The sequence below is a fragment of the Actinocorallia herbida genome (assembly GCF_003751225.1).
In the GTDB taxonomy this organism is placed as follows: domain Bacteria; phylum Actinomycetota; class Actinomycetes; order Streptosporangiales; family Streptosporangiaceae; genus Actinocorallia; species Actinocorallia herbida.
Genome location: NZ_RJKE01000001.1, coordinates 5,216,432 through 5,274,102, shown reverse-complemented (window position 1 = coordinate 5,274,102; position 57,671 = coordinate 5,216,432). Strand labels below are relative to the sequence as shown.

46 protein-coding genes (2 of these 46 running past the window's edge) are annotated in these 57,671 nt (G+C 74.1%); 16 read left to right on the top strand and 30 right to left on the bottom strand.

Annotated features, from left to right (window positions below; genetic code table 11):
* Positions 1-350, top strand: partial view of a DUF6668 family protein gene (locus EDD29_RS23940; protein ID WP_148086070.1) — the 3' portion only. It extends 229 nt beyond the left edge of the window; the window shows 350 of its 579 coding nt (coding positions 230-579); the start codon falls outside the window, past its left edge; it ends in the stop codon at positions 348-350.
* Between the two features lie 126 nt (positions 351-476).
* Here EDD29_RS23940 and EDD29_RS23935 read toward each other — a convergent pair whose 3' ends face one another.
* From EDD29_RS23935 to EDD29_RS23920, 4 genes are all read right to left on the bottom strand, one after another.
* Entirely contained in the window at positions 477-995 is a 519-nt protein-coding gene (locus tag EDD29_RS23935; protein WP_123666560.1) for a hypothetical protein, read from the bottom strand.
* Between the two features lie 122 nt (positions 996-1,117).
* On the bottom strand, positions 1,118-1,456 hold the full coding sequence (locus EDD29_RS23930) for a hypothetical protein (protein WP_123666559.1): 339 nt from the start codon (positions 1,454-1,456) through the stop codon (positions 1,118-1,120).
* A gap of 180 nt (positions 1,457-1,636) precedes the next feature.
* Positions 1,637-1,795 carry a hypothetical protein gene (locus EDD29_RS45635; protein ID WP_170201223.1) on the bottom strand — a complete coding sequence of 53 codons (159 nt, stop codon included), beginning with the start codon at positions 1,793-1,795 and terminating at the stop codon, positions 1,637-1,639.
* Positions 1,796-2,061: 266 nt separating this feature from the next.
* Complete coding sequence (locus tag EDD29_RS23920) at positions 2,062-3,153, bottom strand: alpha/beta fold hydrolase (protein WP_123666557.1); 1,092 nt, start codon at positions 3,151-3,153, stop codon at positions 2,062-2,064.
* A 160-nt stretch (positions 3,154-3,313) separates the two neighbouring features.
* On the opposite strand from EDD29_RS23920, the gene EDD29_RS23915 reads away from it, so the two are divergent.
* Positions 3,314-3,967, top strand: coding sequence for a TetR/AcrR family transcriptional regulator (locus EDD29_RS23915; RefSeq protein WP_123666556.1), 654 nt, complete (start codon positions 3,314-3,316; stop codon positions 3,965-3,967).
* 130 nt (positions 3,968-4,097) lie between these two features.
* Here EDD29_RS23915 and EDD29_RS23910 read toward each other — a convergent pair whose 3' ends face one another.
* Complete coding sequence (locus tag EDD29_RS23910; protein ID WP_148086069.1) at positions 4,098-4,658, bottom strand: hypothetical protein; 561 nt, start codon at positions 4,656-4,658, stop codon at positions 4,098-4,100.
* A 93-nt stretch (positions 4,659-4,751) separates the two neighbouring features.
* Between EDD29_RS23910 and EDD29_RS23905 the strand changes: the two genes are divergently transcribed.
* Positions 4,752-6,056, top strand: a complete 1,305-nt coding sequence (locus tag EDD29_RS23905; protein ID WP_148086068.1) for a S1 family peptidase — start codon at positions 4,752-4,754, stop codon at positions 6,054-6,056.
* 181 nt (positions 6,057-6,237) lie between these two features.
* Here EDD29_RS23905 and EDD29_RS23900 read toward each other — a convergent pair whose 3' ends face one another.
* Together EDD29_RS23900 and EDD29_RS23895 are read right to left on the bottom strand one after the other, a co-directional pair.
* Positions 6,238-7,449, bottom strand: coding sequence for an MFS transporter (locus EDD29_RS23900; RefSeq protein WP_123666553.1), 1,212 nt, complete (start codon positions 7,447-7,449; stop codon positions 6,238-6,240).
* A gap of 80 nt (positions 7,450-7,529) precedes the next feature.
* Positions 7,530-8,318 (bottom strand): alpha/beta fold hydrolase, encoded by a 789-nt coding sequence (locus EDD29_RS23895; RefSeq protein ID WP_211359867.1) that lies wholly within the window; start codon positions 8,316-8,318, stop codon positions 7,530-7,532.
* Positions 8,319-8,435: 117 nt separating this feature from the next.
* Between EDD29_RS23895 and EDD29_RS23890 the strand changes: the two genes are divergently transcribed.
* From EDD29_RS23890 to EDD29_RS23875, 4 genes are all read left to right on the top strand, one after another.
* A complete protein-coding gene (locus EDD29_RS23890) occupies positions 8,436-8,648 on the top strand; it encodes a 2TM domain-containing protein (RefSeq protein WP_123666552.1) in 213 nt (70 codons plus the stop codon).
* Positions 8,649-8,651: 3 nt separating this feature from the next.
* Positions 8,652-9,332, top strand: a complete 681-nt coding sequence (locus tag EDD29_RS23885) for a class I SAM-dependent methyltransferase (RefSeq protein WP_211359866.1) — start codon at positions 8,652-8,654, stop codon at positions 9,330-9,332.
* The gene (locus EDD29_RS23880; protein ID WP_123666551.1) at positions 9,317-10,222 is read left to right on the top strand and encodes a bile acid:sodium symporter family protein; all 906 of its coding nucleotides are present in this window, start codon (positions 9,317-9,319) and stop codon (positions 10,220-10,222) included. The genes EDD29_RS23885 and EDD29_RS23880 overlap by 16 nt, the downstream gene beginning before the upstream one ends.
* A 184-nt stretch (positions 10,223-10,406) precedes the next feature.
* Positions 10,407-13,664 carry an ATP-binding protein gene (locus EDD29_RS23875; protein ID WP_211359865.1) on the top strand — a complete coding sequence of 1,086 codons (3,258 nt, stop codon included), beginning with the start codon at positions 10,407-10,409 and terminating at the stop codon, positions 13,662-13,664.
* A gap of 121 nt (positions 13,665-13,785) precedes the next feature.
* Here the strand turns inward: EDD29_RS23875 and EDD29_RS23870 are convergent, their stop codons facing one another.
* The 3 genes from EDD29_RS23870 to EDD29_RS23860 form a co-directional block, all read right to left on the bottom strand.
* On the bottom strand, positions 13,786-15,015 hold the full coding sequence (locus tag EDD29_RS23870) for a PucR family transcriptional regulator (RefSeq protein ID WP_123666550.1): 1,230 nt from the start codon (positions 15,013-15,015) through the stop codon (positions 13,786-13,788).
* A 101-nt stretch (positions 15,016-15,116) separates the two neighbouring features.
* Positions 15,117-15,353, bottom strand: a complete 237-nt coding sequence (locus EDD29_RS23865; RefSeq protein WP_123666549.1) for a helix-turn-helix domain-containing protein — start codon at positions 15,351-15,353, stop codon at positions 15,117-15,119.
* Positions 15,353-15,838: a DUF2975 domain-containing protein gene (locus EDD29_RS23860; RefSeq protein WP_123666548.1), complete on the bottom strand. Its 486-nt coding sequence runs from the start codon at positions 15,836-15,838 to the stop codon at positions 15,353-15,355. The genes EDD29_RS23865 and EDD29_RS23860 overlap by 1 nt, the downstream gene beginning before the upstream one ends.
* A gap of 471 nt (positions 15,839-16,309) precedes the next feature.
* Here EDD29_RS23860 and EDD29_RS23855 point away from each other — a divergent pair, with 471 nt between their 5' ends.
* Positions 16,310-16,915 carry a TetR/AcrR family transcriptional regulator gene (locus EDD29_RS23855; RefSeq protein ID WP_123666547.1) on the top strand — a complete coding sequence of 202 codons (606 nt, stop codon included), beginning with the start codon at positions 16,310-16,312 and terminating at the stop codon, positions 16,913-16,915.
* 47 nt (positions 16,916-16,962) lie between these two features.
* On the opposite strand, the gene EDD29_RS23850 is transcribed toward EDD29_RS23855, so the two are convergent.
* The 18 genes from EDD29_RS23850 to EDD29_RS23765 all read right to left on the bottom strand — a co-directional run bounded on the left by EDD29_RS23850 (position 16,963) and on the right by EDD29_RS23765 (position 35,578).
* Positions 16,963-18,657, bottom strand: coding sequence for a PucR family transcriptional regulator (locus EDD29_RS23850; RefSeq protein ID WP_123666546.1), 1,695 nt, complete (start codon positions 18,655-18,657; stop codon positions 16,963-16,965).
* 27 nt (positions 18,658-18,684) lie between these two features.
* A complete protein-coding gene (locus tag EDD29_RS23845; protein ID WP_123666545.1) occupies positions 18,685-19,860 on the bottom strand; it encodes a M20 family metallopeptidase in 1,176 nt (391 codons plus the stop codon).
* Between the two features lie 48 nt (positions 19,861-19,908).
* Positions 19,909-20,679, bottom strand: coding sequence for an SDR family NAD(P)-dependent oxidoreductase (locus EDD29_RS23840; RefSeq protein ID WP_123666544.1), 771 nt, complete (start codon positions 20,677-20,679; stop codon positions 19,909-19,911).
* Positions 20,676-21,695, bottom strand: coding sequence for an alpha-ketoacid dehydrogenase subunit beta (locus EDD29_RS23835; RefSeq protein ID WP_123666543.1), 1,020 nt, complete (start codon positions 21,693-21,695; stop codon positions 20,676-20,678). The genes EDD29_RS23840 and EDD29_RS23835 overlap by 4 nt, the downstream gene beginning before the upstream one ends.
* The gene (locus EDD29_RS23830; protein WP_123666542.1) at positions 21,692-22,666 is read right to left on the bottom strand and encodes a thiamine pyrophosphate-dependent dehydrogenase E1 component subunit alpha; all 975 of its coding nucleotides are present in this window, start codon (positions 22,664-22,666) and stop codon (positions 21,692-21,694) included. The genes EDD29_RS23835 and EDD29_RS23830 overlap by 4 nt, the downstream gene beginning before the upstream one ends.
* 36 nt (positions 22,667-22,702) lie before the next feature.
* Positions 22,703-23,587, bottom strand: a complete 885-nt coding sequence (locus EDD29_RS45630; RefSeq protein WP_170201537.1) for an allophanate hydrolase-related protein — start codon at positions 23,585-23,587, stop codon at positions 22,703-22,705.
* A 54-nt stretch (positions 23,588-23,641) separates the two neighbouring features.
* Complete coding sequence (locus EDD29_RS23820) at positions 23,642-25,432, bottom strand: gamma-glutamyltransferase family protein (protein ID WP_148086067.1); 1,791 nt, start codon at positions 25,430-25,432, stop codon at positions 23,642-23,644.
* 80 nt (positions 25,433-25,512) lie between these two features.
* The gene (locus EDD29_RS23815; protein WP_123666540.1) at positions 25,513-26,397 is read right to left on the bottom strand and encodes an SMP-30/gluconolactonase/LRE family protein; all 885 of its coding nucleotides are present in this window, start codon (positions 26,395-26,397) and stop codon (positions 25,513-25,515) included.
* On the bottom strand, positions 26,397-27,893 hold the full coding sequence (locus tag EDD29_RS23810) for an amidohydrolase family protein (RefSeq protein ID WP_123666539.1): 1,497 nt from the start codon (positions 27,891-27,893) through the stop codon (positions 26,397-26,399). The genes EDD29_RS23815 and EDD29_RS23810 overlap by 1 nt, the downstream gene beginning before the upstream one ends.
* Entirely contained in the window at positions 27,890-28,702 is an 813-nt protein-coding gene (locus tag EDD29_RS23805; protein WP_148086066.1) for an ABC transporter permease, read from the bottom strand. The genes EDD29_RS23810 and EDD29_RS23805 overlap by 4 nt, the downstream gene beginning before the upstream one ends.
* A gap of 5 nt (positions 28,703-28,707) precedes the next feature.
* On the bottom strand, positions 28,708-29,529 hold the full coding sequence (locus tag EDD29_RS23800) for an ABC transporter permease (protein ID WP_123666537.1): 822 nt from the start codon (positions 29,527-29,529) through the stop codon (positions 28,708-28,710).
* Entirely contained in the window at positions 29,526-30,362 is an 837-nt protein-coding gene (locus EDD29_RS23795; protein WP_123666536.1) for an ABC transporter ATP-binding protein, read from the bottom strand. Before EDD29_RS23795 ends, EDD29_RS23800 begins: the two co-directional genes overlap by 4 nt.
* Entirely contained in the window at positions 30,359-31,126 is a 768-nt protein-coding gene (locus tag EDD29_RS23790; RefSeq protein ID WP_123666535.1) for an amidohydrolase family protein, read from the bottom strand. Before EDD29_RS23790 ends, EDD29_RS23795 begins: the two co-directional genes overlap by 4 nt.
* Positions 31,127-31,226: 100 nt before the next feature.
* Entirely contained in the window at positions 31,227-32,285 is a 1,059-nt protein-coding gene (locus tag EDD29_RS23785; RefSeq protein WP_123666534.1) for an ABC transporter substrate-binding protein, read from the bottom strand.
* Between the two features lie 463 nt (positions 32,286-32,748).
* The gene (locus EDD29_RS23780; RefSeq protein ID WP_123666533.1) at positions 32,749-32,940 is read right to left on the bottom strand and encodes a hypothetical protein; all 192 of its coding nucleotides are present in this window, start codon (positions 32,938-32,940) and stop codon (positions 32,749-32,751) included.
* A gap of 190 nt (positions 32,941-33,130) precedes the next feature.
* Positions 33,131-34,549, bottom strand: coding sequence for a DEAD/DEAH box helicase (locus tag EDD29_RS23775; protein ID WP_123666532.1), 1,419 nt, complete (start codon positions 34,547-34,549; stop codon positions 33,131-33,133).
* Positions 34,550-34,675: 126 nt separating this feature from the next.
* Positions 34,676-34,879: a cold-shock protein gene (locus tag EDD29_RS23770; RefSeq protein WP_049562746.1), complete on the bottom strand. Its 204-nt coding sequence runs from the start codon at positions 34,877-34,879 to the stop codon at positions 34,676-34,678.
* Positions 34,880-35,131: 252 nt separating this feature from the next.
* Positions 35,132-35,578, bottom strand: a complete 447-nt coding sequence (locus tag EDD29_RS23765) for a hypothetical protein (protein ID WP_148086065.1) — start codon at positions 35,576-35,578, stop codon at positions 35,132-35,134.
* Positions 35,579-35,830: 252 nt separating this feature from the next.
* Here EDD29_RS23765 and EDD29_RS23760 point away from each other — a divergent pair, with 252 nt between their 5' ends.
* The 3 genes from EDD29_RS23760 to EDD29_RS23750 all read left to right on the top strand — a co-directional run bounded on the left by EDD29_RS23760 (position 35,831) and on the right by EDD29_RS23750 (position 37,870).
* Positions 35,831-36,451 (top strand): hypothetical protein, encoded by a 621-nt coding sequence (locus tag EDD29_RS23760; protein ID WP_123666530.1) that lies wholly within the window; start codon positions 35,831-35,833, stop codon positions 36,449-36,451.
* A 91-nt stretch (positions 36,452-36,542) separates the two neighbouring features.
* Positions 36,543-37,304: a DsbA family protein gene (locus tag EDD29_RS23755; protein ID WP_123666529.1), complete on the top strand. Its 762-nt coding sequence runs from the start codon at positions 36,543-36,545 to the stop codon at positions 37,302-37,304.
* Complete coding sequence (locus EDD29_RS23750; RefSeq protein ID WP_123666528.1) at positions 37,301-37,870, top strand: vitamin K epoxide reductase family protein; 570 nt, start codon at positions 37,301-37,303, stop codon at positions 37,868-37,870. Before EDD29_RS23755 ends, EDD29_RS23750 begins: the two co-directional genes overlap by 4 nt.
* A gap of 202 nt (positions 37,871-38,072) precedes the next feature.
* On the opposite strand, the gene EDD29_RS45625 is transcribed toward EDD29_RS23750, so the two are convergent.
* Both EDD29_RS45625 and EDD29_RS23745 read right to left on the bottom strand, forming a co-directional pair.
* Positions 38,073-38,225 (bottom strand): hypothetical protein, encoded by a 153-nt coding sequence (locus tag EDD29_RS45625; protein ID WP_170201536.1) that lies wholly within the window; start codon positions 38,223-38,225, stop codon positions 38,073-38,075.
* A gap of 259 nt (positions 38,226-38,484) precedes the next feature.
* Positions 38,485-38,838, bottom strand: coding sequence for a hypothetical protein (locus EDD29_RS23745; RefSeq protein WP_123666527.1), 354 nt, complete (start codon positions 38,836-38,838; stop codon positions 38,485-38,487).
* Positions 38,839-39,182: 344 nt separating this feature from the next.
* On the opposite strand from EDD29_RS23745, the gene EDD29_RS23740 reads away from it, so the two are divergent.
* The 5 genes in view from EDD29_RS23740 to EDD29_RS23720 are tightly spaced (at most 45 nt apart) and all read left to right on the top strand, a layout consistent with a single transcriptional unit that may run on beyond the window.
* Positions 39,183-39,407: an MbtH family protein gene (locus tag EDD29_RS23740; RefSeq protein ID WP_123666526.1), complete on the top strand. Its 225-nt coding sequence runs from the start codon at positions 39,183-39,185 to the stop codon at positions 39,405-39,407.
* A gap of 45 nt (positions 39,408-39,452) precedes the next feature.
* Positions 39,453-44,243, top strand: a complete 4,791-nt coding sequence (locus tag EDD29_RS23735) for a salicylate synthase (protein ID WP_123666525.1) — start codon at positions 39,453-39,455, stop codon at positions 44,241-44,243.
* A 5-nt stretch (positions 44,244-44,248) separates the two neighbouring features.
* Positions 44,249-45,883, top strand: coding sequence for a (2,3-dihydroxybenzoyl)adenylate synthase (locus tag EDD29_RS23730; protein WP_123670647.1), 1,635 nt, complete (start codon positions 44,249-44,251; stop codon positions 45,881-45,883).
* Positions 45,880-50,520 (top strand): non-ribosomal peptide synthetase, encoded by a 4,641-nt coding sequence (locus EDD29_RS23725; protein WP_123666524.1) that lies wholly within the window; start codon positions 45,880-45,882, stop codon positions 50,518-50,520. Before EDD29_RS23730 ends, EDD29_RS23725 begins: the two co-directional genes overlap by 4 nt.
* Positions 50,517-57,671, top strand: the beginning of a protein-coding gene (locus EDD29_RS23720; protein WP_123666523.1) for a non-ribosomal peptide synthetase. 8,475 nt of this gene lie beyond the right edge of the window; the window shows 7,155 of its 15,630 coding nt (coding positions 1-7,155); the start codon lies at positions 50,517-50,519; its stop codon lies beyond the right edge, outside the window. The genes EDD29_RS23725 and EDD29_RS23720 overlap by 4 nt, the downstream gene beginning before the upstream one ends.

Here is a 57,671-nt window from a genome sequence, read left to right as displayed (position 1 = left end):
TCGCGCACCCCGACGTGCAAGGCCTCCGAACGGCCGGGGCCGCCGCCAGGCAGTACGCCGAGGACCCGCGACTGCGCGCCCGCGTCCGCCTGCTCGGTCTCGCGCTCGTCTCCTGGGCCCCCGGCCGCCTGCCCAGGCATCTGGTTCAGGTACGGCAATCCCTCCGGCGGGCGTTCCCCCGAATCTGGGATATCGAGTACATGCCGGAACTGCGTCTGGGTGAGAGCCTTGCCGACATGCGCCCGCCCAAGTCACTGCAGACACTGCAGGACGACTTGGAACGCATGGAAGACGATCACTGGGCCGACTCGCTCCGGTGGGCCAACCAGGAGGACGGCGACCCACGCTGAACGCTGCGCCCCGTACGTAGCCCTGCCCGCAACCGCTCATGCCGCTGGAGATGGTCTCACCGTTCCAGGAGCCGATCCGTCGGATTCCCGGTCGGCCCGGCCCGCGGGCCGGGCCGACGGGTCGGCTCAGGGGCCGCGGTAGATCCAGTTCTGCTCAGCGGTGCCGACGCACGGCAGGATCGCCGCGTCGGTCCCCCACTTGGTGAGGCAGTCGCGGACGGCGTTGGGGACGGTGGCCCTGGTGATGATCCGGAGGCTGAGTTCCGGGAACTCCGTCGGCCTCCACCACCTGCCGAGGAAGTCGGGCGCGTTGGTGGACTCGATGCAGTCCCTGAGCTCGGTCCGCGCCCCGATGCCGCGGAAGAGGCACCACCGGTGCCCGGTCTCCGCGTTGGTGTACGACTGGGTGCCCCAGGAGTTCCCCCAGCGCTGGGCGAGCCGCCCGTCGCACGGGGCCACCGTGACGTACCAGCCGGTGCCGTCGAGGCACTCGCCCGACGCCGTGTTGACGATCTCGTAGCCCGTGGGGTCGGCCGACGCGGCGGTCGGCGTGACCGCCACCATCGCCGCGCCGACCAGCGCCCCCGCCAGCACACGGGCGAGCCCGCGCCGCACGGATCTCCACGATCCTCCGAACACCTTCATTCGCCGTCTCCTCCACCTCGTCCTGTGTTCCGGCGATAGTAAGAAGACAGGCCCCGGGCGCAGCAGGGGCACCGGTCACGCCCCGTCCCGACCCACCCGGGACCGACACGCGCGAGCGGCGTTCAGCTGACGCGATGGAGGAGACCGCGAGTGGCGGCTCGACGTCCGTCCTCGGCGACGATCACCGCCCTCCGTAGCGCCCTGACCCGAATTCGGGTCAGGGCGAACAACACGGACAGGCCGAGAGAGCAGACCTCTACGGCGAGGAAGACCATCACCAGGCGCGCGGCCGCACCGCGTGTCCGGTAGAAGCGGCTGCGCAGGACGTCGTCACGAACCCAGAAGCGGTGACGGAACGGCACCCGAGTGCCGAACAGCACGTAGGCCGCCAAACGAAGAACCGGCGGGCGCTCAGCCGGTCCACCGGGTCGGCTCATCGAGATCTTCAGGTCGAGGGACACACGTCACCTGCGGTGTCGTGCAGACATTCTCCTTCGACGCCGGCCGGACTCGCGCACCGGGTCGGCATCGCCACCGCCAACCTGTCGATCCTCAAGAACGGCCGCGCCAGAGCCATCCGTCTCAGCATTCCCGCCTGGTCCCCGGCCACCGGCCCGGCATCCGGCCGACGCCCACCGCCTCTAGTCGCCGCCCAGATGCCCCCTGACGGCCATGACCACGATCATGACGATCACCGCGACGCGGTAGATCTGGCGCAGTGCCTCCTCCGTGATCGAGTTGCCGTGCATCCGCGCGAGAACGACGATCAGAACGGCCGATGGCGCTGCCGCGGTGGCCACGGCCGGGCCGGTCCTGGTTCGGTCCTGGTCCGGTCCGTGGAGGCACCGGACTCCGTCTGCTCGGACCATGAATCCACGCCGGGGACTCCCGCGGTGACCGCTGCGGTCGTGTCGACGTCGTCATGAAGATCGGACGATTCCGGTCTGACAGGTGTCGTCGCTACCGCGACCCGGGCGTTGGCGTGGTGGCCCGCGCTCGGACCCGTGCCGCCGTGGCGTCGGCGGCCGGGACCGTGCGTGCGGGCGGCGCCTCGTGGGGCAGGTGGTCAGTGCCGGGTGAAGAAGCCCGTGAGGGTGTCGATGAAGTCCTGGGGCTTGTCGAGGTGGGTGACGTGGCCGGCGTCGACGCGCTTGTAGATGCCGTGGGGCAGGTACGACATGGCCTTGTCGGCGTCGTTCTGGTCCATGGCGCCGTAGAGGATGTCGCCTTCGACCCAGGAGTAGTTGGCGTGCATCAGCATGGTGGGCACGGTGATGTCGGCCAGTGCGGTGGCGTGGTCGAAGCCGGCGTTCCAGCTGCCGTCGTAGAAGGCCGCGCCGAAGCGGGGGTCGTACTGGTGGTCCATGCCGCGGAGGAAGAGGCGGACGGTGTCGTCGGGGATGATGGCGAGTTCGACGGGTTCTCCGGGGTTGAGCAGGCGCTTGGCCTTGATCGTCTCGGTGAGGACGAAGACGGCTCCCGGGGCGATGTTCTGGGTGATGAATTCCTTGTTGTCGGAGATCCAGAACAGCAGGAAGTCCTGGACGTTCTGCGCGACGCCCTTGGCGCTGGAGGCGAAGTCGCGGTAGGCGATGGTCTTCATGATCCGCGGGTACTCCGAGGCGAACAGCGGCGGGTCCTCCAGGATCGCGGCGGTGACGAGGTCGGGCCGGTTGGCCGCGAGCCAGGTCGTCAGGAGGCCGCCTGAGGAGTTGCCGGTGACGTATGCGGGCCCGCCGATCACGGACTCGATGAACGCGGCGAGGTCGGTGCCGATCCGGTTCGCGTTCATCGGGTAGCCGACCGTCGTGGTGGTCGTGCCGTGGCCTTGGTAGTCGACGTCGAAGACGTGGAAGGAGGCCGCGAGGTCGGGCAGGACGCGGCTGTAGGAGAACCAGTCCACCTGCTGGGCGTGCAGGAGCAGCAGGGCGGGGCCGTTCGCCGGTCCTTCGCGGTAGCTGAAGTTCACGCCGCCGACCTGCGCCGTCTTCGCGCAGTAGCCGGCCGCGTCCACCCGGGCATGCCAGTAACCGTCCTCGGTGAGGGCGGACGCCCGGGCGGGGCCGCTTCCCAGCACGCTCGCCAGGACGCCGGCGCCCAGCGCTCCGGCGCCTGCCGCCAGTGCGTGGCGGCGCGAGATCTTGTCAGATGCGCTCATGTTGCTTCTCCTCTGTGCGAACCGGGGCGGCGTCGCGGGCAGCCGGGGGGTCGGCCGATTTGTGACGATATCGTCAGTCACGACGATCACCTCAGTCAATAGGTTCTGACGATTTCCTCAGCTGGCCTAGGCTGGATGACGGAACGACAGAAGGAGACGTATGCCCGAGCAGCCCCCGAGCCGGCTGGAGCGCCGCAAGGCCCACACCCGTGCGGCCCTCGTCCGGGCCGCGCAGGCGCTCATCGCGACGGGCCGGACCAACGCACCGGTCCTGGAGATCACCCAGGCCGCGGACGTGGGCATGGGCTCGTTCTACAACCACTTCGCGACGAAGGAGGAGCTCTTCCGGGCCGCGCTCGAAGCCGCGCTGGAAGCCCACGGCGCGCTGCTCGACGAGCTGACCGCGGACCTGGCCGACCCGGCGCAGGTCTTCGCGCAGAGCTTCCGGCTGACCGGCCGCCTGCACCGCCGGCGGCCCGAGCTCAGCAAAGTGGTGCTCCACTTCGGGTTCGAACTGACCACCTCGGACCACGGACTCGCTCCCCGCGCCCGCCGCGACATCGAGGACGCCGCCCGCGAGGGCCGCTTCACCGTGCGCGACCCCGAGCTGGCGATGGTGACCGTCGCGGGCGCCGCCCTCGGTCTCGCCCGGCTGCTGCACCACCACCCCGAGCGGGACGACGCCGAAGCCACCGACCAGGTGACCGAGGACCTGCTGCGCATGTTCGGCGTCAGCTCCGCCGAAGCCCACGACATCAGCACCCGCCCCCTGCCCGACCTCGACGCCGCGATCCGCGCCCACTCCGCCGCGTAGCGCGTCGGCTCACCCGCCCGGAGGGACGAGTGAGCCAGAAAGAACTCCCTTCCGGACGCCTCGGATTCAAGGCCCGGATCGCCCCCGACGGCATCTGCCGCGACCCCTGCCGGGTTTCACCGGGGGAGGCTCAGGGCTTGGGGTTCTCGGGGGTGGTGAGGGTGATGCGGGGCTGGCCGGGGAGGCCGAGGTCGAGGGTGAGGACGATGCCGTCGGCGGACCGGGTGCCGATGAGGGCGTGGAAGGCGACGGGCTCGGTCGGGGCGATGTCGGCGGCCGCGGCCTGGTCGAGGAATCCGCCGAAACTCCCGGGTGCGTCTTCGCCTGAGCGGACGGTGAGCGTCGGGGTGACGCGCACCGTGTCGTCGATGAGGGTGCCGATGGTGAGGTCGGCGATCCAGGCGTGGGGCTGGGCACTCCCGCCGGGCAAGGTGCCGGTGCCGTCGGTTCGGTGGGGACGCAGGCCCTCATAGGAGATGGACCAGGTGTTCCAGAAACGTCTGGTCTGGCCCGCTTCAAGAACAAGGTCGGTCTTGTCGACCGTGGGGGAGGTGAGCTCCACGGCGGGCGCCTGCGTTCGCGCACCCGGGGAGCGCGATGCGTCCCGGGCAGGCCCGGTCCGCGCGCCGCACGCCGCGAGGAGCCCGAGCGCGAGCGAAGCGAGGGCGGCGGTCAGGCGAGTGAGCGGCACCTGGCGGAGTCTAGGGGTGGGGCGGAGCGGCCGGATGGCCGGAGACGGACATGGGGTGGTCATCTCCCGATGAAATGATCAAGCATGTGGCCCATGCGCCTCCTCCGCCTTCACTTCCTCTTCGGTCTCACCGCCCTCACCGTGCTCGCCCTTCACGCCCCCGCCGCGGGCGCGCCGGCGGACGAGCCGGTCCACTTCTCGCTCGAAGCGGCGAGCCAGCCGCGGGCGCAGCGCCCCGAACTGGAGAAGGTCAAGCAGCGTGCCAAGGCGAACGGGGTCTCCCTCGGCGCGCAACTGAGGTCGGAGTTCGGCAGGCTCCCCAAGGTCTCCGACTCCGACTACCCGGACGCCGAGGTCGACGGAATCGACGCGATGCGGTTCGCGGATTTCGAGCTGATGGCGAAGGAGAAGGGCCTGCCCCTGGAGAAGATCGTCGACGAGTACGGGTGGGAGGACCAGTTCACCGTCCTGGCCCGCTACATCGCCGAGCGATACCCCCGAACCAACGCCGGGTACGCGATCCGCGAGGTCGACGGCGTCCGCCGCGGCTGGGTCGCGTTCGAAGGCGAGGTGCCCGCGGACGTGGTCGCACAGGCCAAGAAGGTGCCGGCGCCGATCGACTTCGAGGCGAACAAGGGCTACAGCGGGGAGGACGTACAGGCCGCGGTCGACGAGAAGGCCGCCGACCTCGCGGAGAAGGGCGGCTCCTACGCGGTTTCGGCGGACCCGTACACGGGCGAGGTGGAGGTCGACACGGCCCCGGACGTCGAGGACCACGACGGCTGGCTGCGGGGCGGCGGGTACCTCGACCGGGGCTTCGGCAGCCAGTGCACGGCGGGCTTCAACATCGAGAAGGACGGCGTCTACAGCCCCATGACCGCCGGGCACTGCGTCCCGGTGGGGCAGGTCGGCAGCTGGTACATGATCTACCAGCTGCACGGCGGCGACGGCTCATCGACGACGAACGTGTACTCCAAGCTCCGCCACGTCGGCGCCTACGGGGACTTCTCCCGGTTCGGTCCGGGCACCATGAGCGCCACCGACACCTTCTACGAGGACTGGAGCACCAAGCGCTACGTGACGAGCGTCATGCCGCTCTCCGAACTCTACGCGGGCCGTGCCCTCTGCAAGTTCGGCACGGTGACGGGCCGCGGCTGCACGGCGATCCGCAAGCACGGCATCACCGTCACCACCGCCGCCGGCACGGCCTCGAGGCTCATGATGATGGAGACCGAGATCACCGACGGCGGGGACAGCGGAGGCCCCTGGTTCTCCGGCGGCGCGGCCGCGGGCATCACCAAGGGCGGCATGTGGGAGGGCGAAGGACGCCGTGACCTCGTCTCCCTCGTCTCCCTGGTCCCCAGTGCCCTCAACGGCTGGACGGTCCGCGTCCACTGACCACCGACCCGAAGCCGCCGACATCCCGACGCCGTGCCCCGACGGCCCTTCCCGGCCGTCGGCCTTCTCGGTCGGCCGGACCATGCGCGGCTCTTCGCCCGATCTCCGGTCAAGGGAAGCTCTCGCAGGTCCGCCGCGGTCCTGGGCGCTCCCGTCGTCCAGGACCGCGGCGGTGCGGGGGTCACCGGAGCGGGCTCGTCGGTTTCCGGTGGGTGAGGGTCAGGGTGTAGAGGAGGAGGCCTGCGGAGGTCAGGGCGAAGCCGGCCCAGACGGTGGAGAGGGGGCCCCAGCCGGCGGCGAGGGTGATGGCGCCGCCGACGGCGCCGAGGGAGTTGGCCAGGTTGAGTGCGGCCAGGTTGAGGGCGCCCACCAGGGTGGGGGCGTTCGGGGCGAGGGCGGTCAGGCGGACCTGGATCGTGGGGATCGCGAGCATCATGGTGGCGCCGACGCCGAAGAGGCAGGGCAGCAGGACGCGCAGGTCGGCTCCGGCCGTGCCGATCAGCACGAGGAACACCAGGACGCCGCCGTAGCCTCCGGTCAGGCCGAGGTGCGCGTAGCGGTCGGCGAGGCGGCCGCCGAAGTGGTTGCCGGCCGCCATGCCGGCGCCGAAGACGGCGAGGGCGACGGGCACCAGCGCGGCGTCGCGCCGTGCCGCGTCGGTGACGAACGGGCCGATGAAGGTGTAGACGGCGAAGATGCTGGAGATGCCGAGCGCCGCGACCCCGACCATGAGCCAGACGCCGCCCCGGCGCAGCGCGCTCAGCTCGGCCGCGACGGAGCCGCCGCGCAGGTCGTCGGTGCGGGGGAGCCAGGCCAGGAGGGCGGCACCGGCGAGCAGGCCGAGACCGGTCACCGTCCAGTACATGGCGCGCCATCCGGCGTGCTGGCCGACGAAGGCGGCGAGCGGAGAGCCGACGACGGTGGCGACGGTGAGGCCGGCCATCACGGTGGCGAACGCCCTTCCGCCTCGGCCGGGTCCGTACACGTAGGAGGCGACGACGGCCCCCGCGCCGAAGAACGCGCCCTGCACGCTGCCCGCGACGAACCGGAAGACGACGAGGCCGGCGATGTTCGGCGCGAGCGCGGAAAGGCCGTTGCCGACGAGGAAGAGCACGATGAGGCCGAGTAGCAGGGCGCGCCGGTCGGCGCGCGCGGCGAGCAGCGTGATCGCCGGGGATCCGATGACGACGCCCAGGGCGTAGGCGGTGATCGCGTGGGTGGCGACCGGGATCGACACGGCGAGGTCGGCGGCGAACAGCTGGATGACGCCGTTGCTGCCGAACTCGCCCGTGCCGATCGCGAAGGTGCCGAGGGCGAGCGCGAACAGGACCGGTCTCGGGTCGCGGGTGTGCCGGCCGCGCTCGCGCCGGTCGTCGAAGGCTTGCTGGTGCATCTTCTCTTCCTCGATGGTCAGCGCGGACGAGGGGAGGCGTCACCGAGGACGGCGACGCCTCCCTCGTCCGCGACGCGGGGTCAGCGGGCGGCGCGCCGGATCAGGTCGGCCGTGACGGCGGGCTGCGAGACCATCGCGACGTGCGAGGCATTGACCTCCCGGACGTGCGACCCGGCCCGCTCGGCCATGAACCGCTGCGCCTCGGCGGGCAGCACCTGGTCCCGGCGCGCGACCAGGTAGAAGGACGGGATGGTCGACCAGGCGGGCGGGCCGGAGGGTTCGCCGAGGGTGCGCACGTCGGCCGGCCGCTGGGTGGCCCACATCAAGGCGGCGGTGGCCCTCGGGACGTCTCCGGCGAACACGTCGGGGAAGGAGTCCCGCTTGATGTACCCGTCGACGCTCCCGTCGCCATAGGGGCGGAAGTCCAGCGCCGCCTCGTCGAGGCGGCTCCCGGGGAACTTCGTCTGCAGGCCGAGCAGCGTCTCGCCCTGATCGGGGGCGAACGCGGCGACGTAGACGAGCGCCTTCACGTTCGGGTTGCCGGCCGCGGCGTTCGTGGCGACGATGCCGCCGTAGGAATGCGCCGCTATGACGATCGGGCCCGGGAGGGTCCGCAGGACGTCCGCCAGGTAGGCGGAGTCGGAGGCGACGCCGCGTAGCGGGTTCGCCGGGGCGAGGACCGGATAGGCGTCGCGGACGAGGCGGGAGGCGACCTCGTTCCAGCCGGACGCGTCGGCGAACGCCCCGTGCACGAGTACCACCGTGGGCCTGGCCTCCGGCCGTGGGCCTGCCGCCGCCGTGTCCGTCCCCAGGAGCGCCCCGGTGGCGATCGCGGTGGATCCGGCGAGTACCGCTCGGCGAGTCGTCATGATGTGCACCTTTCACCGTGGTGTTCGATCTCGGGTGCCATGGTGCGGAGGCCCGATTGACGCCCACTGAACGGCCGATCCAGTGGACGTCAAGTGCCGCGTCCTAGCGTTCGCGGCATGAGATCCACGAAGAGCGAGAACGCCGTGAAATGGGGCCTGCGCGCCCACGCCATCGCCTACGCCATCGCCATTCCCGCCCAGATCATCGTGTGGTGGACCGTCACGCCCGAGCACTTCTTCTGGCCCCTGTGGCCGGCCCTCGGCTGGGGCGTCGGGCTGGCCTGCCACGCCTTGGCGGTGTCGTCGTCCAAGACGCGCACGGGGAGCTGAGCCGTGCCGTTCCTCCGGGAGTTCGCGCACGACCCCAGGACGGTGGGCGCGGTCGCGCCGAGCGGGCCGGCGCTGGCGCGGGCCGCGACCGCGGTGGTGCCCGGGACCGGCTCCCCCGTCGTGGTGGAGCTCGGCCCGGGTACCGGCGCCTTCACCGGCCCCATCCAGCGGCGCCTCGCCGGACGGGGCCGGCACATCGCCGTCGAGGTCAATGTGCGGTTCGCACGGCGTCTCGCGGTGTCGCTCCCCGGCGTCGAGGTGGTGCACGCGGACGCGTCCGATCTCGCCGAGGTGCTCGCGCGGCGCGGACTCGGCCGCGCCGACGTGGTGGTCAGCGGCCTGCCCTGGGCGGCGTTCACCGGTGACCGGCGACATGCCGTGCTGTCCGCCGTGGTCGCGTCCCTGCCACCGCACGGGGTCTTCACCACGTTCGCCTACGTGCACGCCCGCTGGATGCCGCCCGCCCGGCGGCTGCACGCGGAGCTGCGGTCGCGGTTCGACGAGGTCGTGGTCGGCCGCACGGTGTGGGCCAACCTTCCGCCCGCGCTGGTGTACTACTGCCGCCGTCCGGTCGCCGAGCCCGGACGGCCGGTTCGCGCCCTCGCGGGGGCGGAGCGCGGCGGCGACGGGCCGTTGACCGGCCGGGGGTCCGCTTGGGACCATGCGCCATGGATTCCGAAGTGATCGCGGCGAGTCTGCCCTACGCGCTCGGCGTCGTCATGTTCGGGCTGGGGCTCAGCCTGACGGTGGACGACTTCCTGCGGGTGGGCCGCCATCCGCGGGCGGTGGCGGCGGCGCTGCTGTGCCAGCTGGTGGTGCTGCCGGTGGTCTGCTTCGGCCTGGTGCTGGCGTTCGGGCTCCCGCCCGAACCCGCGGTGGGGCTGATGCTGGTCGCGGCATCACCGGGCGGTCCCACGGCGAACCTGTTCAGCCACCTGTTCGGCGGCCACGTCGCGCTGAACGTCACGCTCACCGCGGTCACCTCGGCGCTGGTCGTGATCACCCTGCCGATCGTGGTGAACCTGTCGACGGCGTACTTCCTGGCCGACGGGGCCGAGGTCGGGCTGCAGACCGGGAAGGTGGTCCAGGTCTTCATGATCGTGGTGCTGCCGGTCGCGCTGGGGATGCTCGTGCGCGCGCGGGCGCCCCGGGTGGCGAGGCGGCTCGACGGCCCCGTCCGGGTGCTGTCGGTCGTCGTCCTGGTCGTGGCCATCGGCACGGTTCTGCTCGGGCAGCGGGAGAACCTCGCCGGCTACTTCGTCGCGGTCGGCGCGGCCGCGCTGGCCTTCAACCTCGTGAGCCTGGTGGCCGGGTACGCGGTGCCGCGCCTCGTCGGAGCCGGTCACCGGGAGGCCGTCGCGGTCGGATTCGAGATCGGGATCCACAACACCGCGTTCGCGATGACGGTGGCCCTCGGTCCGGCGCTGCTGAACAACGCGGAGATGGCGATCCCGGCCGTGGTGTACGGCGTCATCATGTTCTTCACGGCCGCGGGGTTCGGACGGCTGCTCACCCGACGAGGCCCGCGACGGTCCGCTGTGGACGGGCGCGCGCCGGTGGGGGAGCCCGGTTGAACCCGCCTCGGCTCCACGCCTGAACCTGCGCGGACCCGCTGGACCCGGGCTTCACAAACGGCTCATAATGGATGATCTATTGTCCATTCGGGAGCCGAGCCGCGTGGTCATGCCCGTCCCCCCGGCCCGGTTCACGGGTGCCCCGGCGAAGCCGGGTTCGCAGAGCGCCCGTGAACCGGGTCCAGTGGGCACGGCCCGGCCCGATGGCGCGGATCCGTCGGCCGACGCCGGTTCCGTCCGGCTGCGGATCCTCGGTCCCCTGCGGGTGTTCCGTGACGGAGCCGAGCGGGACGCCGGACCCCGCCAGCAGGCCTATCTGCTGGCCCTGCTCCTGGCGAGCGCCGGCCGGCCGGTCACCACGGGCGAGCTGATCGACCTGATCTGGGGCGACGATCCGCCCGCGAGCGCGCTCAACGTCATCCACAAGTACGTCGGAGGTCTGCGCCGGCTGCTCGAACCCGCGATCGGCGCCAGGGGGGCCAGCTCCTATCTGCACCGCAGGGGCAACGCCTACCTGCTCAGCGCGGGGCCCGGCGCACTGGACCTGGTCGCCTTCCGGGAGCTCGTGGACCGCGCCGCGGCGGACGTGGGCGAGCGGCGGCGCGAGGAGGCACTCGACCACTACGTCGAGGCGCTCGGGCTGTGGCAGGGCCCGGCAGGCGACGGCTTCGCCCACGGCACGGCGGCCATGGCGGTCTTCTCGTCCATCGACGACGAGTTCCACGCCGCGTGCGCCGCCGCGGCCGATCTGGCCGTCGCGCTGGGCCGCGCGGACCGGGTGCTGCCGGCGCTGCAGCTGGCCGCGAAGATGGGCCCGTTCCACGAGCCCGTGCAGGCGGCCCTCATCACGGCGCTCGGCGCCGCAGGACGCCAGGCCGAGGCGCTGTCGGCCTTCGACGCGCTCCGCGACCGCCTGGCCGACGAACTCGGCATCGACCCCGGACCGGCGCTGCAGGCCGCGCACCTCCAGGTGCTGACGCGGACCTCGACGCCGTCGCCGCGACCGGGCGGGGACGTCGACCGGGCTCCCGGGAGCGGCGACGCCGGTCTGGTCGGCCGGGCCGAGGAACTCGCCGTGCTGCGCCAGGTGCTGCGGGAGGCGTTCAGCGGACGCGCCGGGCGCGGGATCGTCGAAGGCGAACCGGGCGTGGGCAAGACCCGCCTGCTGGAGGAGGTCGCGGACGGGGCCGGGCGGCGCGGCGCGCTCGTCGTCTGGGCGTCGTGCCTGGAAGGCGACGCGGCACCGGCGCTGTGGCCGTGGGCGCAGGCGCTCGCGGTGGTGCTCGACGGCCTGCCCGCGCCGGCGCGGGAGAAGTGGCTGAGCGGCGACCTCGGCATCCTCTTCGAAGCGCGGGACGATCCCGCGCCCATGCTCTCCGGGAGCCGCGCCCAGTTCCGCCTGTTCGAGCAGGTCGTCACCGTCGTCGGCCAGGCCGCGAGCGGGCGGCCCACGCTGCTCATCGTCGACGATCTGCAGTGGGCCGACGCCACCTCGCTCCAGCTGTTCGGCCATCTGGCGGCCCGCCTGCCGCCCCGCGCCTCCATCATCGGCTCGCTGCGGGACCGCGCGCCCGAACCCGGCTCCGAGCTCTCCCGGGTCCTGGCCGCCGCCGGCCGGCTGCCCGGCCACCGCAGGATCCGGCTCGGCCCGCTCGGCCCGCCCGACGTGGCCGAACTCATCCGCCGCGAGACCGGCCGTGAGCCCGGTGCGGGCGTCGCCCGGACCATCCACTCCCGCACCGGCGGCAATCCGTTCTTCGTCCGCGAACTGTCCCGGCTCCTCAGCGACGCGGGCGCGCTCGCGGGCGCCGGAGCCCCGGTGGAGACCGGGGTCCCGGCCACGGTGCGCGACGTCGTCCGCGACCGGATGGCGGGGCTCGATCGCGGTGCCGGAGAGCTGCTGCGGATCGCCGCGCTCATCGGCCGCGACGTCGAGGCCCGGCTGCTCGCCCGCACGGCGGGCGTCGACCTCGCGGACTGCCTCGGCATGCTGGAGCCGCTGCGTGCGCTCGGCGTGCTGGAGCCCCGGCCGGCCGATCCGTTCGCGTTCCGCTTCTCGCACGACCTGGTCCGTGAGTCCGTCGCCGAGACGACAACGCCCCAGGAGGCACTCAGGCTGCACCTGCGCATCGCGGACGCGCTCGAGCAGAGCGACGCGGACGACGAGTCCGTCACCGAACGGCTGGCCTACCACCTGGGAGCGGCGGGCCCCCTCGCCGACCCGGTGCGCGCCGCGGAGGCGATGAAACGGGCGGGCCGCCGCGCGACGGCCAAGCTCGCGTTCGCCGCGGCGGACCGGCATCTGCAGGAAGCCGCCCGGATCGCGCGGACGGCCGGGCTCCCGGAGCTGGAGCTGTCCGCTCTCTCCCTGCTCGCGATCGCTCCGCGGCGGCAGGCGGGCTACGGCGGCACGACCTCCGACCTGCTGGAGCGGGCGGAGCGACTGGCCCGCGGCCTCGGCCGGGACGCCGAGGCCGCCGGGCTCCTCTTCGCCCGCCTGTTCGGGGCCTACACGTTCCTCGAATGGGACCGCGAGCACCTGGTCCGCCGGCTGCACGAGCAGGGAAAGGCGTCCGGCGATCCGGTCGTCCAGGTGTACGGCAGGCAGGCCTGGGGCCTGCACCAGTGGGACATCGGCAACATCGGCGAGGCGTACCGGCACTTCAACGAGAACGACCTCGCCATTCGGCACGGCCCGGCGTCCGGACCGACCGACACCCCGATCCGGCGCGACGTCTCGGGCGAGTGGCCCGGCTGGCAGGCCGTCGTGACCGCGCTGCACGGCGACGTCGAGAAGGCCGCCGCCCTGCTCGACCGATGGAACGGACCGGCCGACGGCTACGCGGTCGCGACGTGGGCCTACTACATCACCATGATCACGGCCATGGCCGGTGACGCCGCCCGGGTGCTGCAGGTGGTCGACCGGTGGACCGCGGTGGGCACCGGCCGCCTCGCCCTGCAGCAGGAGCACTACGTCCGGCTGGACTGGTACTGGGCCCGCGCGCTCACCGGCGACGATCCGGCCGGCACCGCCGAGGAGGCCGAACGGCTCCTGGCCGAGACGCTGACCGACCCGCCCCGCTTCGGCCTGGCCTTCCACCTCGGACTGATCGCCGAGATGTGGCTGGCCGCCGGCCGGCCCGACCGGGCCGAGAACGCCCTCGACCGGGCGGATCGGGCACTGGAGGCCCACGGCCAGCGCTACTCCGAAGGGCTGCTCCGGCTGCTGCGAGCCCGGCTCCTGCACGCACGCGGCGAGCCCGCCCCCGCCGTCAGGCACGCCGCCGAAGCGGCCCGCGCCTGGTCCACCGCCCACGAGACCCACCTCTTCGCACGCCGCGCCCAGGAGTTCCTCGACACGCTCGCCCCACCCGCCGAGCCCGCGCGGCACGGCGAACCGCCCTCATCGGACGCTGACGCGACACCCTCCCCGAGGCCCTGACCGGCCTCAAGGTCGCCCACCCCCGCCGCTCCGGCCCGCCCTCAGCGGGACGCGGGGCTGGAGGGCGGAGTACGGGGGAGGACGGTGGGGGTCGTCAGGGCGTGATGCGCCTGGCGGGTGCTCAGGTCTCGATGTCGCCCTGTGGAGGGTCTTCCGGGTTGGTGCGGGGCCGGGTGCGGAGCCGGTAGGTGAGGGCCGCCTGGTATTCGAAGTTGCGCTCGGGGTCCCGGATGGCGGGCCCGAAGACCTCCTCGAGCTGGCGGATGCGGTAGCGGATGCTCTGGGGGTGCAGGCGCAGGCGGGCGGCGACGTCGGAGGCGTTGAATCCGCACTGCAGGCAGCGCAGCAGGGTTTCCAGGAGCGCGTCGCGGGTGGTGGTCCGCAGGGCGTCGACGGGGGACAGCAGGGTGTCGACGAGATGCTCCATCATTTCGCCGCCGTGCAGGAGCACGATGGGCAGGGTGTGGTCGTCGGTGTGGAAGAGCCGGTCGCCGCCGAGGAGGCCCTCGGCGGAGAGGTCGAGGGCGCGGCGGGCCCAGCGCAGGGATCGGGCGGCGTCGGTGATGCCGACGGTCGGGCCGACGGCCGCGGTCCAGTCGCGCAGCTCGGTCGCGAGCCCGTGGCGGCGGCCGGGCCCGGCGGGGTCGGGGATGACGATGCAGGGGTCCGGGAGATGGAGGCCGGGGAGGGCGTCCGCGGGGAGGGCGGGCCGGAGCTTCACGATGTCGGTGCGTCGTCGCAGGGCCACGACGGCGATCGTTCTGGGGACGGGCCAGCCGGCCTCCGCGGCGACCTGGTGGATGTCCTCGGGGCGGGGCCCTTCGCCGATGAGCAGATCGAGGAGCTTGCGGCGGTGGTGCAGGGTGTCGCCGACCCGGGCGCCGGCATAGCCCTCGGTCATGGCGCCGGTGATCTGCTCGAGGTAGTACAGGACGTCCTGGGCGACCCGGGCGATCGCGGTGGGGGTGACTCCCGGATGGGAGCCGACCGCCTCGGTCAACCGGTTGATCGCCACGCCGGTGCTGATCCTGAAGGTGGCCTGCCAGTCGTCCTGCGCGACGCCCTCCTCCGCGAGGAGTTCGCCGAGGTCGCGGTAGAAGTCGTGCAACTCCTCAAGATGGGCGTCGCCGCCCGCGAGCAGCTCGATGAACCTTCCGATGCCCCATTGGACCGCCTGGGCGAGGAAGGCGGCATACCGGGGATCGTGCGGCCGGACCAGCGTCGGGATCTGGTTCTCGATTTCGCGGACCGCTTCGGCGGTGACCTCGGGAAGGCTCCCGCGCAGCGCTTCACCGAGTTCAGCGGCTTGGTCCTCGGTCAGATCCAGATCGGTCAGCCGCACGGTGCTCACTCCTCCTCAGGTAAGAGGGATCACACTAGGACAGATCGCCTACGGCGACCCGCCACACCGGTGCGGACCTCGACCCGCGTGCGCCCATCGAGCGGGGAAGGTCAATCCTGGGCCTTGCCGTTCGCCGTGGTGGCTTCGGTCTCCCAGCGCAGCAGGTCGCCTGGCTGGCAGTCGAGTGCTTCGCAGAGCGCGGCGAGTGTCGCGAAGCGTACCGCTTTGGCGCGGCCGTTCTTGAGGACCGCCAGATTGGCGGGGGTGATCCCGACGCGGTCCGCGAGTTCGCCCACGGACATCTTCCGTTTGGCCAGCATCACGTCGATGTCGACGGCGATCGGCATCAGATCACCTCGTCCAGTTCGGCCTTCAGCTGTGCCGCCTCGGCATCGAGCGCCACGGCCTGGGCGAGCAGCATCCGCAGCACGAGCACGAGGAGCGCCACCCCCAGGATGGCCACGCCGACGCCGCCCATGATCAAGGTGACGCCCGGGTCCTCTCGCTGGCCGGGTGCGTTGAGGGCCGTGACGGCGAACCACACGAGGGCGGCCGCCACGATCGCGCCGATCACGCCGTCCACGTAGCGGAAGGCGGCGGTGGAGAACACGTTTCCGCGCCGCACCATGGCCATGAGCCGCCAGACACAGAACAGCGCGACCTGGGCGGACACCATCCCCAGGATGGTGATCAAGCGGAGGGGCGTCAACGGGAGCGTCCCGTCCTCCGGATCGGTGGCCAACGCCCAGACCATCGACGCCTGCACGAACACGGTGCCGACGAACACCACCACGAGCACGGCACGCAGCGCGCCCACCGTCAGCTTCCCCATAGCCATCCATCCATCGATTCTTGATCGAAATCTATCGAGTGTCGATAGGTGGAGGATAGCAAGAGCGCCAGGGCGCGGCCAGCCCTTCGCGCCACGGCGGAACGCACTCCTGCGCCCAGGGCATCGGCGTGCTGAACGTGCTCGATGTTCCACCACCGTGACAGGCCGATGCCGGTCCCGCTCGACCCGCGCCCATGGCTCCGCCATTCGGGCGAATTCCGGCGCCGCCCTCGAATCCGGCGACGGATCATTCTGAGTCGATCGGCCGCGGTGTCGTCGAGTTCGAACATTGGACGGATTCAAATGGCAGAAAGGCGGATGGTCAATGACGCCGCAGGTATTCTGCCGGGCGCGAGAAAACCTGTATTGGTGATGCTTGCGCTGGGGAGTAGGCGATGTCAAGACCGATCGTTGGTGTTTCCGTTAATGATGATCTGTCGAAACGACCTGTCTGCCCCGTAGGGTGGGAGTGTGAGTGAAGAGGTTACGCGCGAGCAGGTCATCGAGGTCGCCACCCGATTGTTCGCGGGGCTCGGCTACGACATGACCTCCCTCGAGCTCGTCGCGGATTCGGTGGGGGTGCCCGTCTCCACGGTCGTGGCGCTGGGGGGTGACAAGCGTCAGCTCTACCTTCGGATGATGGATCGCATGTACGAGGAGCACCGGGCCAGAATCCAGGCCGTACTGGACGAGACCGAATCCCCGTACGTTGCGGCACATCAGATCGCGGACGCCTATCTGGACGTCTTTCTCGAGAACCCCGAGTTGCTGGCACTGTGGGCGCAGCGGTGGGCGTCCGATGCCACGGGAATTCCCGAGATCGAAGACCTCTATACGCGCCCCCTGATGACCATGTCCGCCAGAAAGATCAAGAGTGCGGTGCCTCCGGACCTCGGCCCCTACGCCTTTTTGGGCGTCATGATCTGGTGCGTCAACGGGTTCCTGGGCACCGGGCTCCTGGCCCCGAAATCGGGCATGTTCCGGGCCGACAACCCACAGGCCCGGACCTACTTCAGAACCATTCTGCACATCATCGTCGACCGCATGCTGACCCCTCCCGCCGACCCGGGGGAGTAGCGCCGGACTCGCTCTGCGATCACCGCGGGACTCAAGGCTCGACCGCCTCAGGATCCGGGCGGGTGTTGGTCGCGCATGGCGTCGAGGGCCATGAGGGCTACGGAGAGGGAGGTGCAGACGTCGTCGGAGTCGAGGTCCACGTCGAGGATGGTGGAGATGCGGGCGAGGCGTTCGTACATCCAGGCGCGGGAGACGTGGGCGGCCTCGGCGGCGGCGGTCTTGTTGCGGCCGGAGTCGAGGTAGGTGCGGAGGAGGTGGAGGAGGTCGGTGCCGTGTTTCTCGTCGTGCAGGAGGAGCGGGCGTAGTTCGCCTTCGGCGAAGACCTGGAGTCTGGCGTCGTCGCGCATCAGCTGGAGGAGGCCGCGGAGGCGCAGGTCCGAGAGACGGTAGAAGAGGCGGCGTTCGCCTGTGCGGGAGGCGGCGTCGGCGACCTGCATGGCGCCGAGCAGGACGCCGCGCACCTCGCTGACGGAGGACAGGACGTCGCCGACGGCCAGGACGTACCCGCTGCCTTCGGGGTCGCCGCGGTGGACGCGCTGGGCCAGGCGTTCCACGGCGGCCTGGGGGTCGTCGCCGACGCCCAGGGAGAGCAGGATGCCGATCACGGTGTCCTCGACCGGGCCGACCAGGGCGAGCAGCCGGGTGTCGCGGACCGCGTCGGTGGCCACGCCGGCCGCGGTCCGCAGGACGGCCTGCCGGGCGCGGGCGTTGCCGGGGAGGGAGTCGCGGGTGGTGAGGACGACGGGCACGAGGCGGCGTCCTTCCAGCGGCACGCCGATGGCGCGGGCCTCGGCGGCGATCTCGGCGCTGGTCCGCTTGGGCGACAGCAGCCCGGACAGCAGGGTGCGGTGGGTGTGCAGGGCGAGGGTCTCCTCGTCGCGGGCGACGAGCCGGCCGACGGCGAGCGTGGAGGCCGCCCGCTCGACGAGCATCGTCAACCGCGGCAGGGGCGCGGGCACGGACGTCAGCACGAGGCGTCCCCAGTCCTGGCCGCGGGCTCCGACGGTGCTGGTCAGCCAGCCGTTGCCCGCGTCGTAGGCGGTGCGGGTGTCGGCCTGCACGGCCCGGGAGCGGGCCTCCCACTGGTCGAGGACGGTGTCGGCGGCCCGGCCCGCCGTGTCGTAGGCGAGGACCTGGTGGGCGAGGTTCTCCAGGACGGCGGGGCGCTGGGCCATGCGGACGACCTGGTGGAGGACGTCGGTGGGCTCGGCGCCCTCCACGGTGAGTTCGTTGAAGATCTGGTGGATCTGTTCGGAGGCGCGCAGTTCGTCGATGCGGTTCTCCAGGATGCGCCAGTGCACGTCCTCGGTGACCTCGACGAACCGGGTCGTGCGCAGCAGGGCGACCAGGGGAAGCCCGTGGCGTTCGGCGGCGGCCCGCATGGCCTGCGGGACGGAGTCGCGGAAGCGCGGCCCGAGGCCGACGACGATCCCGGCGGCGCCGATCCCGGCGAGCTCGTCGACGAAGCGGACCAGGGAGGCGTCGTCGGAGGGCAGGGCGATGCCGGTGGTGAGGATGAGTTCGCCGCCGCGCAGCATGGGGGCGATGGACGGCAGCTCGCTCACGTGGACCCAGCGCACCTGGCGGGTCAGGCCCGCGGCGCCGGCGACGACCTTCGGCCGGCCTTCGCGCAGGGAGGGGAACTCCAGGACCTCGGCCACGGTGGGCAGGCTCTCCACGGCGGGGAAGGCGGGACGGGTGGGGTCGGTGAGCCGAGAGTGATCTCCGGGTCTGCCGTCCATCTGCGTCCCGCCTTTCCTAGAAGATCCTTAAAGTGCAGTTTCACCCCAATTGTTCACCAGAGTCCCGAGCATTCTGGCACCGAGGTCCAGATCGGCGAGGGGGACGTACTCGTCCGCGGTGTGCGCCTGGTCGGTGGCGCCGGGGCCGAAGACGGTGCAGGAGGTGCTGCCGGTGAGGGCGGCGACCATGGAGGCGTCGGTGTAGGCCTCGTGCCCGTCGGCGCCGCCGACCGGCACGGCCCGCCCGGTGTGCTCCAGGTGGGCGGCGCGCAGCCCGCGCACCACCGGGGCGTCGTCGGACGCCCGGACCGGCGGCCGCTCGGCGCCGAGCGGCTCGATCACGTACTCGGCGCCGGGGTACTCGGCGATCACGGCCGCGGCGACCCGGTCGACGATCGCCTGGGCGTGGGCGGGGGTCATCGGGGGCACGATCCGCACGTCGAGTCCGGCCTCGCAGGAGGGCGGCACGACGTTGGTGGCGACGCCGCCGTGGAAGGTGCCGCAGGTGAAGCGGGGCCGGCCGAGGAGCTCGTCCTCGTAGGGCAGGGCGGCGAACACGGTCTTCAGCCGGTCGACGATCTTGGCCATCAGGTGGTTGGCGTCGATGCCGAGGTGGGCGCGGCCGGCGTGGGCCATCCGGCCGCGGACACGCAGGGTGAGCCAGCGCAGGCCCATCTGGGCGATCCGCAGGCGCATGCCGGTGGGTTCGAGGGCGAGGACCTGGTCGTCGGGGCGCAGCAGCCCGCTCTCGACGAGCCGGTGGGCGCCCGCCATGTCGGGGGCCTCCTCGTCGACGGTGGCGACGAGCAGGACGTCGCCCGCGGGCGGGCGTCCCCCGGCGGCGAGCGCGTCGAGCAGGTTGATGGAGAGGGCGAGCCCGGCCTTCATGTCGCAGGCGCCGCGGCCGTAGAGGCGGCCGTCGGCGATGGCGCCGCCCAGCGGCGGGAAGGTCCAGCCCTCGCCGACGGGGACCGTGTCCATGTGGCCGAGCAGCACCAGGCGGGGGGCGGTGCCCTCGCCGGGGACCCGGGCCACGATGTTGTCCCGGCCCTCGGCGACCGGCATCCGCTCGACGTCCAGGCCCGCTTCGGTGAGGCGGTTGCCGACCCACTCGGCGCACTTGCCTTCCAGCGGTCCTGGGTTCTGGCTGTCGATGCCGATCAGGGAGCGGGTGTCGCTGATGACGCGGTCCAGGGAGATCATGTCGTTCCTCGGGGTGTGCGGGTCGGTGGTGGGGCCGGCGGGGCCGGGTCAGCCTGCCGGAGGGCCGTCGACGACCAGGTTCTGGCCGCTGAGCCCGGAGGACTCCGCCGACGCCAGCCAGGCGCAGACGCGGCCGACCTCGGCGGGGTCGATCAGGCGGCGGAAGGCGGAGGCGTCCGCGAACCGGGCCAGGATCTCCTCGGTCGTGGTGTTCTCCCGGTCGGCGACCTGGGCGGCCAGCCGGCGCAGCATGGGGCTGTCGACGTTGCCGGGGCACACGGCGTTGGCCCGGCCGCCGTGCTCGGCGATCTCGGCGGCGAAGGACTGGACGAAGCCGATGAGGGCGAACTTGGAGGCGCTGTAGGCGGCGCCGCCCGCCTCCCCGCGCAGTCCCGCGGTCGAGGACAGGAAGACCGCTCCGAAGGGCCGGGGGCCTTTCTCCAGCAGGCGGGCGAGGGCCTGCCCGGTGCGGAAGGCGCCGGCCAGGTTGACGTCCATGAGGCGCTCGTAGCCGGGCCAGTCGAGGCCGGCGACCGGGCCGGTCAGGTTGACGCCGGGGGAGTAGACGAGCCCGTCGAGGAGGGCGCCGGGGGCGTCCCACGCGGTGCGCAGGAGATCGTCGACGGACTGCTGGTCGGTGACGTCCACGTGGACGGCGCGGTGCCCGTCGCCGGGCAGGTCCGCGAGGGCGGGCGCGGCGTCGGCGGCGTCGGCCGCCCAGACGGCGTGGCCGCGGGCCGCGAGGGCGGCGCAGGCGGCCGCGCCGAGGGCTCCGGCGGCGCCGATGACGACGACGCGGGAAGAACGTGGTGCGCTCATGCGGCGGCGCCCATGGCACGGACGGCCTGCGCGATGGAGGCCCGGCGGGGCACGACGGCCTCTTCGAGGCCGAGGGCGGCGGGCACCGGCACGTCGGGGGTGCCGTGCCGGGAGACCTGGCGCAGGGCCTGCGGGCCGAGGCGTTCGATGACGCGGGTGATGATCTCGCCGCTGAGGCCGAAGCCGAGGTAGTCCTCGTCCACGACCAGCAGGCGTCCGGTGCGGGCGACCGACGCGCAGACGGTGTCGAGGTCGAGGGGGACGACGCTGCGCAGGTCGATCACCTCGACGTCGACGCCCTCGGCGGCCAGGTCCCCGGCGGCGAGCAGGCTCTCCCCGACGGTCGCGCTCAGGGTGACCAGGGTCAGGTCGGAGCCGGGCCGCACAACGGACGCCCGGCCGAGGGGCACGGTGTACGCCTCCCGCGGCACCTCGGCGCCGTGGGTGAAGGTCCCCGCCTTCTGCAGGAGCAGTCCCTTGTGCTCGATGAACACCACGGGGTCGTCGCTGCGGACGGCCGCGGCCATCAGGCCCTTGCTGTCGTACGGCGAGGACGGCGCGACGACCTGGAGTCCGGGCAGGTGGGCGAAGGTGCCCCACAGGCACTGGGAGTGCTGGGCGGCGGAGCCGATGCAGCCGCCCGCGGTCTTGATGACCATCGGCATGCCGACCCGGCCGCCGGTCATGTAGCGGATCTTCGCGGCGGCGTTGTAGACCTGCTCCAGGCAGACCCCGATGAAGTCGACGAACATCACCTCGACGACGGGGCGGTAGCCCTCCATGGCGAGGCCGACGGCGGCGCCGGTGAAGGCCATCTCGGAGATCGGGGTGTCGCGCACCCGGTCGCGTCCGAAGGCCTTCTGGAGGCCGCGGGTGCTGCCGAAGACGCCGCCCTGGAGGCCGACGTCCTCACCGAGCACGAGGACGCGCTCGTCGCGTTCCATCTCCAGGCGCAGGGACTCCGCGACGCACTGGGAGACGTTGATGTTGCGGGTCGGAGTGGCGGTGGTGGTCATGCGCGGGAGCCTTTCGCGGAGACGAAAACATGGTCGCGGGCGGTGGCGGGGTCGGGCATCGGGTCGGCGCGCACCTGGTCGAGGAGCGCCTCGATCTCCTCGGTGACCTCCTCTTCCCGCTCGTCCAGCAGGTCCTCGGCGATGAGGCCGCGGGCGAGGATCCTGGCCCGGGTCAGGGGCAGCGGGTCGCGTTCCTGGCGGCGCCGGTCCTTCTCGGCGGCGGGCCGGTACAGGTCCAGGTCGCCCTCGAAGTGGCCGCGGAAGCGGTAGCAGGTGGCCTCCAGGATCGCGGGCCCGTTCCCGGCGCGGGCGTGCGCGACGGCCTCGGCGAACGCCTCGTCGACCGCCTCGACGTCCAGGCCGTCGACCCGGCGGCCCCAGGCGCCGTAGGCGGTGGCGCGCTCGGCGAGGGTGGGGGTCGCGGTGGAGTCGGTGAAGGGGACGGAGATGGCCCACTCGTTGTTCTCGATGAGGACCACGAGGGGGAGTTTCCAGGCGCCGGCCATGTTGAGGCTCTCGTGGAAGCCGCCGGTGTTGGCGCCGCCGTCGCCGGTGACGCCCACCGCGACGGAGTCACGCCCCTCCAGTTGAGCGGCCCAGGCGTGGCCGAGGGCGACCGGGAGGTTGGCGCCGACGATGCCGGTGGTGGAGAACCGGCGCTTCTGGTCGAACAGGTGCATGTGGCCGCCGAAGCCGCCGCACAGGCCGGTGGCGCGCTCGTAGATCTCGGCGAGCAGCGGCCGGGCCTCGACGCCCTTGGCGAGGGCGTGGAGATGGCTGCGGTGGGTGCCGACCAGGGCGTCGTCGGGGCGCAGCGCGCCGATGAGGCCCGCGGCGACGGCTTCCTGGCCGATGCCGGTGTGCAGTTCGCCGTGGATCTCGCGGGTGGGCACGCCGGCCAGGCACGCCTCCTCGAAGCGGCGCATGCGCACCATGTCCAGGTAGCGCTGTACGAGTGTGGGTCCGTCCATGGGTGTGCTCCTCGGTCGTCTGCGGGTCGTCGTGGCTCAGGCGGGGTGGTGGTCGGGCGCGGGACAGGGCTGTTCCTCCAGCTCCACGACGGTCCCGGAAGGGGTGAGGCAGTAGGCGGAGCGGCCCTCGGCGAACTCGGTCGGCCGGCCGATCAGGGTGCCGCCCGCGGCGGTCAGCGCGGCGAGCGCGGCGTCGAGGTCGCCCACGAGGTGGGCGGTGTGGCTGTCGCCGGGGCGGACGGGCAGCCAGGGCGGGGTGTCGTCGGGGACGCCGGTGAAGGAGAGGAGTTCCAGGTGCTGCCCGGTGACCGGGGAGGCCATCTGGACGAGGTCGCAGCGCAGCCCGGGCAGGCCGAGCAGGCTCTCGACGAGGTCCGTCATGCCGTACGCCTCGAAGGTCGCCTCGAAGCCGAGGACCTCGTGGTGGAAGGCGACGGCGTCGGCCAGGTCGGGGACGACGGTCCCGGTGTGGTGCCAGGCCCAGGTGGCGGCCGTGCCGGTGCGGGCGGCCGCGGGGCGGGCGGCGTTGTACGCGCGCCAGCCGCCGTAGGCGGAGATGTCGAGGTGCCGGCCCTCGGCCAGGTCCCTGGGGTAGAGGATGCCGTCCAGGGTGCGGCCGTCGGCGAGGTCGACGGGACCCCGGTACAGGCCCGGGGGCTCGCCCTCCTCGACGGCGCGCAGGACGTCGGCGGGCACCCGGTAGACCTCTCCGGGGACGGAGATCCCGCGGTCCGCGGCCTCGCCGGGGGCGAGCCGGTACATGCCGGGGTGGACGTCGCCGATCGAGTGGAGCCGGTACTCGGGCACGGTGCGGGCGGTGCCGAGGTACGCGGCACCCGCGAGGTTGGCGTGCAGCGCCAGGCCGCGCATCAGGGTGCCGTTGACGAACAGGTCGATCGCGGGCGGGGCTTGGAGTGGCACGGGAGTCTCTCCTCTGGGCGGAATGCGGTGAGGGCGGGGTCTGCGGGCCGGGTCTCAGCGGGCCGCCGCGTAGGCGCTGCGCCTCGGGTCGGCGCCCGCCGCCAGGACGCGCCGCCCATCAAGGGACGGCGGCACGAGGTCGCCGACGGTCTGGACGGACCCGGCGTCGAACTCATAGGCGGGCCAGGGCCGCACGAGGTGGCCGCGGGCGGCGAGGGCGTCGCGGACGGCGGCCGGGATCCGGTCCTCGACGAGCAGCAGGCCGCCGCCGGACGGGTGCGGGTGGAATCCGCCGGGGAAGCTGGAGCCGAAGACCCGGGGCGCCTCGACGGCCTGCTGGGCGGTCATGCCGAACACGGCGTCGTTCAGGAACGCCTGGAGCATGGCCTGCACGATGACGTCGCCGCCCGGGCAGGCGAGCGCGCCGACCGCCGGCTCGCCGCCGCCGGGACGGTCGGTGAGGGTGATCATGGCGGCCGGGGTGACGCAGGGCCGCTTGCCCGGCGCGATGACGTTGGGGTGCCCGGCGACGAGCCTGCTCTGGACGCCGCGCGGGGAGCACAGGATGCCGAGGCCGGGGATGAGGGGCGCGCCGTCGGCGGTGTCGCTGGGCGAGGAGGCGAAGGCGTTGCCGTCGGCGTCCATGACGACGATCGCGGTGGTGCTGCCGATCCGGGGCCGTCCGTCGTCGGGGGCGGGCAGGTCGGGCAGGGCCCGGTGCCCGATGCGGGCGCGCAGGGCGTCCAGCCGGGCGGGGGCCAGCAGGTCGGCCGGGTCTGCGGCGGTGTGCGCGGGGTCGCCGTAGTGCCGCTCGCGTTCGGCGAAGGCGAGCTTCAGAGCCTCGGTGACCAGGTGCAGATAGGTCTCGCTGTTGTGCCCGGCGGCGGCGAGGTCGTGGCCGCCGAGCACGCCGAGCGCCTGGGCGACGATGAGGCCCTGGCTCCAGGCGGGGGTGACGTGGACGGTGCGGTCGCCGAAGCGGACGGCGGGGGCCTCGCCGACCTCGGCGGTGAAGGAGGCCAGGTCGCCGACGTCCAGGAAACCCCCGGCGGCGGTGACGAACTCGGCGATGCGGCGGGCCGGTTCGCCCCGGTAGAAGGCATCGTGGGCGGCGCGCAGACCGCCGTCCCGGCCCGCGCCCGCGCCGATCGCGGCGGTCTCGGCATCGGCCAGGGAGCGCAGCAGCGCGCCGAGTTCGGGCTGGGTGAGGCGCTCGCCGGGCCGGGGCGCGCGGCCCTCGGGCCAGTACACGGCGCGGCTGGACTCCCATTGGGAGAAGCCGCGGCCCATCACGGTGAGGCTGTGGGCGGTGCGCACGTCCAGCGGGAAGCCCTCCTCGGCGAGCTCGATCGCGGGCGCGGCGGCCTCGGCGAAGCTCAGGGTGCCGAACTCGCGCAGCGTGGTGATCCAGCCGGAGGGAGCGCCGGGGACGATGGAGGGGGCGCCGCCCAGCGGGAGCTTGCCGCCGTGCCGGGCGAGCATGGCGTCGAGGGTGGCGGCACGGCCCCACCGGCCGACCCCGGCGACGCTGTGCGCGGTGGCGGAACCGGCGGTGCGGACGAGGACGGGGGCGATGCCGCCGAAGTTCGCCATGTCGGCCTGGACGACGTTGGAGGCGAGGCCCGCGGCGACCCCGGCGTCCACGGCGTTGCCGCCGCGGCCGAGGATCTCGGCGGCGACCTGGCTGACCAGCGGGTGCCCGGCGACGACCGCCCAGCGTTCGCCGAGCAGCGTGGGGCGCATCGACTCGGCCCCGGCGAACACCCCGGGCACGACTCCGCCGCCCATGCCCGCCCCCCGTGCGGCGGGGGTCAGGGGCTGCTCGAATCCCTGCGCGATGGTCATCGTGGTCTCTCCGTCCTTCGTGTGTCCGTCGGTCCGTGCGTCCCGTGGCACGGCGTGCTCATCCCGTCCTCCCGCACCGGTCAGACCGCGCAGGGCGGCACCGGCAGGCCGGGGACGCCTACGTCGGCGGCGAACACGGCGCCCGCGGCGGGCTCGGCGGCCAGCCGGCGGTCGCTCATGCCGACCCGGCCGGTGGTGACATAGAGCAGCCCGAGGCCGGGGCCGCCGAACGCGCAGCTGGTGACCTGGCTGACCGGGAGCGGAAGGGTCATGTCGTGGGTCCCGTCCGGGCCGTAGCGGCGGACCTGGCCGCCGCGCCAGAGGGCGACCCACACCCCGCCCTCGGCGTCGACGGCGAGCCCGTCGGGCACGCCCGCCTCGTCCTCGACGGTCGCCCAGGGGCGCCGCCCGGTGGCCTCGCCGGTGGCGGGGTCGTAGTCGAGGACGTCGACGCGGCGGGTGGCGCTGTCGATGAAGTACATCCGGGCTCCGTCCGGGGACCAGCCGAGGCCGTTGGCGACGCTGGTGGCCGACAGGATCCGGCGGGGCGCCTCGGCACCGGGGTCGAGCCGGTACAGGGCGCCGCGGCCGGGCAGCATGTCGAGGTCGAGGGTGCCGAACCAGAGCCGTCCGGCGGGGTCCACCCCGGCGTCGCCGAGCCGGTTGCCCTCGGGTTCGCCGGGTACGGCGACGGTCCGCTCGGTGCGGCCCTCCCCGTCGAGGACCAGGAGGCCGTGCCGGGCGGCGACCGCGTGGCCGCCTCCGGCGCGGGGCAGGACGGCGCTCACCGTGTGCCCGAAGTCGCGGTGCCGGGCCTTGCCGGTCGGCGGGTGGTAGCGGTGGAGCCGGCCGGACGGGATGTCCGCCCAGTGCAGTTCACCGGTGGCGTCGTCCCAGGCGGGCCCCTCGCCCAGTGCGCAGCCCGCGGCCAGGACCGGCGCGGCGGGCGCGTGCAGGACCGGCATCATGCCTCCCCCCGGTCCCGGGTCCGCGCGTACCGCTCGGTGCGGTCGTTCGGCGGGAGCCGTCGTGTGTTCGTGTCGTCCAGCAGGGCGCGCAGGGCCGCCTCCGTCGGGGCGAGGGCGGCCATCCGGCGCGCTCGGGCGGCCCGGTCGGCGAAGAGGGCCGCCCGGAGCCTGGTCCGGGCGGCGTTCGCCTCGGCCCCGCGCAGGGTCACCCCCGCCCCGACCAGCCAGCGCCCGGCTCGCAGCACGTCGCTGACGTCGCGGTGCGTCGCCTCGTGGACGACGTGCTCCACGGGGTCGGTGCCGATGCCGCCGGGGACCGCGACGCACACCAGGTCCGCGCGGTGGCCCGGGGCGATCCGGCCGAGGCGGCCGGTGTTCCCGGTCGCGGCGGCCCCGCCCTCGGTGGCCATGGCGAGCACTTCCCGGGAGGTCAGCGGACCTCCGGCGCGTTCGGCCGCGGCCAGCGCGGCGCGCATCTCGGCGAACATGTCGGGCGGCCCCTGGTGCTGGCTGTCCAGGCCCAGCGCGACGGCCGCCCCGGCGTCGAGCCAGGACCGGACCCGGGCGTCGCCGGAGCCGAGCCGCAGATTGGACGTGGGGCAGTGCACGAGCGCCGTGCCGCGCTCCGCGAGCAGGGCGGTCTCGGCGTCGGTGAGCCAGACGCCGTGGGCGGCCGAGGTGCCGGGGCCCAGCAGCCGGTGCCGGTCGAGCCGGGCCACCGGGTCGTCGCCGTCGGCGAGCCAGCCGCGCTGGTGGGGGCTCTCCAGCAGATGGGTGTGCAGCCGCACGCCGTCGGCCGCGCAGCGGCGCAGCGCGTCGAGCGCCTCATCGGAGCACCACTGGGGGGCCACCGGCGCGAGGGCGATCCGTACGCCGGGCCACCGTCCGGCGGACCGGAGGAGCCCGGCGAGCAGGGGAGGGAGCCGGTCGGGGCGCAGACCGCGGTGCGGCGCCGCGGGAGTTCCCCGAGTCCCGGAGGCGGTTTCCGGGGAGAACTCGGCCTGGTCGGTGAGGCCGACGGCGAGCTGGGCCCGCAGCCCGGACAGGACCAGCTCCCGCGCGACCGCGGTCACCGAGGCGGTGTACTCCTCGGGCCCGGCGAAGGTGTGGTGGACGGCCTGCACGGTCGTCACCCCGGTGGCCGTCAGACCGTCCGCGGCGACGAGGGCGTCGTCGCCGGGGTCGAGCGCGGTGGCGCCGGTCAGCCGGACGACCCAGCTCTCCAGGTCGGCGTCGGCGACGTCCTGCTCGGCCAGGGGCAGCGCCCGCAGATGGCTGTGCGCGTCGGTGAAGGCGGGCAGGACCACGCCGTCCAGGACCTCGGTGCGGGCGGCGGGCGCCTTGTCGGCCAGCAGCGCGTAGGGCGCCACCCGGGTCACGGTGCCGGTGGCGTCCACCAGCACTCCGGCGTCGGCCAGCGGCGCGGACGCGGCGTCGGCGACCAGGGTGCGGCAGCGCAGCAGCAGGGGGCCGTCGGCCGGCGGGCGGGTCATCGGCGCACCGCCCAGGGCAGCAGGCGGCGCTCGGCGAGGGTGATGGCGGCGTACACCAGGCCCGCGACGGCGGACGAGGCGAGGATCGCGCCCCACATCGTGGCGGTGTCCTGGGACAGCGCCGTGCTGATGACGAGCTTGCCGAGGCCGTCGCCGCCGATCAGCCACTCCGCGGTCATCACGCCGAGCACCGCGGAGGGCGCGGCGATCCGCAGCGAGTCGAAGAAGGCGGGCATCGCGGCGGGCAGCCGGACCCGCCAGTAGACCGTCCTGGCGCGGCAGTTGAGCACGTGCATCAGCTCCAGCGCCTCGCGCTCCACCGAGCGCAGCCCGAGCAGCACGTTGACCAGGGTGGGGAAGAACACGATCAGGGCGGCGACCACGACGGTGGGGGCGGCGCCCCGGCCCGCGACCAGGGTGATGAAGGGGGCGAGCGCCACCACCGGAACGGCCCGCACGGTGAGCGCGAGGGGGTAGAGGACCGCGGCCAGCAGCGGGGACGCGGAAATGAGCAGGGCGAGGAGCAGTCCGGCCGCGTTGCCGGCGGCGAATCCCATCAGGACCGAGCCCACGGTGTCCCGGGCGGCGGTCAGCACACCCGCCCAGTCCGCGGTGGAGACGATCAGGCTGGGGGCGGGGAGCGCGTAGTCGGGGGTGCCGGTGACGCGTACGCCGACCTCCCACCCGAGGATCGCGAGGCCGAACACCGTGGCGGACACGAGGGGTTCGCGCAGGCGGCGCAGGACGCGGGCCGCCCGGCGGCCGGGCGTGGCCGCGGCGGTCGCGGTGGCCGGGCGCGAGGGGTTCATGACGGTCACCGTCCCTCTCCCGCCGTGCCGACCGAGGCGTGCCACGGGGTGGCGATCCGGGCGAGGCCGCCGAACAGCGCGGCCAGCAGCCCGGTGACGGCGGTCGACAGCACGAGCGCGGCCCACATCTCGGGCATCTGGTAGCCGAACATCGCGTACAGCAGGGCGAGTCCGAGGCCCTGGTCGGCGCCGACCCACTCGGCGATCATGGCGCCGATGAACGCGGCGGGCGCGGCGATCTTCAGGGACGCCACGAGCGCGGGCAGCGCGTACGGCAGCCGGAGCCGCAGCAGCTCCTTCGTCCGGCCGAGGGCGAGGATCCTGCCCAGCTCCCGCACCCGGGGGTCGGTGGCGCGCAGCGCGCCCGCCAGGTTGACCAGGACGGGGAAGAACGCGGCGAGCAGCGCCACCACCGCCTTGGAGGTGAAGCCGAGCCCGAGCCAGGCGACGAGGGCGGGCGCGAGGCCGATCACCGGGATGCTGTAGAGCATCAGGGCGAGGCGGTGCAGTCCGTCGCCGACCGCCCGGAACCGGTCCATGACCAGGGCGAGCAGCACGGCGAGGAGCACCCCTCCGGCGAACCCGGCCGCGGCCTCGCCGACGGTGGCCCAGGTGTTGCGGACGTAGCCGTCCCGGCCGTCCCAGAGGACGCCGAGGATCCTGGACGGCGGCGGGAACGCCCCGCCCGGTCGGTAGGCGGAGCGGCCGTAGAGCTCCCAGGCGGCGAGGAGGACGGCGTAGACGGCCACCCCGATCAGCAGGGAGGCGCGGCGGCTCATCGCGTGCCGGCCGAGGACGTCGGTCCCGGCCGCGCGGCGCCGGCTCACAGACCGGCTCCCGCGTAGGCGTCGGTCAGCAGGGCGGTCAGCGTGCGCTCGTACTCGGTGAACCGCGGCAGCAGCATGGTCTCGGCGGTGCGCGGGCGAGGCAGGTCGATGTCCAGTTCGGCGATGACGCGGCCGGGGCCGCGGCCCATGACCAGGACCTGGTCGGACAGGAACACCGCTTCGGAGACGTTGTGGGTGACCAGGACCGCGGTGGTGCCGGTGCTCATCCAGATCCGCTGGAGTTCGTCGTTCATCTGGCGGCGGCGGATCTCGTCGAGGCCGTTGAACGGCTCGTCGAGGAAGAGCAGCCGGGGCTTGAGGATCAGCGCGCGGGCGATCGCCACCCGGCGGGCCATGCCGCCGGACAGCTTCGCGGGCAGGGCCTTCTCGAAGCCCTCCAGGCCGACCAGCCGCAGCAGCTCGGCGGCGCGCTCGCGGCGCTCGGCCTTCGGCACACCGGTGACCTGGAGGGGCAGCTCCACGTTGGCCTGGGCGGTGCGCCAGGGCAGGAGCACCGGGTCCTGGAAGACGAAGCCGAACTCGCTTTCGCCGCGCGCCTCGGCGGGGGAGCGGCCGAAGATCTCGACGGTGCCGGTGGTGGGCGGCACGACGTCCGACAGGATGCGCAGAAGGGTGGACTTCCCGCAGCCGGACGGGCCGATGAGGCTGCAGAAGCTGCCTTCGCGGACGGTGAGGGCGATGCCGTCCAGTGCGGTGAAGTCGCCGCCGCCGACGTCGAACCGCTTGCCGATGCCGGTGGCGCGGACGACCCCCGTTCCGCCGTCGGCGGTGCGCGGCACGGGGGCCGGAAGGGCGCCCTTCGAGGGGCTCATACCCGGCCCGCTTCCGCGCCCGCGGCCCGGTCGGTCAGGCCCAGCAGCCGGGCGAGGTTGGCGCCCTCGACCAGGGCCCGGTCCTTCTCGTCGGGGATCGCCCGGGCGATCTTCGCGCGTTCCAGGTCGAAGTGGCTGCCGGGCCAGTCGGTGCCCATGACCAGCCGGCCCGCGCCGAGCCGCTTGTAGGCCATCTGGACCTCGATGAGCTGGGTGCCGGAGGTCTCCAGGTAGATGTGCTCGTTGCGCTCGGCCACCAGGATGGCCTCGTTGACGTTCCAGATCGTCCCCATGTGCGCGATCAGCAGCGGCACCTCGGGGAACGACCGGGAGATCTCCTCGATGGACAGCGGCGCGCAGAACGGATCGTCCAGCGCGTTCACCAGGATCATCAGGCCGTTCTCCCGGCAGGCCTCGAAGATCGGGTCGAGCAGTCCATGGTCGGCGAAGTGGTAGCCGTGCATGGTGGGGTGGAGCTTCAGCCCGCGCAGCCCGTACTCCTGAGCGCACGCGGTGACCGTCTCGACGGCGTCGGGGCGGCGCGGGTCGACCTGGCCGAAGCCGACGATCCGGTCCGGGTACGCCGCGACCGTGCGGGAGATGAACGCGTTGTCGATCATCTGCCCGAGGGAGCAGCCCACCGCCATGTCGACGCCGGCCGCGTCCATCGACGCGATCATGTTCTCCGGGGTGTAGGACTCGGCGGTCAGGTAGTCCGAGGTTCCCCCGGCCTGCCAGACGTTGTTGTACGCGTCGATGATCACGGGTGCTCCGCTTCGTTCGGGTGATCGGTCCTGTGCGGTGCGGCGCACAGGCGGCGGCGTTCCCGGGCCGCCGCGGGGAGGCGGCGCCCGGGGCGCGGGCTCAGGACAGGAGGGAGGTGCGCCCGCCGTAGGCGGCTTCCAGCACGGAGGTGTCGACGACGTCGGAGGCCTTGAGCGACTTCGACAGCGTGCCCACCTCCACCAGGCCGTCGATGATCTCCTGCATCTTCGCCGGGTCGACCTGAAGGACGCCCTTGGGCGAGGCGATGAGGTCCTTCTGGAACTCGGCGGTGGCCACCTCGTCCGCGGCCTTCAGGCCGCCCGAGTTCCAGTCGGTCGCCACGAGCCCGCCGATCTCGGCGGGGTTGGCGTTCATGTACTCGTGGCCCTTGATGGTGGCGCGCAGGAAGCGGACCAGGTCGTCGTGGTGGTCGTCCAGCTGGTCCCGCGTGGTGACCAGGACGTTGCCGTAGCTCTTGACGCCGAGGTCCTCCAGGTAGAGCACGTTCACCTCGACGCCCTGCTGCTGGAGGGCCACCGCCTGGGAGGTGGCGTAGCCGGAGTAACCGGAGGCCTGGCCGGTGGTGAGCTGGGTGGGGTCGGTGCCCGCCGGCACGAAGGTGACGTTCTTGACGCCGGCCTTCTTCACCAGGGACTCGAACTGCTGGCGGGAGGCCTCGGTGACGGCGATGGTGCGGCCCGCGAAGTCCTCGATGCCGGTGATCGGGTCGCTCTTCTTGCTGATGATCGCGAACGGCGACGTCTGGAAGATCGCGCCGTAGACGACCAGGGGCCTGCCCTTGGCGGCGGCGACGAGGACGTTGGTGTTGTCGTCGTCGCCGGTCATGGCACGACCGGAGGCGATCTGCTGCCAGGCGAGGATGTTGGGGCCGCCCGCGGTGAAGGTGGTGGAGATCTTCTCCGCGGCGTAGTAGCCCTTCTTCTCGGCGGCGTAGAACCCGCCGTACTGGGTGAGCTTCAGCCAGCCGAGCTGGTCCTTGACGGTGAGGGTGCCGTCCGACGACGTACCGCCCGACGACTCTCCGCCGCAGGCGGACAGCAGCCCGCCCGCGGCGAGCACTCCGGCGCCCGCGCCGAAGAGCCTGAGGACCTCGCGCCGCCCGTGCACACCGCCGCGCGCCCCACGTGACCTGTTCATGTAAATCCTCCAGCGGACATCTGCGACGGAAGCTGCAGGCCAGAGAGGGTCTTCCGGCCGCACGACAAGCCTCGCAACGCGCCCGAGGCGCCCGCAATGAGCGATCCATCGGTGGAAGGACCCAGAGCCTTGACAGAACGTCCACACCGCAACAGCCGGATAAACGGGCCGAAACAACGGGGCAACACGGAGCCCGAGAACGCCCTCGGACCTCGCGCGGCGAGCACCGCCGACACAAGGTCGGATGACGGTGGGTCAGCCCGTGAAGAAGCGGTCGGCGAAGGCGGACCATGGGGCTTGGAAGTCGGTGGCAGGACCGATCGCCGAGATCTCCGGGCACGCCGCTCCCTTCCGGCCGGTGGAGCCGCCCCACGACGCGATGATCGGGCGGAACGGACCGCCGCCCAGGGAGAGGCCGCGTCGAGGTCCCCGGCCTTGAGAGAGCCACCTCAAGGGATCGGGTTCACCGTCGCCTACCGACGTTCATCGTGGCATCGCCGCGGGTCGGCAGCCCTCGCCCTCGGGCGACGCGGATCTTCGGCTCCGCGACGCGGCCCGCCAGGAGGTCGGAGAACGCGTAGCCGCGCAGTTCGGTGAAGGCCGCCGTCCAGACCATGTCCTCGGTCGCGGTGAGGGAACGCGCGAGGTCGCACATCCCTCCCCGCGGCATCGCCGACCGGCCGACGTCGCCGTCAGGGCGGGCGCGGTCGACGGGAAGGGCTCGGCCGGGTGGGGGCTCATGACGCGGTGAGCGAAGGCGGGGCCGTCTGATGCGGGGCTGGAAGCCGGAGCGGCGCGCACCCCGGTGGGGTGCGCGCCGCTCCGCGAGTGCGGGAGGTGCTGGTCTAGCGGGTGGCGGCGGTGCGCTGCGGGCGGCCGTGGCCGCCGGCGCGGCGGGGATTGCCGGAGCCGGAGCGGCGGCGGCCGTTGCCCTGGGCGGTGCGGCGTGGGGCGGGCTCGGCCGCGGGCGCGATGACCACCGGGATGCCGGACGGGGGCCGGGCGCCGGTGATGCGGGTGAGGAGGGCTTCGCCCGCGGCCACGCGGGCCTCTGCGGGGGTGATGCCGGCGGTGCGCATCATCCGGTCCATCTCGCGGCGCTGGCCGGACAGGACCAGGGTGACGACCGTGCCGGACTCGCCGGCGCGGGCCGTGCGGCCGCCGCGGTGCAGGTAGTCCTTGTGGTCGGTCGGCGGGTCGACGTTGACGACCATGTCCAGGCCGTCGATGTGGATGCCGCGGGCGGCCACGTTGGTGGCGACCAGCACGTTGACCTCGCCCGTGCGGAACTGCTCCAGGGTCCGGTTGCGCTGCGGCTGGGACTTCCCGCCGTGCAGGGCCGCGGCCCGGACGCCGCTGGACAGCAGCTTCTTGGTGAGGCGGTCGGCGGCGTGCTTCATGCCGACGAACATGATGGTGCGCCCGTCCCGGGCGGCGATGTGGACGGCCGCGTCCAGCTTGCCGGCGTCCGAGACGTGCAGCAGGTGGTGCTCCATCGTGGTGACCGCGCCAGCCGACGGGTCGACCGAGTGGGTGACCGGGTCGCTGAGGAAAGTCCGGACCAGCCGGTCGACGTTGCGGTCGAGCGTGGCCGAGAACAGCATGCGCTGCCCGCCGGGCTCGACCTGGTCGAGCAGCCGGGTGACCTGCGGCAGGAAGCCCATGTCGGCCATCTGGTCGGCCTCGTCCAGGACGGTGATGCCGACCTGGTCGAGCCGCACGGCGCCGCGGTCGATGAGGTCGGCGAGCCGGCCCGGGGTCGCGATGACGACCTCGCAGCCGCGCTGGAGCGAGGAGGCCTGCCGGCCGATGGACATGCCGCCGACGACCGTGGTGAGGCGGCTCCGCACGGCGTCGGCGTACGGGGTGAGCGCGTCGGTGACCTGCTGGGCGAGCTCGCGGGTCGGCACCAGCACCAAGGCCAGCGGCTGGCCGGGCCGGGCCCGTTTCCCGGCGATCCGGGAGAGCATGGCGAGCCCGAAGGCGAGCGTCTTGCCGGAGCCGGTACGGCCCCGGCCGAGCACGTCGCGGCCGGCGAGCGCGTTGGGCAGCGTCGCGGCCTGGATCGGGAACGGCGAGGTCAGGCCCTGCGCTTCGAGGGTGGACAGCAGCGGGGCCGCCATGTCCATCGAGGCGAACTCTTCGACCGGCGGAAGCGCGGGCACGGTGTTGACCGGCATCGCGAACTCGCTGTGCCGAGTGGCGGGCTGGGTCTTGCGGGGGGAGTTTGAGCGGTTCGGCCTGCGCTGGGGTGCACGGGTCATGGGATCGACCTTCCTCGAAGCGGCACGTATCGAGGAAACGAACCCAAGTACGAACCAGTGTGGGAGCAGACAGCCCGCGGGGGCTCGCAACGCGATGCGTGCGAGCCCCCGCGGGAGGTGAAGCTCTTAGGCGGGAACGATGTTCTCGGCCTGCGGGCCCTTCTGGCCCTGGGTGACGTCGAAGGAGACCTTCTGGCCCTCCTGCAGCTCACGGTAGCCCTGAGCGGCGATGTTCGAGTAGTGGGCGAAGACGTCGGCGCCGCCGCCGTCCTGCTCGATGAAGCCGAAGCCCTTTTCCGCGTTGAACCACTTCACGGTGCCAGTAGCCATAGGTGAATCTCCTCTGAAGGCGTGCGTGGAGCCCGCGGTTTGCGAACCCCTCAGCTGCCGAGTTGGCCCCGTCAGGAATAACCTGTCAAACAAAAAAAATGCGCTGCCGCCAGCCAGGTGCCTGCGGAGCGCATAAAAAGTTTATGGAAACCACTACTACAGTACAGCTAACGACGACTATAGCGCTTGTCTCCGCAGAAAGCGAACGGGACGAAACCACCCGCTCTGGCCTGCGGCCGCCGACCCGGTCCGTCAGCGGCCGGCGTCGATGACGGGGAGGGCGGCGGCGACGACCATGCCCGCGCCGATCGCGGCGTCCAGCTCGGCGCGCGCTCTGGCCTCCTCCGCCGGGATGCGCCCGGCGACGCCCAGGACGGACCGGCTGCCGCGGGCCATCGCCGTCCAGTCGACGGGCAGGTCCTCGCCGTAGAGGCGGAGCCTCAGCCCACCCGGCCCGCGCAGCACGGGGTCGGGCCCGGCGCCGACCTCGACCGACCAGGCGGCGGTCGGTGGACGCGCGGTGAATGAGCCCGTGGCGATGACGAGCTGCCAGCCGTCCCCGAGCAGTGCCGAGACGAGGACGTTCGTGCCGTGTTCGGTCTCGCCGTTGGGGTCGCCGATCAGCAGGAGCGGAGTCGTGCGCCCGTGCCCGTCGACGTCGACGGCGAGGACGACCTCGAGAGAGTCGGGCAGCCGCATCGCGGTCACCCTGCCCGGCTTCCGCGGCGGCGGGGACGGACCTGGTGCCCGGAGTCGTGTGCCACGGCGCCACCCTACGATCGCAAGATCCCGGACCTTCAAGCGCCCCCGGCCCCGGGCGGCGAGACCGCGGCGACCGCGCTCCGGCCCGACGTCCGCCGTCCCGGTGCGCCTCGACGAGGACGGAGGCGACCAACCGCCGGCGACCGCGACAGACGCCCGCTTTATCGGCCCGGTGGGAGCATGTGCGGCATGGGGTGGGGTCCGCAGCTGAGGGTGATCCGGTCGGCGTTGTTCGCCGGTCTCGCGGTCGCCTTGGCGTGCGGGCTGCGCCAGGTCGTCACCGGGAACGCGGTGCCGGTGGTGCTCGTGCTGGGGGCCTTCGCCGTCGTGTTCGCGCTCGCGCTGGCACTGAGTGCGGGGGAGCGGCGCTTCGTCTCGATCGTCGCCGTGCTGGTGCCGCTGGAGCTGCTGCTCAACGCGCTCCTCAACATCGGCCAGAACGCCTGTCCGCCCGGGCTGGGCGACCTGGTCTGCGGTGGTTCCGCGCAGTACACCCCGCACGGGGACGGCTCGATCGCGCTCGGTGCCGGGCCGATCGCCGTCCTGCTGCTGGTGAACCTGGCCGCCGTCCTTCTGCTCGCGTGGTGGCTGCGGCGCGGTGAGATCGCGGTGGTCGCGGTCGCCGTGGCCGCCGCGTTGCTGCTGTGGCGCGGCTGGTCGGCGCTGCTGGTCCTGTCGGCCGCCGTCCCCGCCGCGGCCGAACGGCCGTGGACGCCCCGGCCCGACGGCCCACCGGTCGTCCGCGGGGCCCAGGACGTCCTGCGCTCCGGCACGGGCCGCCGCGGTCCGCCCTTCGTCGTTCCGGCCTGACGGACGCCCCTGCCTTCCAGCGGCCTCCGGTCATGGCCCATGCGCTTCTTCCCCGCACTCTTCAGTGCTCTCTTACGCATGCGAGGACGACATGACCGGCAAGACCTCAGGAAACACCTCCGGCGACGCCCGGAACAAGAGCTCGGCACGCGTCGAGATCGAGCGGCGGCGCGCCGCGGAACGGCGAGCGGGACTCCTGCGCCGCGCGCTCATCGGCGCGGTCGCGGTCCTGGCCCTGGCCGGCGCGATCTTCGTCGCGATCAAGACGGCGGACACCGGGCCGGCCGCGAACGGCCCCCTCGTCGCGCCGGCGCACGCGCAGGGCACGACGGTCACCTACGGATCGGCCTCGGCCCCGCGCACTCTCGATCTCTTTGAGGACTTCCGCTGCCCGGTCTGCAAGAACCTGGAGCAGACCCAGGGCACCGAGATGCAGGCCCTGGCCGATGAGGGCAAGATCAAGATCAACTACCACTTCGGCACCTTCCTCGACCGCAACCTGGGCGGCGAGGGCTCCCTGGCGGCCCTGGCCGCCGCCGGAGCCGCGCTCGACCAGAGCGTCGCGAAGTTCAAGGCCTTCCACGACGCCCTCTACGCCGCCCAGCCGGAGGAGTCCTCCGACGCGTTCGCCGACCCCGACACCCTTCTGGAGATCGCGGCCAAGGTGCCCGGCCTGCGCGGTTCGACCTTCGACCGGCAGGTCCGCGACGGCGTCTTCCGTCCCTGGGCCTCCCAGGTCTCCGCGGCGTTCGACTCCAGCGGCGTCCAGGGCACCCCGACCGCGCTCCTCGACGGGACCGAGCTCGACCTGGCCTCGGGCTCCCTCCGCACCCTCGTGGAGCAGGCGAAGTGACCACGACCGCCGACCCGGGGCGCGACGCGGCCGCACGCTCCTTCGCCTGGACGATCGCCCTCTCCGGAGCCGTGGGACTGGCGGTCTCGGCCGTCCTGACCCTGGAGAGGATCCGGCTGCTGGAGAATCCCGGATACCGTCCCAGCTGCAACATCAGCCCGATCCTCAGCTGCGGCACGGTCATGAAGACCGAGCAGGCGGCCGCCTTCGGCTTCCCCAACCCGCTCCTCGGCCTGGTCGCCTTCGCCGTCGTGCTGACGCTGGGCGCCGTCCTGCTCTCCGGGACCGCGCTGCACCGCCGCATCTGGCTGGGCCTGCACGCCGGCAGCGTCGCGGGCCTGGTCTTCGTCCACTGGCTGATCTTCCAGACCCTCTACCGCATCGGCGCCGTCTGCCCCTACTGCGTCGCCATCTGGATCGTCACGATCCTCCTGGCCTGCGTGACCGCCGTCCGGGTCCGGCGCCTTCCACCCCGCGTGGCCTGGCTCCTCCCCGTCCTCTGGTACCTCGCGATCGCCCTCCTGATCCTCAACCGCTTCTGGTTCTACTGGCGCACCCTCCTGTAACCGCCCGGCCCACGCGGCCCGACCTGTCCGGGCACCCCATCTACGACGCGCTGATCCGGGTGCTCGGCCGCGAAGCCGCGGTGCGGTCGCCCTCGGGTCCTTCGAGGTCGCCCAACCGTTCGCGGATCCGGCGGCGCAGCGGGGCGGAGTCAAGCGCCGCCTGCTCTCCCGAGCGGTGCCGGGGCTCCCGTCTGCGTGGCCGTCACCCACGCAGGGCGCCCGCCGCGGGCAGCGCGCCGCCCATCATCGGATGGGCGGCCGCTCCCGCCACGAGGCCGGTGACGGCGCTCAGGGACGGATCGATAGACCTGCCCGTGCTGAACGGGGGCGTCCTGCGGCCGCCCCCACCGCTCAAGGAACTTCTCGACCGCCCGCGCGCTCCGGCTCGGGCGGGATACCCGCGAGCCGACGCCCAGGTCTTCTCCGCTCGCGGACCGCAGAGCCGCGCACGTCCGGATCACAGCTCGACGTCGCGGCCTTGAGCGCGGGCGGTCGATCGGCCAGCCGCGCTCACGGAGGCGCCAGACTCGTGATGGACGGAGAAATCAGCCGCGCGCGAGTCGGGCGGCGGTGGTCAGGGAGTGCGCGCGAACTCATGCCCGGTGTGATCACGCTCACGGTTCAGCGTTTGAGATGGGGGTTCTGCCGAGGCCGGTGGCCATGATGGGGCCGGGGACGGGGAGGTCGGCTCGGGCGACGTCTTCGGCGGGCCAGTTGACCGAGGGGGCCGCGGCTCCGTGTTCGTGCCAGTCCTGGACGGTCGCGGTGGGGACGGTCAGGCGGCAGGCGCGGTAGGCGGCGGGCTGGTCGTAGCGGGGACCGTCGAGGGCGACGCGACGGCCCCAGCCGCGCCCGAGGGCGTCGCGGCACCAGATGGGGTCGCCGGCCCTGACCTGGGGGACCGGACCCGGGTGGGGCAGGAGCTCCGGTCGGGGGTGCGCCGCCGTGCCGTTGCGCCGTTGTGCCATGTCACCGTCCGTCACAGTCCTGTGGTGGGCCACCGGTCTCGTGGGCGACCACGGGAGGCCGCGTGCGCCCGTTCCGTTCCTCGCGCGGCGTGCGGCCGACGCGTCGTGCGAGGTCAGGGCGGGGCAAGTCCCTTTTCTACTACAAGTATGTAGTAGTGGGTGAAAAGTGTCGATCACTGGCTCCTTTGGCGGCTTGACAGCCGACCGCTATCAACTACAAGCTTGTAGGAGATTAGCTTAGCCTTACCTAACCGGGCCGCCCCGCCTCTGGCGACGGCGGATGACCGGCTGCTTCGCCATGCCGGAAAACCCCGGGTCGCCGCTCGCCCCAGGAGGCCTCACCCATGTCCGTCAACCCTTTCGACGACGAGAACGGCACCTTCCTCGTCCTGGTCAACGCCGAGGGACAGCACTCCCTGTGGCCCGTGTTCACCGACGTCCCCGCAGGTTGGACGACGGTTCACGGCCCCGACGCCCGGCGGGACTGCCTGGAGTACATCGAGGAGAACTGGACGGACATGCGCCCGGCGAGCCTCATCGCCGCGATGGCCGAGGACCGGACCGCCTGACGCCGTCCCGAGCCGCCCGCCCCGTCTTCGAAGGCAGAGGTCCCCATGTCCCTGACCCCCACTCCGACTTCCGAGCCGTCCTCCGATCCGCTCGTCACCGCTGCCGCGCTCGCCCGCCGCACCACCGACCCGCACGTGGTCTACGAACGGCACGGAGTCTGGACGTTCGCGGCGGGCGCCGCCGCCGAGCTGCGGCTGGACCGGGAGCGCGTGACGCTCGTTCACGGCGGCACCGTGCGTGAGGAGCCGACCGGCCCCCACCCGCTGCGCCAGGTCGCGGCCCTGCTGTCCGGGCTTCCCTGGCGGCGCGCCTACGGCTGGGCCGCGTTCGAGCTGGCCCACCTGCTGCACGGCTCCGCCGCCGCGGCCGGATCCGGCACGCTGCTCCACCTGCTCGTCCCCGAGCGCGAGATCGTGCTCGGCCCCGACGGGGCGGTGGACGCCTCCGGCGAAGGAACCCGCGCCGAGTACGCCGCGGCCCTCGCCGACCCCGCGCCCCCCGCCGCCCCGCCGCACGATCCCGCCCCCTTCCGCGAGGTCGGCGCCGACGCCTACAAGGCCGCCGTGTCCAGGGCCGTCGCGGACATCAACGCCGGCCTGCTGGAGAAGGTCATCCTCTCCCGCGTCGTGCCCGTCCCCGGCGAGATCGACCTGCCCGCGACCTACGTCGCCGGGCGGCGCGGCAACGACCCGGCCCGGTCCTTCCTGCTCGACCTCGGCGGCGTCCGCGCCGCGGGGTTCAGCCCGGAGACCGTCACCGAGGTCGCCCCCGACGGGTCGGTCTCCACCCAGCCGCTCGCGGGGACCCGCAGCCTCGTCGGCGACCCGGAGACCGACCTCGCGCACCGCCGCGAACTGCTCGCCGACCCCAAGGAGGTCTTCGAGCACGCCATCTCCGTCCGGCTCGCCCAGGACGAGCTGCGCGGGCTGTGCCGCGACGGCTCCCTGCACGTGTCGGAGTTCCTCGACGTGAAGGAGCGCGGCAGCGTCCAGCATCTCGCGTCGCGGGTGTCGGGCGTCCTCGCCGATGGCGTCGGCCCCTGGGACGCGCTCGCCGCGCTGTTCCCGGCGGTCACCGCCTCGGGCATTCCCAAGCCGCCCGCCCTCGACCTCATCGCCCGGCACGAGAGCGAGCCGCGCGGCCTCTACAGCGGCGCGGTCTTCGCCGCGGACGCCGACGGGGGACTCGACGCCGCGCTCGTGCTGCGCTCGGTCTACTCGCGCGACGGCCGGACCTGGCTGCGGGCGGGCGCGGGCGTCGTCGCGATGTCCACGCCGGAGCGGGAGCTGGAGGAGACGAACGAGAAGCTGCTCAGCGTCTCCCGCTTCCTCGTCCCGGCGGCGGCCCCGGCGGCCCCGGAGGTCGAGGGGCCCGACCTGTCCGAGGGCGCGCTGCGCGTCCTGGCCGCCAGGCTGACCGAGGAAGAGCCCGAGGACATCGAGCTCGACGACAACCTCTTCGAGCTCGGCCTCGACTCGATCTCGCTGATGAAGGTCGTCGGGACCTGGCGGCAGGCCGGGGTGGAGGTGAGCTTCGCCGAGCTGGCCGAGCACCCTACGCTCGACGGCTGGACCAAGCTGCTGGCCGCGCGCCGTCCCGCGGCCGTGCCGGAACCCGGGCCCGAGCCCGTGGCGGCCGGCGCGTCCGCCGACGATGACGGGACCTTCCCCCTCGCCGTCCTCCAGCACGCCTACTGGGTGGGCCGTGGCTCGGGCCAGCGGCTCGGCGGAGTCGCCGCCCACCTCTACACCGAGTTCGACGGCGCCGAGGTCGACCCCGCACGGCTGCGCGCCGCGATCGAGCGGCTCGTCGCCCGGCACGCGATGCTGCGCGTCGTCGTCACCGACAACGGTCGCCAGCACGTCGCGGAGACCTCGGGGTGGCGCGGGCTCACCGTGCACGACCTGCGCGGTCTCCCCGGCGCCGAGCGAGAGGCGGAACTCGCCGCGATCCGCGACCGGTACTCCCACCAGATGCTGGACATCGAGGCGGGCGAGGTGTTCGCCACCGCGCTGACCCTGCTGCCCGGCGGCCGGACCCGGCTGCACCTGGACGTCGACATGGTCGCCGCCGACGCCGTCAGCTACCGCATCCTGCTCGCCGACCTCGCCCGCTTCTACGCCGACCCGGACGCGGGCCTACCACCGCTCGCCTACGACTACCCGTCCTATCGCGCGGCCCGTCCCGCCGCCCGCGCCGAGTCCGCGCGGCGCGCCGCCGAGTGGTGGCGCGACCGGCTGCCGTCCCTGCCCGGCGCGCCCGACCTGCCCCGCACACCGCACGCCCCCGACGGGCCGCCGCGGGTCACCCGCCGCGCGGTCACGCTGACGGCCGGGGAGAAGGCCGCGCTCGAGACCGCGGCGCGCGCCCACGGCGTCACCCCCGCGATGGCCGTGGCGAGCGCGTTCGCCGAGGTGATCGGGGCGTGGAGCGCCGAGCCGCGCTTCCTGCTCAACGTGCCGCTGTTCGACCGCGAGCCGGTCCACCCGGACGTCGCGGGCCTGGTCGGCGACTTCACCGGGTCGGTCCTGCTGGAGGTGGACCTCTCGGCGCCCGAGGCGTTCGCCGACCGGGCCCGGCGGGTCCAGGCCCGGATGCACGCCGACACCGCGCACGCCGACTACACCGGGGTCGAGGTGCTGCGCGACCTCACCCGCCTGCACGGCGAGCAGGTCCTCGCGCCCGTGGTGTTCACCAGCGCGCTGGGTCTCGGCGAGCTCTTCGACGCCGAGGTGCGCGGGCGGTTCGGCGAGCCCGCCTGGATCATCTCCCAGGGCCCGCAGGTGCTGCTGGACGCCCAGATCACCGAGCTGAACGGCGGGCTGCTCGTCAACTGGGACTGCCGGGAGGACGAACTGGCGGACGGCGTCGCGGACGCCATGTTCGCCGCGTTCACCGGCCTCGTCCGCAGGCTCGCCGCCGATCCCGCCGCCTGGCGGGAGGCCGCCGGAGGGTTCCTGCCCGAGGGCCAGCGCGAGCGCCGCGCCCGCGTCAACGCCACCGACCGGCCCCGCTCCGGCGCGCTGCTGCACCACGGGTTCTTCGCCCGTGCCCGCACCGCGCCGGACGCGCCCGCGCTGCTCGGCGCGGAGACCGTCACCTACGGGGAGCTGGCCGACCGGGCGCTGCGCGTCGCCGGGGCGCTGACCGCGCGCGGCGTGCGGCCGGGCGATCCCGTGGCGGTGACGCTGCCCAAGGGGCCGGACCAGGTCGCCGCGGTCCTCGGTGTGCTGGCCGCCGGGGCGGCCTACGTCCCGATCGGGGTGGAGCAGCCGGAGGCGCGCGCCGCCCGGATCGCCGCCCGCACCGGCCACCGGGTCGTCCTCGCCGAGACGGGCGGGCCGGAGACCCTTCGGCCGGCCGAGGCGCTGACGGCCGCGCCGCTCGCCGGGCCCCTCGCGGTTCCGGAGGAGACGACCGCCTACATCCTGTTCACCTCGGGCTCGACCGGCGAGCCGAAGGGCGTCGAGGTCCCGCACCGCGCGGCGATGGCCACGATCGAGGACCTGATCGACCGGTACGGGCTCGGCCCCGCGGACCGGACGCTCGGGCTGTCCGCGCTGGACTTCGACCTGTCGGTGTTCGACCTGTTCGCCCCGCTGTCGGTGGGCGGCGCGGTCGTGCCCGTCACCGAGGACCGGCGGGACGCCGAGGGCTGGGGCGCGCTCGTCGCCGAACACGGCGTCACGATCCTCAACTGCGTGCCCGCGCTGCTCGACATGCTGCTCGCCGCCGGCGTACCGCTCGGCTCGACGCTGCGCGCGGTGCTGCTCGGCGGCGACCGGGTCGGCACCGATCTGCCCGCCCGGCTCGCCGCGGCCGCGCCCCGCTGCCGGTTCACCGCGCTCGGCGGCACCACCGAGACCGCCATCCACTCGACCTTCCTCGAGGTCGCCGGGGACGTCCCGGCCGACTGGCACTCGGTGCCCTACGGCGTCCCGCTGGGCAATGTGCGCTGCCGCGTCGTGGACGCCGCGGGGACCGACCGGCCCGACTGGGTGCCCGGCGAGCTGTGGATCGGCGGCGCGGGCGTCGCGCACGGCTACCGCGCCGATCCCGCGCGCACCGCCGACCGGTTCGTCGAACACGAGGGCGGCCGCTGGTACCGGACGGGCGACCTCGCGCGCTACCGGCCCGACGGCGGCCTCGAGTTCCTCGGCCGCCGCGACGATCAGGTGAAGATCCGGGGCTTCCGGATCGAGCTGGGCGAGGTCGAGGCCGCGCTGGCCGCCGACCCCGAGGCGTCCGCCGCGGCGGCGGCGATCGTCGGCACGGGCTCCGCGCCCGTCCTCGGCGCGGCGGTGGTCCCGGTCCCGGGCGCGCCCGAAGGCGTCGCCGCGCGGATCGCCGAGCGGGCGCGCGGTCTGCTCCCGCCGCACATGGTGCCGGGCCGGATCACCGTGCTCGACGCCCTGCCGCTCACCCCCAACCGCAAGATCGACCGCAGGGCCGTCGCCGCCGCGCTCGCGGCCGAGGCCGGCGGCCCGGACCGGGGGCCCGCCCCGTCCGGCGCACTGGAGGAGGTCATCGCGCTCGTCTGGCGGCAGACGCTCGGCCTGGACGGGCTCGGCGCCCGCGAGGAGTACTTCGCGGTCGGCGGCGACTCGGTCCTGGCGACCGCGATCATCGCCCGGCTGCGCGACCTGCTGGACACCGCGTCCCTCTCGGTCCGCGCGCTGTTCGGCGCGCCGACCGTCGCCGGGCTCGCCGCCGCGCTGGTGCGCGGCCAGGCGAGGCCGGGACGGCTCGAGGAGATCGCCGCGGTGGTCTGGGAGATCGAGTCGATGACCGACGCCGAGGTGCTGGCGCTGATGGACGAGGAGGGCGCGGCGTGACCGGCCTGCTGGAAGGGACCGTCGGCTGGCCCGAGGAGACCGCGCGCGCCTACCGCGCGGCCGGGCTGTGGCGCGGCGAGACGCTCGGCGGGCTGCTCGCCGCCTGGGCGAAGCGCTCCGGTGACGCGACCGCGGTCGTGTCCGGCGACGAGCGGCTGAGCTACCGGGACCTGGACCGGCGCGCGGCCGAGCGGGCCGCGGGCCTGCTCGCGCTGGGCGTCCGGTCCGGCGACCGCCTCGTGGTGCAGCTGCCGAACACCGCCGAGTTCGTCGTCCTGCTGTTCGGGCTGCTGCGGATCGGCGCGGTGCCGGTGCTGGCGCTGCCCGCGCACCGCCGCACCGAGATCCTGCACCTCGCCGAGCTGTCGCAGGCCGTCGGATACGTCATCGCCGACGTCCGGGAGGGCTTCGACTACCGGGACCTGGCCGCCGAGGTCGTCGCGGCGGTGCCGAGCGTCAGGCAGGTCCTCGTCCTCGGCGACCCGGGGCCCTACACGGCGCTCGCCGACGTGTCCGGCGACCCGGCCGGGCCGGAGGACGCCGTGCCCGTCGCGCCCTCGGACGTCGCGGTGCTGCTCATCTCCGGCGGCACCACCGGACGGCCCAAGCTCATCCCGCGCACCCACGACGACTACGCCTACAACGCGCGCGCCGCCGCCGAGGTGTGCGGGCTGACCGAGGCCGACCGCTACCTCGTCGCCCTGCCCGTCGCGCACAACTTCCCGCTCGCATGTCCCGGCGTGCTCGGCGTGCTCGGCGTGGGCGGCACCCTCGTCATGACCGAGAGCCCCAGCCCCGACACCGCGTTCGCGCTGGTCGAGCGCGAGCGGGTCACCGTCACCGCGCTGGTGCCGCCGCTCGCCCGGCTGTGGGCCGACGCCGCGGCCTGGTCGCGGCTCGACCTGTCGAGCCTGCGCCTGGTCCAGGTCGGCGGGGCCAAGTGCGACACCGACCTCGCGCGGCGGCTGCCCGGCGCGCTCGGCTGCGACCTCCAGCAGGTGTTCGGCATGGCCGAGGGCCTGCTCAACTTCACCCGCGCCGACGATCCCTTCGAGACCGTCGCGACGACCCAGGGCCGCCCGCTCAGCCCGTCCGACGAGGTCCGCGTGGTGGACCCCGACGACGGCTCCGACGTCCCGGACGGCGAGATCGGCGAACTCCTCACCCGCGGCCCCTACACGCTGCGCGGCTACTACCGGGCCGAGGCGTACAACACCACGGCCTTCACCCCCGACGGCTTCTTCCGCACCGGAGACCTCGTGCGCCGCACCCCGACCGGGCACCTCGTCGTCGAGGGGCGGATCAAGGACGTGGTGAACCGGGGCGGCGAGAAGGTCCCGGCGACCGAGCTGGAGGACCTGCTCCTCGCCCACCCCGCCGTCGGTCTCGCCGCGGTCATCGGTCTGCCCGACGCCGACCTGGGCGAGCGGCTGTGCGCCGTCGTCGTCCCGGCCGCCGGAGCCGAGCGGCCGCCCAGGCTCAAAGAACTCAAGGCCCACCTGACGGCGCTGGGCGTGGCCCGGTTCAAGCTGCCCGACCGCCTGGTCGTGCTGCCCGAACTGCCCCTCACCGCCGTCGGCAAGATCAGCAAGCGGGACCTCGTCGCCCGCCTCACCAGTGAAGAAGGGCCCCGTCCGTGAGCACCCAGGACTCCGCGGCCCTGCGCCGCGCGCTGCTGCGCCGCCGCCTGGCCGAACGCGACCTCGCCGACGCGCCCGCCGCGGCCGTCGCCCCGGCCGGCGGCGCGCTGCCCGTCGCGGGCGGACAGCACCGCATGTGGTCGCTCCAGCAGCTCGACCCCGCCACCACCGGCTACAACGTCCGCATCGCGCTCGACCTGACCGGCCCGCTCGACGCCGACGCGCTCATCGCCGCGGTCCACGGCCTCGTCGCCCGGCACGACATCCTGCGCACCACCTACCGGATGGGCGAGGACGGCCGGGTCCGCCAGGTCGTCCACCCCGAACTGCCGCCCGTCGTGGACCGCCGCGCCGCGGCCCCCGCAGTGGTCGGCGACCTGTGCGCCGCGCTCGCGGCCTCCCCGTTCGACCTCGCCGCGGACTCCCCGCTGCGCGTCGGCCTCTACGTGACGGGCCCGGACACCGCGACGTTCCTCGTGGTCGCCCACCACATCGCCTGGGACGACGGCACGTCCGCCGTCTTCTACGGCGAGCTCCTCGCCCTCTACCGGGGTGTCGCGCTCCCGCCCGCGCGGCAGTTCGCCGAGGTCGCCCTCGCCATGCCCGCGCCGGACGCCGAGGCGGGGCTGGCGCACTGGCGGGGCGTGCTCGAACCGCTGCCCGAGCCGCTGGCGCTGCCGGACCTCACCGGCGCCGACCGGTCGGCGGGCGGCACCGACCAGGCGCGCGGCCTGCTGCCGGGCACCGCCGCGCGGGTCCGCGGCCTCGCCCGCGAGCGCGGCACGACCGTGTTCATGGTGCTCCTGGCCGCGGTCACCGAACTGCTGCACCGGCACACCGGCGCGGCCGACCTCGTCATCGGCGCGCCCGTCGTCAACCGGGACGTCCCGGGCGGCGACGAGGTCATCGGCTACCTCGGCAACACGATCCCGCTGCGGATGACCGTCGCGCCCGACGACACCTTCGCGACCCTCCTCGCCCGCGCCAAGGCCGTCTGCGTCGGCGCCTACACCCACCAGGACCTCGACCTCGACGAGGTCGCCCGGGCCGTCGACCCCGACCGGACCCGCGCGGCGACGGGCCTGTTCTCGGTCGTGCTGTCGCTGCGCGCGCCCGTCCTGGAGCCCTTCCGGGCCGCCGGACTCGCCGTCGCGCGCCGTCACGTGCCCGGCGACGACGTGCGCTTCGACCTGACCGTCGCGGTCGAGACCGACGGCGACGACCTGTCCGTCGAGGCCAACCACCCGGCCGCGTCCGGCGCGGCCGAGGCCGTCACCGGCATGCTCGGCCACCTCGACGCGCTGCTGGACGCCCTGCTCGCCGAGCCCGACCGGCCGCTGCGCGCGCTGGAGGCGCTGCCCGAACGCGCCCGGCTGCTCGGCGAGTGCAACGCGACGGACGGCTTCCCGGTGGAGGAGCGGCCGTTCACCGAGCTGTTCGCGGAACGCCGCGCCGCGGCGCCCGACGCGGTCGCCGTCCTCGACGACGGCGTGCCGACCACCTATGCCGAACTCGATGAGCGCGCGGCGAGGCTGGCCCGGCTGCTCGTCGCGCACGGCGCGGGCCCGGAGACGCTCGTGGCGCTGGGCGTGCCGCGCTCGGCCGCCATGGTCGAGGCGGTCCTGGCCATCGCCAAGGCCGGCGCCGCCTACGTGCCCGTGGACCCGGCCTACCCGGCCGACCGGATCGCGCTCATGCTGTCGGACGCCCGGCCCGCGCTGCTGGTCACCACCGCCGAGGCGGCCTCCGCGCTCCCCGCCGGGCCGCCTGTCCTCCTGCTGGACGACCCGGCGACCCGGGCCCGCCTCGCCGGGCTGTCCGGCGCCGACCTCACCGACGCCGACCGGACCGCGCCGCTGCTGCCCGACCACCCGGCCTACGTCATCTACACCTCGGGCTCCACCGGCACCCCCAAGGGGGTCGTCGTCTCCCAGCGGGCGCTGAGCGCGCACCTCGGCTGGGCGCTGCGCCGCTTCCCCGGCCTCACCGGGCACACCCTCGTGCACTCCTCGCTGTCCTTCGACTTCACCGTCACCCCGCTCCAGGGCACCCTCGCCGCGGGCGGCACGGTCGAGCCGTGCGAGCCCGAGGGGCTGGGGAGCGCGGCGGGCGCGGCGACCTTCCTGAAGATCACGCCGAGCCATCTGCCGCTGCTGCCGTCGGTCCGCTTCGCCGGCGCAGGGCCGCGCACCCTCGTCATCGCGGGCGAGGAACTGCGCGGGGAGGCGCTGGAGCGATGGCGTCCGGCCGCCGGACTCGACGTGATCAACGAGTACGGGCCGACCGAGACGACCGTCGGCTGCCTCCTGCACCCGGTGCCGCTGACGGACGGAGAGCCCGTCGCGACGGGCTCGGTGCCCGTCGGCTCGCCCGTCGACCACACCGTCTGCCATGTGCTGGACGACGCGCTGCGGCTCGCGCCCGTCGGCGCGCCCGGCGAGCTGTACGTCGGGGGCGTGCAGCTCGCCCGCGGCTACCTCGACCGGCCCGGCCAGACCGCGACCCGGTTCGTCGCCGACCCGTTCGGGGCACCCGGCGCGAGGCTGTACCGGACCGGCGACCTCGTGCGGAGGCTGCCGTCCGGGGCGCTGGAGTTCCTCGGCAGGGCCGACGAGCAGGTGAAGATCCGGGGCTTCCGGATCGAGCCCGGCGAGATCCAGGCGGTGCTGCTCGGGCATCCGTCGGTCGCCGAGGCGGTCGTGGCGGCCCGCGACGACGGCCCGTCCGGCCGGTACCTCGCGGCCTACGTCGTCGCGGCCGAAGGCACGGTCCCCGAGGCCGAGGCGCTGCGCGCGCACGTGGCCGCCGTGCTGCCCGAGCACTTCGTGCCCGCCGCCTTCACCGTGCTGGACGCGCTGCCGCTGTCGCCGTCCGGAAAGGCGGACAAGCGCGCCCTTCCCAAGCCGTCCTTCGGCGAGGAAGAGGCCGCCGACGGCCCGGCGAGGGAGCCCGCGACGGCGGCGGAGGCGGCCCTCGCCCGGCTGTTCGCCGACGTCCTCGGCCGCCCCGCGGTCGGCCTGGACGAGTCGTTCTTCGCGCTCGGCGGCGACAGCATCGTCGCCATCCGGCTCGTCGGACGGGCCCGCAAGGAGGGGTGGAAGATCACCCCGCGCGAGGTGTTCGCGCACCGGACCGTCACCGAACTCGCCCGCGTCGCGGTCCCCCTGGACGCCGAGCCCGCCGCGCCCGCCGCCGACGCCTCCGGGAGCGGGCCCGTCACCGCGACGCCCATCGTCCGGGCGTTCGCCGAGCGCGGCGCCCTCGGCGACGCCCACCACATGTGGGTCCTCGTCGACCTGCCCGCCGGGATCGACGGGGCCGCGCTCGACCTGGCCGTTCAGGCGCTCCTCGACCACCACGACGCTCTGCGCGCCAGGCTCGACAGATCGGGCCCGTTCGGCGGCTCGCTGGAGTTCCGCCCGCCGGGCGCGGTCGCCGCGGCCGAGGTACTGCGCCGCCGCGTCGCCGCGGACCCGTCCGGGGCGACCGTCGCCCGAGAGCGGGAGGCGGCCGTGGCCCGGCTCGCGCCCGCCGACGGGCGCGTGCTGGAGGCCGTCCGGCTGGACGGCCCCGAAGCGTCCGCGCTGCTCCTGGTCGCCCACCACCTCGTCGTGGACGGCGTGTCCTGGCGCATCCTCGTGGAGGACCTGGCCACCGCCTACCGGGACGCCGCCGCGGGCCGCAAGCCCGCGCTCGCGCCGGTGCCGACCTCCTTCCGGACCTGGGCCGACGGGCTCGCCGCGCGGGCCGCGTCCCGCGCGGCCGAACTGCCGGTCTGGCGGGAGATCCTCGCCGGTCCCGACCCGGACCTCGGCGCCCGCCGCGCCGACCCGGCCCGCGACACCTGGGCGACCGTCCGGACCTCCACCGTCCGGCTCTCCGCCGCCACGACGAAGGCGGTCCTCACCGACGTGCCCGCCGCGTTCTTCGCGGGCGTGGACGACGTGCTCCTCGCCGGCCTCGCCCTGGCGCTCGCCGAGGGCGGCGCGCACTCCGCCTCGGTCCTGCTGGAAGGGCACGGACGGCGGGAGGCCGCGGTGCCCGGCGCCGACCCGTCCAGGACCGTCGGCTGGTTCACCGCTCAGCACCCCGTACGGCTCGACGCCTCCGGGCTCGACCTCGCCGAGGCGCTCGCCGGGGGACCGGCCGCCGGAGCCCTGGTCAAGCGGGTGAAGGAGCATCTGCGGTCGCTGCCCGACCACGGCATCGGCTACGGCATGCTCCGCCACCTCGATCCGGTCGGCAAGGCGGAGCTGAGCCCGCTGCCCGAGCCGCGCCTCGGCTTCAACTACCTGGGCCGCTTCGACGCCCCCGACGGCGGCTGGCGGATCGCCCGCGACGGCCTGGGCGCCGCCTACGCGCCCGACATGGCCCTGCCCGCGGGACTCGTCGTCAACGCCGTCACCGAGGAGACCCCCGAGGGACCCCGCCTGACCGCGCACTTCATGTACGCCGAGGGCCTGTTCACCGAGGCCGAGACCGCCGCGCTCGCCGCCCGCTGGACCCGGGCCCTCGACGCGCTCGTCCGGCACTCGTCCGGCGCGGGCGCGGGCGGCCGCACGCCGTCCGACGTCTCCCTCGTCTCCCTGAACCAGAACCAGCTCGACGCCCTCGAGGCCAAGTGGAGGAAAGCATGAGCGCCGGAGGATCCCCGATCGAGGACATCCTGCCGCTGTCCCCGCTCCAGAAGGGCCTGCTGTTCCACTCGGTCCTGGACGACGGGGCGGCCGCGGAGTCCGTCGACGTCTACGTCGCCCAGCTCGTCGTGGACTTCGCCGGGCCGTTCGACGCCGCGCGGATGCGCCGCGCGGTGAACGCCCTCGCCGCCCGGCACACCGCCCTGCGCAGCGCGTTCGCGCTCGACGTGGGCGACCCCGTGCAGCTCGTGCTGCGCTCGGTCGAGGTGCCGTGGACCGAGGTCGACGTCGCGGGCCCGGACGCCGAGGACCGGGCGCGGGCCGTCGTCGAGGCCGACCGGACCCGCAGGTTCGACCTGACCGAGCCGCCGCTGATCCGCGCGACGGTGGTGCGGCTCGGCCCGCAGGCGCACAGGTTCGTCCTGACCAACCACCACATCGTCCTGGACGGCTGGTCCACGCCGCTCCTCATGCGCGACCTGTTCGCCCTCTACGCCGCGGACGGCGCCGACCCGCGCCTCCCGTACGCCGCGCCCTACCGCGACCACCTCGCCTGGCTCGCCGGGCGCGACCGCGCCGCGGCCCTCGCCGCGTGGCGGACCGCGCTGGACGGCGTCGAGGAGCCGACGCTGCTCACGCCGTCTACGCGGGACGCCCCCGCGCTGCTGCCCGCCGAGCACGTCGAGACCCTTCCCGCCGCGCTCGGCGACGGCCTCGCGGAGCTCGCCCGCTCCCTCGGCGTCACCGTCAACACCCTGGTGCAGGTCGCGTGGGGCCTGCTCACCGCCCGGCTGACCGGGCGCGACGACGTGCTCTTCGGCGCGACGGTCTCGGGCCGGCCCGCCGACCTGCCCGGCGTGGAGTCGATGGTCGGCCTGTTCATCAACACCCTGCCGGTCCGGATCGGGCTGCGGGCCGGGGAGAGCGTCGCCGCGCTGGCCGCGCGCGTCCAGGGCGAGCAGGCCGACCTGCTCGACCACCAGCACGTCGGCCTCGCCGACCTCCAGCAGGCCGCGGGTTTCGGCACCGGCGAGCTGTTCGACTGCCTCGTGGTGTTCGAGTCGTTCCCGTTCGACAACGCCGCCATCGACGCGGCCCTGACCGCGGGCGGGCTGCGGGTGGCCGGGGTCCACCGGCCGATCTCCACCCACTATCCGCTGACGCTCATGGTCATGCCCTCGGCGGACGGCCTCGAGGTCACCCTCAAGTACCGGCCCGACGTCCGGTCCGCCGAAGGCGCGCGGGAACTCGTCGCCCGGTTCCGCCGGGTCCTCGCCGGGCTCGTCGCCGACCCGACCGCGCCCGCCGCGTCCCTGGAGCCGCTCGCCGAGGACGAGACCGCCGCGCTCGTCGGCCGCGCGCTCGCCGGCACGGCCCTGGCCGTCCCGGACACCACGCTCGCCACCGCGTTCGAGACCGTCGCCGACCGCGCGCCCGACGCCGTCGCGATCGAAGACGGAGACCGCACCCTCACCTACGCCGAACTCGACGGCCGCGCCAACGCCCTCGCCGCCCGCCTCGCCGCGCTCGGCGCCGGACCGGAGCGCCTGGTCGCCGTGCTGCTCCCGCGATCGGCCGACCTCGTGGTCGCCGCGCTCGCCGCGCTGAAGACCGGTGCCGCCTACCTGCCGATCGATCCCGGCTACCCGGCCGAGCGGATCGCGTTCACGCTGTCCGACGCGGAGCCCGTCGCCGTCGTCGCCCTCGACGACCTCGCGCTGCCCGCCGGAGCGCCCCCGCGCCTCGCCCCCGACGGCCGGTCGACACCCGAGCGGCCCGCCCGCGCCGACCGGGCGGACGCCGCCGCGTACGTCATCTACACCTCGGGCTCGACCGGCGCCCCCAAGGGCGCCGTCGTCCCGCACCGCGCCGTCGCCGCGCTGCTGGCCGCCGCCCGCGAACGGTTCGCGTTCGGCGCCGACGACGTGTGGACGCTCTTCCACTCGTTCGCCTTCGACTTCTCGGTCTGGGAGACCTGGGGGCCGCTCCTGCACGGCGGCAGGCTCGTCGTCGTCTCGCACGCCGACTCCCGCTCACCCGACGACCTCCTCGCCCTGCTGTCCCGGCACCGCGTGACCGTGCTCAACCAGACGCCGTCGGCGTTCTACCAGCTCGCCTCCGCCGACGCCGACCGGCCGGGCACCCCGTTGGCGCTGCGGACCGTGGTGTTCGGCGGCGAGGCGCTCGATCCGGCGCGGCTCGCCGACTGGCACGCCCGCCGCCCGGACGGGCCGCGCCTGGTCAACATGTACGGGATCACCGAGACGACGGTCCACGTCACCTTCCGCGCGCTCGACCGGGCGGCCTTCTCCTCGCCGTCGAGCGTCATCGGGCGCGGCCTGCCCGGCTTCGGGGTCCACCTGCTCGACCCGGCACTGCGCCCCGTCCCGGACGGCGCACCGGGCGAGCTCTACCTGAGCGGGCCGCAGCTCGCGCGCGGCTACCTCGGCCGGCCCGCGCTCACCGCCACCCGGTTCGTCGCCGACCCGTTCGGCGCGCCGGGATCCCGCCTCTACCGGACGGGCGACCGCGCCCGCTGGACGTCGTCCGGCGAGCTGGAGTACCTCGGCCGCGCCGACGACCAGGTGAAGATCCGCGGTTTTCGGATCGAGCCGGGTGAGGTCGAATCCGCGCTGGCGGCGGTGCCGGGCGTGACCGGCGCGGCGGTCACCGTCCGGTCCGTGCCCCTTGGGACCGGTGCTCGGCCACATGGAGGACCCGGCTTCGCCGGGGCGTCCGCGCACCGGTCCGTCCCGTCCATCCGCGTCCTCGCCGGGTACTACACCGGTGACGCCGACCCGCGCGACGTCCGCGAGGCACTCGCCGCGCGGCTGCCCGAGCACATGGTCCCCGCCGCGCTGACCCCGCTCGACGCGTTCCCGCTCACCGCCAACGGCAAGCTCGACCGCCGTGCGCTGCCCGACCCCGACCTCTCCTCCGGCCGCACGGCGGGCCGCGCGCCCGCCGACGACACCGAACGGCTCCTCGCGGGGCTGTTCGCCGACCTCCTCGGGCACGAGTCCGTCGGCGCCGACGAGTCGTTCTTCGACCTCGGCGGCGACAGCATCGTCTCCATCCAGCTCGTCTCCCGCGCCCGCGCCGCGGGCCTCGGCCTCACCCCACGCCAGGTGTTCGAGCTGCGCACGGTCGCCGAGCTCGCGGCGGTCGCCCGCCCCGCGGCCCAGGCCGCCCCCGCGGAGGCCGCCACCGGAGCGGTGCCGCTGACGCCGATCATGCGCGCCTTCCTGGAGCGCGGCGGACCGTTCGAGCGGTTCTCCCAGGCCGTCCTCGTGCCCGTCGAGCCCGGCACCGCATACGAGCGGGTCGAGTCCGCCGTGCAGGCGGTACTGGACCGGCACGACCTGCTGCGCGCGGTCTTCCCCGACGGCGCCGACCACCTCGTGGTCCGCCCGGCCGGGAGCGTCGCCGCCGGTGCCGTCCTGCTGCGGGTTCCGCTGGAGGGAACCGGCGCCGCCGAGGCCGTGCGCCGCGAGCACGCGGCGGCCGTGGCCCGGCTCGCCCGGACCGAGGGCGTCATGGCACGGGCGACCTGGCTCGACGGGGGCGCCGCCGCGCCCGGCGGGCTGCTGCTCACCTGCCACCACGTCGTCACCGACGGGATCTCCTGCCGGATCCTCGCCGGCGACCTCGCCGCCGCCCTGGCCGAGCCGGGCAAGGCGCTGCCGGAGGTTCCGACCTCGTTCCGTGCCTGGGCCCTCGGCCTCGACGCCGCCGCGCGGGACCGCGCCGGGGAACCGGACCTGTGGCGCGGCATCGTCGCCGCGGGGGACCCTGCCCTGGGCGTCCGCCCGTTCGACCCGCGCCGGGACACCCGCGCGACGGTCCGGACGGTCTCCCTCACCCTGCCGGGCGACCTGTCGGCCGCCGTCGTCGGCGACGTGCCCGCCGCGTTCCACGCGGGCGCGGACGACGTCCTCCTCGCCGCGCTCGGCCTCGCCGTCGCACGCTGGCGCGCCGACCGGGGCCAGGACGTCCCGTCGGTGCTGGTGAACATCGAAGCGCACGGCCGTGAGCAGCAGCTCGTGCCGGACGCCGACCTTTCGCGCACCGTCGGCTGGTTCACCACCCAGTACCCGGTGCGGCTCGACGCGGCGGGACTCGACCTCGACGCCGCCTTCGGCGCGGGACCCGAGGCGACGGACATGGTCAAGCGGGTCAAGGAGCACCTGCGGACGCTGCCCGACCGGGGCGCCGGATACGGCCTGGTCAGGTTCCTCGGCGGTGCGGAGGGGCCGTGGCCGGAGCCGCAGATCCTCTTCAACTACGTCGGCCGGGCCGCCCGCGCCGAGGCCGACCCGCTCGGCTTCGCCGCGATCGCGTTCGGCGGCATCGCCCCGGCCGCGGACCCCGGGCTGCCCGCCGGAGCCGCGCTCGTCTTCAACGTCGCCGCCGTGGACGGCCGGGACGGGACCGAGCTCGTGATCCGCGCCCAGTTCCCCGCCGCGCTGTTCACCGACGCCGAGGTCGCCGGGCTCGCCGGGCTGTGGCGCGACGCCCTCGCCGCGGTCGTGCTGCGGGTGCGCCGCGACGGCGCGGGCGGCCGGACCCCGTCCGACCTGCCCCTCGTGCGCGCCGCGCAGGCCGACGTCGAGCTGTGGGAGGCCGCGCATCCCGCGCTGTCGGACGTGCTGCCGCTCTCGCCGCTCCAGGAAGGGCTGCTGTTCCACGCCAGGTTCGACGCCGACGCCGAGGACCTGTACGCGGTCCAGCTCGTCGTCGACCTCCGGGGGCCGCTGGACTTCGCGCGCCTGCGCGACGCGGCCCGCGCGCTGCTGGACCGGCACCCGGTGCTGCGGACCGTCTTCGCCGACACCCGTGCGGGCGAGCCCGTCCAGATCGTCACCGAGGGCGTCGAACCGCTGCTCACCCGGCTCGACCTGGCCGCAGAAGACCTGTCGGGGTTCCTGGAGGCCGACCGGCGCGCGCCGTTCGACCTCACCCGCGCCCCGCTGCTGCGGCTCACCCTGCTGCGCCTGGGCGATGGCGACCACCGGCTCGTCGTCACCAACCACCACCTCGTCCTCGACGGCTGGTCGACGCCCCTGGTCGTCCGCGACCTCTTCGCCCTCTACGAGGCGGCCGAGGAGGCGGACCTTCCCGAACGATCCCGCCCGTACCGGGACTTCCTGGCCTGGCTGGCCCGCCGCGACCGGGCCGAGGCGCGCGCCGCGTGGGCCGAGGTCCTCGACGGTGCCGAGGGGCCGACGCTCGTCGCGGGGCCCGGCGCGGGCGACGGCGTCGTGCCGCCGTCCGAGGTGCACGACGTGATCCCGCCCGCCCTGACCGCGCGGCTCGCCCGGACCGCCCGCGCCACGGGCGTCACCCTGAACACCCTGCTCAGCACCGCCTGGGGCGTCGCGCTCGGCCGGATCACCGGCACGTCCGACGTCGTGTTCGGCATGACGGTCTCCGGCCGTCCGCCCGAGCTCGCCGGCGTGGAGTCCATGGTCGGTCTCTTCATCAACACGGTGCCCGTCCGGGTCCGCTGGACGCCGGGCGACACCGCGGCCGACCTGCTGACCCGGCTCCAGGACGCGCAGACCCGGGTCCTGGACCACCAGTACCTCGGCCTCACCGAGATCCAGGAGGCCGCGGGCGCCGACGGCCGTCTCTTCGACACCCTCATGGTGTTCGAGACGTTCCCGCTGGACACCGCCGACCTGCTCGACCCCGCCCGAGCCGGGGGGCTCAGCGCCGAGGTCGGCTGGTCGCGGGGCTTCACCCACTATCCGCTGACGCTCATGCTCATGCCGGACGGCGACCTCCTGCGCGTCAAGCTGGAGTACCGCGCCGACCTGTACGCCGACGACGCCGCCGCGGTGATCCTGCGCCGGGTGCTGAGCGTGCTGGAGGCCCTCGCCGAGGGCGTCCCGCTGCACCGGCTCGACACGCTGACCCCGGGGGAGCGCACCGGCCTCCGCGCGTGGAGCGGCGCGGAGGCCGGGCCCGCGGGCACCGGCACCCTCCCCGGCCTGTGGGCCGCGCAGACGGCGCGCACCCCGGACGCCGTCGCGGTCACCGGCCCCGACGGATCCCGCACGTTCGCCGACCTCGACGCCCGCGCCGAACGGCTCGCCGCCCACCTGGCGGCGATGGGCGCGGGACCGGAGTCCCGCGTCGCCGTCGCCGTGCCGCGCTCGGCCGCGACCGTCGTGGCGATGCTCGCGGTCTGGAAGACCGGCGCGGCCACCGTCCCGCTGGACCCGGCCCACCCGCCCGCCCGCGTCGCCGCGATCCTCGCCGAGGCCCGGCCCGCGCTGCTGCTCACCGCCCACGGCACCGGCCTTCACGCGCCGGACCTGCCCGTCGTGCTCGTCGACGACCCTGAGTCCTGGACGCCTGGGAGGTCCCCAGCGGGTCCGGTCGGCCCGGACACGGCCGCCTACGTGGTGTTCACCTCCGGCTCGACCGGCCGGCCCAAGGGGGTCGTCGCGTCGCACGGCGGCGCGGTGAACCTGGCGCTGGCGCACCGCGCGGCGGTGATGGACGACGCCCGGACACGGCTGGGCCGTCCGCTGCGGGTGCTGAACCTGCTGTCGTTCGCGTTCGACGGGTCGGTGGACCCCCTGGTGTGGATGTTCGCCGGGCACGAGATGCACGTCCTCCCCGACGCCCTGATGGGCGATTCCGGCGAGATCGTGCGCTACGTCCGGGAGAACCGGATCGACTTCCTCGATGCCCCGCCGTCCCTGCTGGAACTGCTCCTCGCCGACGGCCTGCTCACCGGGGACCACCGGCCGTCGGTCGTCGCGACCGGCGCGGAGGCCGTCGGACCCGGCGTGTGGAACGCGCTCGCCGAGGCCGACGGCGTGACGGCGCTGAACTTCTACGGTCCGACCGAGTGCACGGTCGACGCGACGTGGACGCCGATCCTGCCGGGGGCGGCCCCGCACATCGGCCGCCCGGTCGCCGGGCTCGGCGCGTACGTCCTCGACGCCGGCCTGGCCCTCGCGCCCGTCGGCGCGCCCGGCGAGCTGTACGTGTCGGGCGCGGGTCTCGCCCGCGGGTATCTGGACCGGCCGGGGGAGACCGCCGCCCGGTTCGTCGCCGACCCGTTCGGGTCCGGTGGACGGCTCTACCGGACCGGCGACCTGGTCCGCTGGACGCCCGACGGCACCCTGGAGTTCCTG

Excerpts from the sequence above, each read along its gene's own strand:
- EDD29_RS23805 (WP_148086066.1), bottom strand. The coding sequence starts at position 28,702 with ATGAACCCCTCGCGCCCGGCCACCGCGACCGCCGCGGCCACGCCCGGC.
- EDD29_RS23815 (WP_123666540.1), bottom strand. The coding sequence starts at position 26,397 with ATGCCGGTCCTGCACGCGCCCGCCGCGCCGGTCCTGGCCGCGGGCTGC.
- EDD29_RS23780 (WP_123666533.1), bottom strand. The coding sequence starts at position 32,940 with ATGTGCGACCTCGCGCGTTCCCTCACCGCGACCGAGGACATGGTCTGG.
- EDD29_RS23810 (WP_123666539.1), bottom strand. The coding sequence starts at position 27,893 with ATGACCCGCCCGCCGGCCGACGGCCCCCTGCTGCTGCGCTGCCGCACC.
- EDD29_RS23850 (WP_123666546.1), bottom strand. The coding sequence starts at position 18,657 with ATGGACGGCAGACCCGGAGATCACTCTCGGCTCACCGACCCCACCCGT.
- EDD29_RS23830 (WP_123666542.1), bottom strand. The coding sequence starts at position 22,666 with ATGGACGGACCCACACTCGTACAGCGCTACCTGGACATGGTGCGCATG.
- EDD29_RS23755 (WP_123666529.1), top strand. The coding sequence starts at position 36,543 with ATGACCGGCAAGACCTCAGGAAACACCTCCGGCGACGCCCGGAACAAG.
- EDD29_RS23860 (WP_123666548.1), bottom strand. The coding sequence starts at position 15,838 with ATGGGGAAGCTGACGGTGGGCGCGCTGCGTGCCGTGCTCGTGGTGGTG.
- EDD29_RS23785 (WP_123666534.1), bottom strand. The coding sequence starts at position 32,285 with ATGAACAGGTCACGTGGGGCGCGCGGCGGTGTGCACGGGCGGCGCGAG.
- EDD29_RS23795 (WP_123666536.1), bottom strand. The coding sequence starts at position 30,362 with ATGAGCCCCTCGAAGGGCGCCCTTCCGGCCCCCGTGCCGCGCACCGCC.
- EDD29_RS23865 (WP_123666549.1), bottom strand. The coding sequence starts at position 15,353 with ATGCCGATCGCCGTCGACATCGACGTGATGCTGGCCAAACGGAAGATG.
- EDD29_RS23905 (WP_148086068.1), top strand. The coding sequence starts at position 4,752 with ATGCGCCTCCTCCGCCTTCACTTCCTCTTCGGTCTCACCGCCCTCACC.
- EDD29_RS23895 (WP_211359867.1), bottom strand. The coding sequence starts at position 8,318 with ATGACGACTCGCCGAGCGGTACTCGCCGGATCCACCGCGATCGCCACC.
- EDD29_RS23760 (WP_123666530.1), top strand. The coding sequence starts at position 35,831 with ATGGGGTGGGGTCCGCAGCTGAGGGTGATCCGGTCGGCGTTGTTCGCC.
- EDD29_RS23775 (WP_123666532.1), bottom strand. The coding sequence starts at position 34,549 with ATGACCCGTGCACCCCAGCGCAGGCCGAACCGCTCAAACTCCCCCCGC.
- EDD29_RS23820 (WP_148086067.1), bottom strand. The coding sequence starts at position 25,432 with ATGACCATCGCGCAGGGATTCGAGCAGCCCCTGACCCCCGCCGCACGG.
- EDD29_RS23745 (WP_123666527.1), bottom strand. The coding sequence starts at position 38,838 with ATGGCACAACGGCGCAACGGCACGGCGGCGCACCCCCGACCGGAGCTC.
- EDD29_RS23835 (WP_123666543.1), bottom strand. The coding sequence starts at position 21,695 with ATGACCACCACCGCCACTCCGACCCGCAACATCAACGTCTCCCAGTGC.
- EDD29_RS23735 (WP_123666525.1), top strand. The coding sequence starts at position 39,453 with ATGTCCCTGACCCCCACTCCGACTTCCGAGCCGTCCTCCGATCCGCTC.
- EDD29_RS23740 (WP_123666526.1), top strand. The coding sequence starts at position 39,183 with ATGTCCGTCAACCCTTTCGACGACGAGAACGGCACCTTCCTCGTCCTG.
- EDD29_RS23915 (WP_123666556.1), top strand. The coding sequence starts at position 3,314 with ATGCCCGAGCAGCCCCCGAGCCGGCTGGAGCGCCGCAAGGCCCACACC.
- EDD29_RS23920 (WP_123666557.1), bottom strand. The coding sequence starts at position 3,153 with ATGAGCGCATCTGACAAGATCTCGCGCCGCCACGCACTGGCGGCAGGC.
- EDD29_RS23900 (WP_123666553.1), bottom strand. The coding sequence starts at position 7,449 with ATGCACCAGCAAGCCTTCGACGACCGGCGCGAGCGCGGCCGGCACACC.
- EDD29_RS23770 (WP_049562746.1), bottom strand. The coding sequence starts at position 34,879 with ATGGCTACTGGCACCGTGAAGTGGTTCAACGCGGAAAAGGGCTTCGGC.
- EDD29_RS23880 (WP_123666551.1), top strand. The coding sequence starts at position 9,317 with ATGGATTCCGAAGTGATCGCGGCGAGTCTGCCCTACGCGCTCGGCGTC.
- EDD29_RS23890 (WP_123666552.1), top strand. The coding sequence starts at position 8,436 with ATGAGATCCACGAAGAGCGAGAACGCCGTGAAATGGGGCCTGCGCGCC.
- EDD29_RS23935 (WP_123666560.1), bottom strand. The coding sequence starts at position 995 with ATGAAGGTGTTCGGAGGATCGTGGAGATCCGTGCGGCGCGGGCTCGCC.
- EDD29_RS23765 (WP_148086065.1), bottom strand. The coding sequence starts at position 35,578 with ATGCGGCTGCCCGACTCTCTCGAGGTCGTCCTCGCCGTCGACGTCGAC.
- EDD29_RS23840 (WP_123666544.1), bottom strand. The coding sequence starts at position 20,679 with ATGAGCGCACCACGTTCTTCCCGCGTCGTCGTCATCGGCGCCGCCGGA.
- EDD29_RS23845 (WP_123666545.1), bottom strand. The coding sequence starts at position 19,860 with ATGATCTCCCTGGACCGCGTCATCAGCGACACCCGCTCCCTGATCGGC.